Source organism: Streptomyces bauhiniae (assembly GCF_004784475.1).
Lineage (GTDB): Bacteria > Actinomycetota > Actinomycetes > Streptomycetales > Streptomycetaceae > Streptomyces > Streptomyces seoulensis.
Genome location: NZ_SRRT01000010.1, coordinates 113243 through 170059, shown reverse-complemented (window position 1 = coordinate 170059; position 56817 = coordinate 113243). Strand labels below are relative to the sequence as shown.

Genomic DNA, 56817 nt, shown 5'->3' with positions numbered 1-56817 from the left:
GCAGGCTCTCCGGCGACTGGGGCGGCGGCTGGGGCCTGGCCGAGGAGGCCCTGTGGCACGCGGCCCGCGCGGAGGACGGCCGGGGCGGGCCGACCGAGCTGTCCCGCACCCTTCCGGCGCACTTCGGCCTGCCCACGATGGCGGCCCTGATCGAGTCCCTGCACCTCGGCCGGCTCGCCCCGGCCCGCCGCCACGAGCTGACCCCGGTCCTCTTCGCCACGGCGGCCGACGGCGACCCGGTGGCCCGCTCCCTGGTCGACCGCCTGGCGGAGGAGGTGACCCGGATGGCAAAGATCGCCCTGGCCCGCTTGGACCTCCTCACCGAACCCACCCCGGTCCTCCTGGGCGGCAGCGTCCTCGCAGCGGGCCACCCCCAACTGGACGAGGGCATCCGCACCCGCCTCACCACCCAAGCCCCGCTCGCAGAACCCCAGTTGGTCACCGCTCCCCCGGTCCTGGGCGCAGCCTTGCTCGGCCTGGACCACCTGGCCGTAACACCCGAGGCACTGGAGCGGGCCCGCCTGGCCTGGGAGCCGAGCCGCACCTGAACCAGCGCCGCCAGAACGCCCAGGGGAACCAACGTGAGTGACTCCGCGTGTTTCTGGACAGACGGGGTAGAGCCCCGCTTCGTGCCCCGATCCGATCAAGATGCGGTGAAGGCTGGTGCGGAGGGGGGCGTGGGCGGCGATACTGGCGGCCAACGGATGACCATGGGGGAGGTCAGGTGACACAACCGCCGCAGAGCAGAGCCGCGTTCGCACCACCGGCCACCTCGGCCACCGCCACGATCCCCGCCCAGCGCGGGCCCTCCGGCCTGCCTCCCGTGCGGCGCACCGCGTTCGCCGAGGGGGCCGAGCGGCTGCGGGACGCCGCGACCACGGAGCCGGGGCGGCTGCGGGTCATCGGGGCCGTACTCGCCCTGCTGGTCGTCGCGTTCGGGGCCGTCACCGCCTGGCAGAGCGGGGAGCGGGCGAGTGCCGCCGACGACGTGCTGACCCGCAGCCAGCCGCTCAGCTCGGGCGCGGCCGCGATCTACCGCTCGCTGGCCGACGCCAACACCGCGGCCTCCACCGGCTTCCTGGCCGGCCCGAGGGAGAGCGCCGCGAACCGGGAGCGGTACGAGGACGACATCCGTACCGCCGCCTCCGGCCTGGTCCGCGCCGCCGCCGACACCGAGCCGGGCTCGCCCTCCGAGGCCACCGTCCGCAAGCTGAACCGGCTGCTGCCCGAGTACAAGGGCCTCATCGAGCAGGCCCGCGTCTACAACCGCCAGGGCTACCCGGTGGGCGGCGCCTATCTGCGGTACGCCAACGAGAAGATGCAGACGGAGATGCTCCCGGCCGCGCAGGACCTGTACACCAAGGAGAACCAGCGGCTGGACGCCGACTACGCGGACGCCACCCCCTACCCCTGGGCGGCGATCGCGCTGGGCCTGCTCGCGCTGGCCGCGCTGGGACTCGCCCAGTACCGGGACTTCCGCCGCACCAACCGCGTCCTGAACCACGGCCTGGTCGCCGCCTCGGCCGCGACCGTGGTGGTGCTGCTGTGGCTGGTCGTCGGCCACACCGTGGCCCGCTCCGGGCTGTTCGGCTCCTACGACCACGGCATCCGCTCGCTGAACGTGCTGCACAACGCCCAGATCGCCGCCCTGAAGGCGCGCGGCAACGAGAACCTGAGCCTGGTGGCGCGCGGAGCGGAGACCGTCGAGGTGAAGGGCACCAAGCAGGACGCGTACTACTACGCCTTCGACCGCGACCTCGCCACGCTGGACGCCCGCCTCACCGAGGCCCGGCGGCTCGCCGACGACGACAAGGGCGGCGCACCGGTCGACTCGGCCCTGGGCGACTCGGCCGAGTGGAAGAAGCGGCACAAGACGGCCCGGACCGAGGACGAGCGGGGCAACTACCAGCGCGCCCTTGACCAGGTGATCGGCGCCGACGACACCACCGGCGCCGCTTTCGACGGCGTGGACGGCAGCCTGACCCGCGCGCTGGACCACGAGCAGACGGAGTTCGACCGGGCCGCAGCCGACGGCCGGGACGCCATGACCGGGCTGCCCGAGGGCGCGGCCGTGCTCGGCGTCCTGGGCGCGGCGGGCGCGGTGTTCGGCATCGGGCGCAGGCTTTCGGAGTACCGGTGACAGGGGGCCAGGCGATGGAGGCGGCGCGGAGGCGCACCCGGTTGCGCGGCTGGGGCGGGGTCGGCGCGATGGCGGTGCTGTGCGCGCTGGCACTGGCGTTCGTGCTGCTGCTCCCCCGTACCCAGGCGCACCCGGCGGCCGGTACGGGACCGGCGGGCCGGAGCCTGGTCACCGGCAGCCCCGCCCGCGCGGACGACTGCGAGGAGCCGTCGGCGCAGAACCGCACCCCTGCCCCGTCCGGCGCGGACGGCCCGACCATCGACGCCATCAAGGCCCGCAAGGGCGACAAGCGCAAGCTGATCGTGGGCATCGACCAGAACAGCTACCGCTGGGGGTACCGCAACCCCAACACCGAGGGCGCGGAGCTGGAGGGCTTCGACATCGACCTGGTGCACCGCATCGCCGAGGACATCCTCGGCAGCCCGGACGACGTCCAGTTCAAGGCGATCCCGACCAGCCAGCGCATCCCCGCGATCCAGGACGGCACGGTCGACATGGTGGTCCGCACGATGACCATCACCTGCGACCGGCTGCGCGACGTGGCGTTCTCCGCCCCCTACTTCAAGACCGGCCAGCAGCTCCTCGTCCCCGACGCCTCCGCCATCAAGGGCTACGACTCCACGCTGGCCGGCAAGAAGGTCTGCACGGCGGCCGGTTCGACCGCGTACGGCAGGCTGAAGGCGGACCGGGAGCGCAAGGCGCTGCCCGCCACCACGGACTTCTCCGCGACCGTCCCCAACCAGTTGGACTGCCTGGTCAGGCTCCAGCTCGGCGAGGCGGACGCGGTGGTCACCGACGGCGCGCTGGCCGCCAGCCAGGCCGCGCAGGACCCCACGGTGAAGGTGCTGGGCAAGCCGTTCACCACCGAGTACTACGGCGTGGCGATGAAGAAGGACGCCACCGACCTCGTACGCCGCGTCAACCGCGTGCTGGTGGACTACCGGGCCCACGGCTGGCAGGCGTCGTACGACAAGTGGCTGTCGGCCACACTGGGCGAGGACGCGCGGTCCTCCAGACCGCCCGCCCCGAAGTACCTGCGCGAGAGCTGAAGCACGCACGGGCCGGATGGACCACACAGCAGCGAGAGGTGATCGATGGGCGTCACGGACCCCGCCGGGCCGGTGATGGACCGGGACGAGGTGGACCGTGCGCTGGCGCGGCTCGGCCAGGAGCACGAGGCCATCGAGACCTCGCTGTTCGCGCTCCAGGACCACGCCGGCCGCCGTCTGCTGGAGGGCGCCGAGCTGACCGGGGTGACCAAGGAGCGGTGGGCCGCCACGGAGGCGTCGATCACCCTGCTGTGGACCTGCTTCGACGCGTACACCGACGCGCTGCGCCAGGCCCGCGAGATCCGCTCCCGGCGCCGCTGGTCCAGCCGGGAGGACCTGGTGGAGCTGACCGCCTTGCTGCGCGGGGAGTCGGTCACCGTGGCGGGCGGCGCCTCGGGCTCGGCCGTGCTCAGCGAGAGCTTCACGCTGGCCGCGCTGGTGGACCGGATGAACGAGCTGTACGCGTCCTCGCTGGACATGGTGGTGGCCGCCGACGCGGTGTGGTCGGCGCTGCCCGCCCGCATCGACCTGCTCGCCGCCGAACTCCAGCGCACCCGCAGGCTGGCCCACTCCGTCGGCGTCCGCCCCGGCGAACACCCCTCCGGGGACGACCTGGAGGGCATCACCGCCACGCTGACCGCGCTGCGCGAGGACGTCGTCCGCGACCCGCTGGCGCACTGGGTGCCGGCCGGGGGCGGTTCGGCGCCCGGCGGGGGCCGCCCGGACACCACGGTGTACGACCGGGAGGCGCGGGCCCTTGAGGACGTGCGGCGGGAGATCGAGGCGGTGCTCACCGTCCGGCAGGACGCCGAGGAGCGGCTGATCCGGCTGCGGGACGTGCTCTCGCGCGCCGACCGCACCCTGGCCGAGGCGCGTACCGCGCGCGGTGAGGTGCTGGCGAAGATCGCCGCGACCGAGGTCCCGGTGGTGAGCGGCCCGCCGACCGTGCTCCAGGAGCAGTTGGCGGCGGCGGCCGAGTACCGCCGCCAGGCCCGCTGGCACCGCCTCTCCCCGCTGCTGGAGTCGCTGGAGCAGCGGGCGGAGGACGAACTGCTGCGCGCCCGCGAGTCGTTGACGGCGGTCACCGCACCGCTCGCGGTCCGCGCCGAGCTGCGCGGCCGCCTCGACGCCTACCGCGCGAAGGTCACCCGGCACGGCCTGGCCGAGGACCGGCTGCTGATCGAGCGGTACGACGCGGCCCGCCGGATGCTGTGGAGCGCGCCCTGCGATCTGCGCGTGGCCGAACAGGCGGTGCTGCGCTACCAGCAGGCGGCGGCCGAACTGCTGGCCCCGCCGAGGGTCCCGGAGCAGTACGCGCCGGAGGACGGCAAGGGGGATCAGGAGTGAGCGAGGAACGGCGCGCCTGCCAGCGCCCCGACTGCGCGGGCACGTACGAGGACATGGGCGGCGGCGAGCTGTACTGCGACACCTGCGGGCTGGCCCCCGTGGTCCCGCCCAAGCCCAACCCCGCTCCCGAGCCGGTGGGTTCGGTCGGTTCGGCGCCGACCGGGATCAACGGCGGTGCCACCCGCAGTTCCTCGCAGTCCGCCCGCTCCCGGCGCTCGGTGTCGGGGCGGCTCTCCCGCTCGCTGTCGGGGAAGCAGGGCGGCCGCTCGGTGTCGGTGCGCGGCTCGGGCTCGGCCTCCGGGTCCTCGGCGCGCGGGCGGCTGGGCGCCGGTCTGGTCGTGGTGCCGCAGGTGCCGAGGCCCGACCCGCGCGCGATGGTGCTGGACAACCCTCAGGTGCCCGAGCGCAAGCGGTACTGCTCCCGCTCGGACTGCGGGGCGCCGGTGGGCCGGGCGCGCGGGGAACGGCCGGGGCGCACCGAGGGGTTCTGCACCAAGTGCGGACACCCGTACTCCTTCGTGCCCAAGCTGCGCGCCGGGGACATCGTGCACGGGCAGTACGAGGTGGCGGGGTGCCTGGCGCACGGCGGGCTGGGCTGGATCTACCTCGCGGTGGACCGCGCGGTGTCCGACCGGTGGGTGGTGCTCAAGGGCCTGCTGGACACCGGGGACCAGGACGCGATGGCGGCGGCGATCTCCGAGCGCCGGTTCCTGGCGGAGATCGAGCACGCGGGCATCGTCCGGATCTACAACTTCGTCGAGCATCTCGACCAGCGCACCGGCTCGCTGGACGGCTACATCGTCATGGAGTACGTCGGCGGCAAGTCCCTGAAGGAGATCGCCAACGCCCGCCGCACCCCGGACGGCAGGCGGGACCCGCTGCCGGTGGAGCAGGCGTGCGCGTACGGCATCGAGGCGCTGGAGGCGCTCGGCCATCTGCACAGCCGCAACCTGCTGTACTGCGACTTCAAGGTCGACAACGCCATCCAGACCGAGGACCAGCTCAAGCTGATCGACATGGGCGCGGTGCGCCGCATGGACGACGACGAGTCCGCGATCTACGGCACGGTCGGCTACCAGGCCCCCGAGGTCGCCGACGTCGGCCCCTCGGCGGCCAGCGACCTGTACACGGTGGGCCGCACCCTGGCCGTCCTCACCTTCGACTTCCAGGGCTACACCACCGTCTACGCCGACTCGCTGCCCGACCCGGACACCATCGAGGTCTTCCGCCGCTACGAGTCCTTCTACCGCTTCCTGGTCCGCGCCACCGATCCCGACCCGGCCCGCCGGTTCGCCTCCGCGCAGGAGATGGCCGACCAGCTCACCGGTGTGCTGCGCGAGGTCGTCTCGCTGAGCACCGGGCAGGCCCGGCCCGCGCTGTCGACCCTGTTCGGGCCCGAAGTGCGGGTCCCGGACACCGAGTTGTTCCCGGCGCTGGACGGCGAGGTGTCCCGGCTCGGCGCCCGCGCGCTGCCCGGTCCGGACCGAACGCCCGCTCTGCCGCCCGCGCTGGTCAGGCCGGTCGACACCCCGGCCGCCGCGCTGGCGCTGCCCGTACCGCTGGTCGACCCGAACGACCCGAACGCCGGTTTCCTGGCCGGCCTCGCCGCCTCCGCGCCGGGCGAGCTGATCGCCGCGCTGGAGTCGGCCCCCGGCCAGGGCGTGGAGACCCGCCTCAGAAGGGTGCGGGCCCGGCTGGAGCACGGCGACCGGGAGAGCGCGCTCGCGACGCTGGCCCGGCTGGACGGGGAGCGGCCCGACGACTGGCGGGTGGTCTGGTACCGGGGCGTGGCCGCCCTGGTCACCGGCGACTTCGAGAGCGCCGCCCTCGCCTTCGACGCGATCTACGACGCCTTTCCCGGCGAGGCCGCGCCCAAGCTGGCGCTCGGCCTGTGCGCGGAGGTGCTGGGCCAGTTGGACAATGCCGCCGAGTACTACCGGCTGGTGTGGGCGACCGACCCGAGCTTCGTCAGCGCCGCGTTCGGCCTGGCGCGGGTGCGGCTGGCGAGCGGGGACCGGGCGGGCGCCGTACGGACGCTGGAGTCGGTCCCGGAGTCGTCCATCCACTACACGGCCGCGCGGGTCGCGGCGGTGCGGGCGCGGCTGCGGCAACGCACGGCGGCCGCGGGTGACGTACCGTTCCTGGACGACCTGACCGCCGCGGCGGGCCAGGTCGAGGCGCTGGACGCGTACGGGCTGGACCCGGCGCGACGCGAGCGGTTGTCGGCCGAAGTCCTCGGCTGCGCCCTGGACTGGATACTCTCCAGGGGTCAGGACACCGCTCGGCCGGTCACCGGCGGGCGGGTGCTGCTCGGCAGCGGTCTGGACGAGCGGGGCCTCCGCTTCGGACTGGAGCGCGCCTACCGCACGCTGGCCCGGCTGGCGCCCGGCGGCGAGGAGAGGATCAACCTGGTGGAACGGGCCAACCGTTACCGCCCCCGGACGTGGGTGTAGTCATGTCACAGATGCCCCAGCAGGCCGCACTGCCCAAGTGCCCGAGCTGCGCGGAACCGCTCGAAGCGGGCGACCTCTTCTGCGGCGCGTGCGGATACGACCTGTCCGCCGTGCCCGCGCCGCCCGCGGACCAGCCGACGCTGACCATGACCGGCGCGCCGGACGGCGATGTCGACTGGCCCGAGCCGGAGCCGGCCACCACCGGCAGCACCGAGCCGCGCGCCCACCGGGCCGCCGACGTGCCCGGCACCGACTCCGGCGGCACCCCGCTGCACGCGCCCGAACCGGCCGCGTCCGGGGTCCGCTTCGACCGGCCCGCCGAGCCGAGCGAGCCCGAGGAGTACCCGCTGCAGGCCCCCGACCCGCGGGTGGAGGCCCCCGCGCAGGTGTGCGTGGCCTGCCGCGCGGGCCGGGTGGACGGCGACGGCTACTGCGAGAACTGCGGGCACGCCCAGCCCCGCGAACGCGACCACATGGAGCGGGAGTCGGGCCCGGTGGCCGCGATCAGCGACCGGGGTCTGCGCCACCACCGCAACGAGGACGACTTCACCGTCGCGCACACCGCGCTGCCCGACGGCTCCCCCGCCGCGCTCGCCGTGGTCTGCGACGGCGTCTCCTCCGCGACCCGCCCCGACGAGGCGTCCACCGCCGCCTCGCGAGCCGCCGGGGACGTGCTGCTGGCGGCCCTGCCGCGCGGCACGCATCCGCAGGCGGCGATGCACGAGGCGATCGTGGCAGCCGCGAAGGCCGTGGACGCGCTCGCCGAGACCCCCGACGGCGCCCGCGAGCACGCCCCGCACCAGAACGCCCCGGCCTGCACGATCGTCGCCTCGGTGGTCGCCTCCGGTCTGCTGGTGGTCGGCTGGGTCGGTGACAGCCGCGCCTACTGGGTGCCGGACGACCGCTCCGCGCCCCCGGCCCGGCTGACCGAGGACGACTCCTGGGCGGCCCAGATGGTGGCGGCCGGCCTGATGAACGAGGCGGAGGCGTACGCCGACGAGCGCGCCCACGCCATCACCGGCTGGCTCGGCGCCGACGCCTACGAACTGGAGCCGCACACCGCCTCGTTCAAGCCCGACCGGTCCGGCGTGGTGCTGGTCTGCACCGACGGCCTGTGGAACTACGCCGAGGCGCCCGAGGAGATGGCCGAGGTGCTGCCCCCGGACGCGGCCGGCCGCCCGCTGCACGCGGCGCGGGTGCTGGTGGGGCACGCGCTGGACGCCGGGGGCCACGACAACGTAACAGTGGCCGTCGTGCCGTTCCCGACGCCGCCGCAGGGGGCAGGATCGGCCTGAGGGACGACGGGCGGAGCCGGAGGGGACCGGTCCGCCCGAACGCACCGCCTCGCGGGGAGCGGGGCGTGTCCGAGGGGGATGTGAACCAGCATGGCCAATTTCGCCAAGCCGGGCGGACCGCGGTTCTCGGTGGACGTCTACCAGAACGAGTATCTGCCGGAGGGCGGCCGCGAGGTCAACGCCATCGTGACCGTGACCGCCAAGGGCGGCGGGGCACCGGCCGGACCGGGAGCGTCGGCCGCCGTGGTGCTGATGGTGGACTGCTCGGGGTCGATGGACTACCCGCCCACCAAGATGCGCAACGCCCGCGACGCCACGGCCGCCGCCGTCGACACCCTGCGCGACGGGACGCACTTCGGGATCGTCGACGGTACGCATGTCGCCCGCGAGGTCTACCCGGGCGGCGGCCGGCTCGCGGTGGCCGACCCGACCACCCGTGCCCAGGCCAAGCAGGCGCTGCGCAGGCTCGGCGCGGGCGGCGGCACGGCGATCGGCACCTGGCTGCGGCTGGCGGACCGGCTGCTGGCCGGGGCGCACGTGTCGATCCGGCACGGCATCCTGCTGACCGACGGACGCAACGAGCACGAGTCGGCGGCGGAGCTGAAGGACACCCTGGACGCGTGCGCCGGGCGGTTCACCTGTGACGCGCGGGGCGTGGGCACCGACTGGGAAGTGAAAGAAGTCACAGGCATCGCCTCGGCGTTGCTCGGCACCGCCGACATCGTCGCCGATCCGGCCCGGCTCACCGAGGACTTCACCCGCATCATGGAGTCGACGATGGGCAAGGAGGTCGCCGACGTGGCCCTGCGGGTGTGGACGCCGGTGGGCAGCCGCATCAAGTTCGTCAAGCAAGTGGCGCCCACGGTCGAGGAGTTGACCGACCGGCGCACCGAGGCGGGCCCGCGCGCCGGGGACTATCCCACCGGTTCCTGGGGCGACGAGTCCCGCGACTACCACCTCTGCGTGGAGGTCCCGGCCGCCGGACTGGGCCAGGAGATGCTCGCCGCGCGCGTCTCCCTGGTGGCGGCCCAACCGGACAGAGAGGTACAGAACCTCGGCGCCCAGGGACTCGTACGGGCCGTCTGGACCGACGACATGGCGGCCTCGACCTCGCTGAACGCCCAAGTCGCCCACTACACCGGCCAGGCCGAACTGGCGCAGGCCATTAGGGAAGGGCTCGATCTCCGCAAAGCGGGCGATATGGATGGAGCAACGGCCAAACTGGGACGTGCCGTTCAGTTGGCGGGGGTGTCGGGGAACGCGGATACTGCGAAACTGCTTGCGAAGGTGGTGGACGTGGTCGACGCCCCGACCGGTACTGTGCGGTTGAAGGCGAAGGTCGCGGAGGCCGACGAGATGACCCTCGAGACCCGGTCCACGAAGACTGTTCGCGTCAAGAAGTGACCCTGTTGGCGGCTTTCGCCGACAGGGACCCTGTAGACACCGATACCTCAGCAGAAGGGGTACCACCGACATGCCGACCTGCCCGAACGGACACCAGTCGGGTTCCGACGACTGGTGCGAGGTCTGCGGTCACCGCATGGCCGGTGCCGTGCCTCCGCCCCCGCCCCCGTCCGGCGGCGGCTACGGGTTCCCGCCGCCGCGCAACGAGGGGCGCCCGTCCCCCGGCGCGCAGGCCGAGCTGTGCCCGCAGTGCCGTACGCCCCGCGAGGGCGGCGCGCCCTTCTGCGAGGAGTGCCGGTGGAACTTCCTGACCAACACCGCCACCTCGTACACCCCGGCGGCCCCGCCCCGGCAGCAGCAGCCCCGCTACCAGCCGCCGGGCCGGCCCTTCGGCGGTGGCGGTGAGGGGTACGAGTACCAGGGGTCGCGGCCCTCGCAGGTGAACCGGCCGGCCGAGCCGATACCCTCCTTCGACTCCGAGCCCTCGGGGCCGACGCCGTTCGGCAACGAGCGCCGTCCGGCGTCCCCGCCGCCGCCCACCTCGGGCGGACAGTCCCCGTTCGGCGAGCGCCGTCAGGGGCCTCCGCCGGGGTTCGGTGGGGGGCCTGGCCAGCAGGGTCCTGGTCCGCAGGGTGGGCCCGGCCAGCAGGGCGGTCCTGGTCAGCAGGGGCCCGGTCCGCAGGGTCGTCCTGGTCAGCAGGGTCCGGGTGGGCCCGGTGGCTACGGCGGTCAGGGTGGTCCCGGCCGTCCCGGTGGCCCCGGCACACAGGGCGGCCCCGGCGGCCCCGGTGGTCCTTCCGGGCAGGGCGGCCCCTCCGGTCCCCCGCCGTTCGGGCGAGAGCCCTCCGCCTTCGGCACCGCTCCCTCCCGGCAGGCTCCGCCGCCGTCCGCGCCGTCCGGCTTCCCGCAGGAGACCGGCCGTACCCCGGCCGGCGGTCCGTCCTTCGCCGACGACGACTGGGTGATCCCCCCGCCGCCGTCGAACAACGGCCCCGCAGGCGGCCAGGGCGGCTACGGCTTCCCGCAGCCCGGCGCCGGCCAGAACCAGGGCTACCCCCAGGCACCGCAGGCACCGCAGGGCCCCGCGACCTGGACCGCGACCATCGGCCCGGACCGCGACTACTTCATGGCGATGATGCAGCGCTCCGGCCCCGAGGCCGCGGGGCTCAACCTCCCCGCGTACTCCCCCGAGCAGCAGCGCACGCTCACCGGCAACCAGGTCACCATCGGCCGCCGCCGGCACTCCACCGGCGACACCCCGGACATCGACCTGTCGGTGCCGCCGGAGGACCCCGGTGTCTCGCACCAGCACGCGGTGCTGGTGCAGCAGCCGGACGGCGGCTGGGCGGTCGTCGACCAGAACTCGACGAACGGCACCACGGTCAACGGCTCCGACGAGCCGATCCAGCCGTTCGTGCCGGTCCCGCTCCAGGACGGCGACCGGGTGCACGTGGGCGCCTGGACGACGATCACCGTCCACCGCGGCTGAGCAGGGCGTTCACGGCAGCGGCCAGGCGTGGGGGCCCTCCGGGTCGTCCAGCCAGGCCCAGGCGCGCGGGCCGCTGACCGTGACGCCGTACCGTTCGCGGTCCGGCATGCCCGCGTCCTCCCACAGCGCGTACGCCCGCGTGGGCTCCAGCGCGCCCCGGACCAGGCCCAGCAGGAAGCGGAACGACTCCGTCTCCCGCGCCCGCCCCGGCAGTCCCCGCGTGGACACCGGCTCGGCGGGCGCGCGGCTCTCCCCGCGCAGCGGGACGAAGTAGGCGCCGGTGGACAGGAAGCGGCCCTCGGCGCGGCCGGTGTCGTCGACGTCCAGTGCGAGCAGCCCGTTGTTCAGCGGGGCGATGATCCGGGCGCCGGGCGCGCACTGGGCGATCCAGGCGCGCGGCACCGTGGGCAGCATGCAGGTGGCCATGATCCGGTCGTAGGGGGCGTGCGCGGGCACCCCGCGCGCCCCGTCGCCGGTGACCACCACCGGGTGGTATCCGGCCCGGGCCAGGTTCTGCCGGGCCGGCTCGGTGATCTCCGGTTCCATGTCGACCGTGGTGACCAGGGAGTCGTCGCCGAGCCGGTGGGCGAGCAGGGCCGCGTTGTAGCCGGTGCCGGTGCCGACCTCCAGTACCCGGTCGCCGTCCCGGACCTCCAGCGCGACCAGCATCCGGGCCATCAGCGAGGGCTGGCTGCTGGAGGAGACCAGCTCGCCGTCGTGCAGCCGGGTGGCCAGCGGGGCGTCCGCGTAGGCGCCGCGCGCCCAGCGCTCCCGCCCGGCCGGGTCGGGGTCGTCGGCCGCGTGCCGCTCGTATCCGCCGAGGACGCCGACGTAGTAGTACGGCACGAACAGGTGCCGGGGCACCTCGGCGAAGGTCTGCCGCCAGACCGGGTCCGTGCGCCAGGCGCCGTCGCGGTCGATCTGCCGGATCAGCGCGGCCCGCGCCTCGGCGGCCACCGCGGTCAGCTCGGAATCGTAGGCGCCCATACGTCCACAGTAGGCACGGTCCGGGGGCGGGAGGGGCCGCCGGTGGCCGGTCCTAGGGCTTGAGTCCTGGGCCCCCCGGTCTGAGACCATGGACGGGTGAACGAGATCCGACGTGGCACGCTTCAGGAGCAGACCTTCTACGAGCAGGTCGGCGGGGAGGAGACCTTCCGTCGGCTGGTCCGCCGTTTCTACGCGGGCGTCGCCGAGGACCCGCTGCTGAAGCCCATGTACCCGGAGGAGGACCTCGGGCCGGCCGAGGAGCGGCTCACCCTGTTCCTGATCCAGTACTGGGGCGGACCCACCACCTACAGCCAGGAGCGCGGCCACCCCCGGCTGCGGATGCGGCACGCCCCGTTCGCCGTGGACCGCGCCGCGCACGACGCCTGGCTCAAGCACATGCGGGACGCGGTGGACGAGCTGGAGCTGTCCGAGGAGCACGAGCGGACGCTGTGGAACTACCTGACGTACGCGGCGGCGTCGATGGTGAACACGGCGGAGTGAAGCGGCTCTTGTGAACGGGGTTTTCAGCGCACCGTGACGCCGAGCGCGCCCAGTCCCGCGCGCCGTACGGCGATCGACCCGTAGGGGGTACGCAGCCGGAGCCACGCTCCGGAGGAGAACAGGCCCGTCTCCTCGGCGCTGTCCGGCTCGGGGGGCCGCAGGAAACCCAGCGAGTGCGCGGCATGCACGGCCCGCACCGGCAGCCGGGTCGGGCCGACCTCACGGGACCAGATCTCCCGCCCGATCCGGTCCAGCTCGGCACGGGTACGCGCCTCGGGCGCCAACTCCTCGGTGCGGGACCGGAATTCGGCCACCGACTGAGCGACGGTCCGGTGCAGCACCGCAGGTCCGGGCAGCCCCGGCTCGGCCCGCCAGCCACCGCGCGGCGGCAGCACCCCGGCCCACGGAGGCCCGGTGACGGCGGCGGGCACGAGGGCGGTGGCCGCGCGCTCGTCCACCGACTCCAGCAGCTCACCCGCCGAGACGGTCATGTCGAGGAAGGCGTCCAGCCCATCCTCGTACGGCTTGGCGAGGCGCACCGCGCGGACGGCCAGCACCTCGAAGGAGGGCGGGCGTCCGAACACGGCGAGCGCGGTCCCGGCCGCCTGGAGGCGTACCGCGGCCGCGCGGTCGTAGCGGAGCAGCCGGGTGAGGAAGGCGGCCAGGTCGGCCGCCTCCGTCTCGTCGGCGAGGTGGAGCACCGTCATGCGGCGACGGCCTTCTCCTCGGCGGACTCGTCCCGGTACTCCTGGAGGAACTCGCGCTCCTCCGCGGTGATCCGGCGCGGCCGCTGGGCCTCGAAGTCGAAGGGCACGACGACGGTGGAGGCCCGTACGTACACGGTGTCCGCGTCCTTCACCTCGTAGGTGATGGTGAAGGACGCGGCCCGGATCTCGGTGATCCACAGCTCGACGTCCACCGGGTGGTGCCGGTGGACGAGCTGCCGCTTGTAGTCGATCTCGTGGCGCGCCACGACCGACCCCTGCTGGAAGTCCTTGTCCGGGCGGAACAGGAAGTCGATACGGGCTTCCTCCAGGTAGCGGAGGAACACCACGTTGTTGACGTGGCCGTACGCGTCCATGTCCGCCCAGCGCAGGGGGCAGCGGTAGATGTGGCGCAAGGTGCGATCAGCCCCGGGTCAGCTTCTTGTAGGTGGCGCGGTGCGGACGCGCGGCGTCGGCGCCGAGCCGCTCGATCTTGTTCTTCTCGTAGGACTCGAAGTTGCCCTCGAACCAGAACCACTTGGAGTCACCCTCGTAGGCGAGGATGTGGGTGGCGACCCGGTCCAGGAACCAGCGGTCGTGGGAGACGACCACGGCGCAGCCGGGGAAGTCCAGCAGCGCGTTCTCCAGGCTGGAGAGGGTCTCGACGTCGAGGTCGTTGGTGGGCTCGTCGAGGAGCAGCAGGTTGCCGCCCTGCTTGAGGGTGAGCGCCAGGTTGAGGCGGTTGCGCTCACCGCCGGACAGCACGCCCGCGGGCTTCTGCTGGTCCGGGCCCTTGAAGCCGAAGGCCGACACGTAGGCGCGGCTCGGCATCTCGACCTGGCCGACGTTGATGTAGTCGAGCCCGTCGGACACGACCTCCCACAGCGTCTTCTTGGGGTCGATGTTCTCGCGGCTCTGGTCGACGTAGGAGATCTTGACCGTGTCGCCGACCTTGATCGCGCCGGAGTCGGGGGTCTCCAGGCCCTGGATCATCTTGAACAGCGTGGTCTTGCCGGCGCCGTTCGGGCCGATGACGCCCACGATGCCGTTGCGCGGCAGGGTGAAGCTGAGGTCGTCGACGAGGATCTTCTCGCCGAACGCCTTGTTGAGGTCGTTGACCTCGACCACGATGTTGCCCAGCCGCGGGCCCGGCGGGATCTGGATCTCCTCGAAGTCCAGCTTCCGCATCTTGTCGGCCTCGGCCGCCATCTCCTCGTAACGGGCGAGGCGGGCCTTGGACTTGGCCTGGCGGCCCTTGGCGTTGGACCGCACCCACTCCAGCTCTTCCTTGAGCCGCTTGGCGCGCTTGGCGTCCTTCTGGCCCTCGACCTTCAGACGCGTCTGCTTGGTCTCCAGGTAGGTGGAGTAGTTGCCCTCGTAGGGGTACGCGCGGCCGCGGTCGAGCTCGAGAATCCACTCGGCGACGTTGTCCAGGAAGTACCGGTCGTGGGTGATGGCCACGACGGTGCCCGGGTACTTGGCGAGGTGCTGCTCCAGCCAGTTCACCGACTCGGCGTCGAGGTGGTTGGTGGGCTCGTCGAGGAGCAGCAGGTCGGGCTGCTCCAGGAGCAGCTTGCAGAGCGCGACGCGGCGCTTCTCGCCACCGGAGAGGGTGGTGACGGGCCAGTCGCCGGGCGGGCAGCCGAGCGCGTCCATGGCCTGCTCGAGCTGGGCGTCGAGGTCCCAGGCGTTGGCGTGGTCCAGCTCCTCCTGAAGCTTGCCCATCTCGTCGAGCAGCGCGTCGGAGTAGTCGGTCGCCATCAGCTCGGCGATCTCGTTGAACCGGTCGAGCTTGCCCTTGATCTCGGCGACGCCCTCCTGGACGTTCTCCAGGACGTTCTTCTCCTCGTTCAGCGGGGGCTCCTGGAGCAGGATGCCGACGCTGTAGCCGGGGGAGATGAAGGCGTCACCGTTGGAGGGCTGCTGCAGCCCCGCCATGATCTGCAGCACGGTCGACTTACCGGCACCGTTCGGACCGACGACGCCGATCTTCGCCCCCGGCAGGAAGTTCAGGGTGACGTCGTCGAGGATCACCTTGTCGCCGTGCGCTTTGCGCGCCTTGCGCATGGTGTAAATGAACTCAGCCAAGAGAAACCGTCCGGCAGCTTGAAATCTGGCAGTGGGCAGATACACCCCATCTTGCCGTACGGCCACCCCTACGCGGAAACCCGTTCCGGTTGGAGGCTGTGAGCTGGGGGTTCACCGCCGGCCGGTCACCAGACGTCGAGGGACCAGACGTCGCCCCCCTGATGTCCGTCCGGATCTGGGTCACCTGCCCCGTACGGGTCGGGGTCGGCGACGACGTGAATGCGGGCGGCCGACGCGGATACGCGGTAGCAGTCCATGTCACTCGACGTGTTGTGCTTGTCGAGTTCGACCGTGTGGCCCAGGGCCAGGATGGCGGTCCGCAGTTCCTCGAAGGGGGCCCTGGGTGCGAATTCCCCGTACTCCCGCGAGAGCGGCGACGGCACCGTACTCGGGGACCGGTCGTACAGCAGTCGTTGGATCTTCACGCCGAAGCCGAAGCACGACATCCGCCCTTGCCGCCCTGGCCGGTCCGGCGAGAAGTTGATTTCCACGAGCCCGTAGTCCCGCCGCAGCAGGCCACCACCGGGAACATCGAGGCATGTCGCCCCCAGGGCGGCTTCCCAGGCATCCGGGCCGGCGCCGAGGCCAACTCCGAGCACCTCACCGCACACGGCGACGTGAACGTAGAAGTCCAGAGCGGACACCCGCCAACTCCCTCAGCTCTCCGGACCCGGTACCACTTGCTCCGCACAGGACAGGCGGACCAGCGAGGGGGACCTTACTCCCCCGCCTTGTTCTCCCGCCCCCGGAGGATCACCAGCACAGCCCCGCCGATGACGACCAGACCGATCGCCGCGCCCGTGATCACCGGGGTCAGCGCGGAGCCGCCCGTCGCCGCCAGGTCGGTGCCGCCAGGGGCCTCGCCCGGGAGCGTGACCGGGGTCGGTTCGCTCAAGGTTTGGGGCGAGGCGGCCGTCGCCGGGCCCTGGGTGGCGCAGTCGAGGAGGCCGGTGAAGCGTTGGGTGAAGCCGTTCGGGCCGGTGACGGTGAAGTCGTAGGACTGGTCCTCCTTCAGGGGGACCGTGATCGTTTCGACCTTGCCGGGGGCGACCGTGTGGGACGTGCCCATGAGGTCGAAGGTGAACGGCTCGTCGCCCTTGTCGGTGACCGTGACGTCCACCCCGCCCTTGGCGCAGTTCTTGCGGGCCGAGACCGCCGGTACGGCACCCTCGGCGGCCCAGGACGCGTCGACCGTCGCGGAGACCGTGGACTCGCTGGACCCGGCGAGGATCTGCGTCTGGCTGCGCGACTCGGAGGCGAAGGCGCGGCCCACCGGGACGGTGGTGGACGCCTGCACGGCCACCTGCACCGCGGCGTCCGGCGCGCCTTCGGGTATGTCGAAGTACAACTGGCTGCCGTCGTGCGCCGAGGTGATCACCTTGCCGGTGCGGTCGATGATCCGCATCCCCTCGGCCGCCGCGTCCGCCGGAGGCGAGACGATCACGCCGGCAGCGTCGGTGTGCACGGTCACCGGGCCCAGCAGGTCACCGGGGCGGCCGGAGACCGCGGGCGGGTCCAGCGTGAGCGAGGCCCGGGGTTCCGCCGCGGGGCGGGCGCTCTTCTCCAGGTAGTCCGCGAGCTTCTCCGCTTGCGGGTCCACCGCGTCGACCTTCGCCGCGTCCGAGTAGCGCCAGATGGCCACCTGGGTCCCGGCCGCCGCGTCCTGCTCGGTCAGCCCGGTCGCCCCGGCCTTGCGGGCGAGCGCGTCCAGGTCGTTCACCTGCGGGTAGGAGTTCTGGAGTATCCAGCGGATGCGCCCGGCGTTCGCGTTGGCGGCCAGCGAGGTGCCGCTCCAGGGGGTCTCCTGGTACTTGGCGTCGCGCTGCGTGGGGTTGTGCAGGTCGACGCAGTACGTCTGGAGGGTGCCGCCGCCGTCCACGGACATGTCGAACAGGCCGGCCGGTACCCGCAGGTCGGTGCCGCCGTCCTCGTGGATCACGGCCTCGCCGTACGTCTTGAGGCCGTTGATCGTGGCCGTCGCCCCGTTCTGCGTCTGCGGTCTGCCGTCGGCCAGGGCCGTACCGGCACCGGACAGCACACCCGCCGCCGCCAGCCCGCAGGCCAGGGTCAGCGCACCGGCCTTCACGGGCGCGGTGGACCGGGTGAACCCAGAGAACGCAGAAAGCACAGAATTCCCCTTCGAGCAGGACCCGTTGGACTTGGGGGGCGGTCCCACCAGCAGAAATCACCAACCCCTAGGGGGTGTTCGCCTGGGCATCCTATGGATCAACGAAGCCCGCACCCGGCGGTCGGATGGTCGTACGACTGATCCGAGCTGTAATCGTTATCGCGGCAGCGCGTCCCGAGCTGGGCTTATCGACAAATCCACCGTTTTAGATGGGGTGTTCGCGGCGCATTCGCCGATAAGCCACGTCTCGGTCATCCGGTGGATGACGTCATGTCACCAACACGGCCTCTGCATCCTGTTGAGCCTCCGGCTCCGAAGGCGGCGGTGTCTCCCACTGCGGCTCCGGACGCGTATCCGCCCGAGGTGGTGTCTCCGGTTTCGCCGAGCGCCGGAACGCCGCCGTCCCCCGCGTCAGATCGTGGCCGATCGTCACCGCGTCGATGTCGGCCGATGCCCACGCCTGCTGCTGCCCCTCCCGCATCTCGGTCCGCACCTTCAGCCGCCCCTGCACCATGAGCGGCTGCCCCACCTCCACCGACGCGGCCACGTTGACCGCGAGCTGGCGGTTGGCCCACACCGTGAAGAAGTTGGTGTGCCCGTCGGTCCAGACGTTCTTCTCCCGGTCCCAGTACCGCGCGGTCACCGCGAGCCGGAACCGGGCCGACGGGCCGTTCGGCAGTTCCCGGTACACCGGCCGCGTCGCCACATTGCCCACCACGCACACCACGGTCTCGTTCATCGTGATCCCCTCCCTCGCCCGGCGCACCCCGCCGGACAGCCGGTGCCGCGACGGGCCTGTCCCGTACGGCTTCCTGATGCCGTGCGGCGCGCACCGGTCTCACTCGTAGCGCGCCGCACGACCGCCGATCACGAAACCCGCCCGTCCCCCCGCCCCGCGATCCGGGTCGGGCAAGCGGTGCGATCGCCGTGGCACCAGACTGCGCCCACCCGGCCCCATCCCGCCGAGCGCTGTGGACAGCCCGCCATTTGTGGACAACTCCGTCACCCGATCAGGTGGCCACACTCTCCACAGGCCCCCACAGCCCACCCCACCCCAGTCCGCCCCAGGCAGCCCTACCGCCCGACCCCCACCCCCGCGATCCGCCCGTACTGCTCCCGAACCTCCCGGTACCGCAACAACTCCGCCGCCACCGGGTCCAGCACCCGAGCCCGCCCACAGCTCGCCGCCGCCTCCCGCAGCCGCCGCTCCGCCTCCTGCCCGTACCGCCGCGCAGGCCCCCGAGCCGCCAGCCGGCACCCCCACTCCACCAGCGGCCCGCCCACGATCCCGCACAGCATCAGCAGCACCGGCACGCCCAGATTCGGCGAGAGCACGCCCGCGATCTGCCCGACCAGCCACGCCCCGCCCACGATCTGCAGCAGCGTCATCGCCGCCTGGACCAGTACCGCCACCGGCCACCAGCCCGGCCGGGGCGGGCGTCCCGGCGGCAGCCCGGCCTGGTCCGCCAGCTCGTCCAGCGACTCCGACAGCCCCTGCGACCCCCGTACGGCCGCCTCGCGCACCGCCTGCGCCCAGGGCGTGGGCAGCTCGGCGGCGGCCTGCTCGGACACCGTACGAACGGCCTGCTCCACCCGCTGGCGCGCGGTCGCCTCCGCGTCCGCGTGCCGGCGCACCGGGAGGCTGCCGGTCTGCGGGCCGCCGCGGTCCTGGTACCAGCGCCACAGCCGCAGCCACGGCGTGCCGCACGCGCGGTTGGCGCTGCGCAGCCAGGCGCGTTCGGCGGCCTCCCCGGCGGCGGTGGCGCCGACCGCGTCCGCGAGCCGCCCGGAGAACTCCTCCCTCGCCTCCTCGCTGAGCCCGACGCCCTGCCCGGCCGCGTACACCGGCCGCAGATCGGCGGCGGCCGCGTCCACGTCGGCCGAGACCCGGCGGGCGGCCGCTCCCCGCTCGGCCACGATCTTGCCGAGCGTCTCGCGCAGGTCGCCCACGCCGTCCCCGGTGAGCGCGGAGAGGGCGAGGACGGTGGCGCCGGGTTCGTCGTACTCGCCGAGCGCGATGCCGTCCTCGTCCAGCAGGCGGCGCAGGTCGTCGAGGATCTGCTCGGTCGCCTCGGCGGGCAGCCGGTCGGTCTGGTTGAGGACGACGATCATCACCTCGGCGTGGCCCGCCATCGGCCGCAGATAGCGCTCGTGCAGCGCGGCGTCGGCGTACTTCTCCGGGTCGACCACCCAGATTACGGCGTCGACCAGCTTGAGGACCCGGTCGACGTGCTCGCGGTGCTGTACGGCGGCGGAGTCGTGGTCGGGCAGGTCGATCAGCACCAGCCCGCGCAACTGCGCCTCGGCCTCCGCGCTCTGCAGGGGGCGGCGGCGCAGCCGGCCGGGGATGCCGAGGCGGTCGATCAAGGTCGCGGCGCCGTCGCTCCAACTGCACGCGATGGGCGCGGCGGTCGTCGGACGGCGCACGCCGGTCTCCGAGATCGGCACCCCGGCGAGCGTGTTGAACAACTGCGACTTGCCGCTGCCGGTCGCGCCCGCGATGGCGACGACGGTGTGCTGCCCGGACAGCTTGCGCCGCGCGGTGGCCTCGTCCAGCACGCGCGCGGCCTCGGCGAGGGTCTGGTTGTCGAGACGCGCGCGGGACAGGCCGACGAGTTCGCGCAGCGCGTCGAGGCGGGAGCGCAGGGGGCCGTCGTAGGCCATCGGGGCCGGGGGGCCGCTCGTCGTCCCGCGCGCGGGGGCTTCCTGGGGCGCGTTGCCCTCGGTGACGCGGCGGGCGATGAGGCCGTCGTCCCAGGAAACCTCGTCATCGGGGCGCTGATCGCCCTCCACGCGCGCGTGGGGCTCCTCGTCGGCGGGGGCCGTGGCGTCGACGTGATCCATCTGGTCCTTCTGGGCGGCGGCGGTCACCGGGTCACCTCTCCTTCTGCAGTACGGACAGCGCGGCGATGAGCTCGGCCTGCGACTCGGCGTGGACGTCCAGGGCGTCGATGGGGGCGAGGCGGCGCTCGCGTTCGCCATGCAGGACCCGGTCGACGTGCTCGGTGAGCAGGCGCCCGGCGCGGTCGCGCAGCCGCAGCGCGCCGTGCGCCCCGATCCGCTCGGCCAGCCCCTCGCCCGCCGTACGCGCCCGTCGGCCCCCCAGTACGACAGCCGCGGCGAGCGCGGCGACCGTCTCGGCGTCGGGGGCGTTGCCGCGCTCCAGCTCGCGGACCTCGTCCTCGGCGTACTCCTCCAGCTCGCGCCGCCAGCGCCGTACGGCGAGGCCGATGCGGTGCTCGGCGCTCTCCGGGGAGTCGCGCTCGGCGAGTTCCGGGGCGCGGGCGGCGGGCTCGCGGCGCCAGGACTCGTCCACGCGCTCGTCGGCGGCGGTAACGGCACACAGCAGGAGCGCGCCGAGGCTCTCGGTGAGGGCGTCCAGGAGTTCGCCGGCGGTGCAGTCCAGCGGGAAGGCACGCCAGCGTTTGAGGGCGTCCCCGGCGAGAACGGTGCCGGACTGGAGCCTGCCGCGCACGCGCGCGTGCTCGCTGTCGTAGGCGCCGTCCACGGCGGAGGTGAGGCGGAGGGCGGCCGCGTACTGGGCGGCGGCGGCGCTCGCCAGCTCCGGCATGCGGGCGGCCAGCGAGTCGAGCAGGCCGTACGCCGTACGGGTGAGGGCGCTGCGGCGGGCGCCGGGGTCCTGGGCGTGGTGGTGCAGCCAGGTGCGCAGCGAGGCGACGGCGGAGGCGGGCAGCAGGCCGCCGCCCCAGGCCGACTCGGGCAGCTCGGGCACGGTGAACCGGGGCACCTCGCCGAGGCCGGCCTTGGTGAGCAGGGCGCCGTACTGGCGGGAGACCTCGGCGACGACCTGGTGCGGGACGCGGTCCAGGACGGTGATCAGGGTGGCGCGGTACTCCTTGGCGGTGCGCAGCAGGTGCCAGGGGACGGCGTCGGCGTACCGGGCGGCCGTCGTGACCATGATCCAGATGTCGGCGGCGCAGATGAGCTGGGCGGCGAGGACGCGGTTGTCGGCGATCAGCGAGTCGACGTCCGGCGCGTCGAGCAGGGCGAGTCCGCGCGGGAGGGTTTCGGCGGTCTCGACGCGGAGCACGCGCGCGTGGTCGTCGACGGGCGTGTCGCTGCCCTTGGCGTCCTTGGCGAGTTTTTCCTGGTGCGGCACCCAGCGGCGGGTGAGGTCGGGCAGTACGCGCATGCCGCTGAACCAGTGCTGGTCCTCCGGATGGCAGACGAGTACGGGGGTACGGGTGGTCGGCCGGAGCACGCCCGCCTCCGTGACCCGGCGTCCCACCAGGGAGTTCACCAGGGTCGACTTCCCGGTACCGGTCGAGCCGCCGACCACGGCCAGCAGGGGCGCTTCGGGCGAGCGCAGCCGGGGTACGAGGTAGTCGTCCAGTTGGGCGAGCAGTTCGTCCCGGTTGGCGCGCACGCGCGGGGCTCCCGCCAAGGGGAGCGGATAGCGTGCGGCGGCGACACGGTCGCGCAGGGCAGCGAGTGCGTCGAGTAGCTGAGGGCGTACGTCCAAGGTCACCACATGCGAAGAATGCCCAATTTTAGGGGAATTCTGAAGCATATGGACATGCCTGCGCGCCGAAGGGACAGACCGGACGGAAGGGACGACTGGGACGCGGGCCCCCTCCCGGCATAACGAGTGCACAACACCCGGCGCGTCTGGGCGCAAAAGCGATGCATGATTCGTACCCGCCTGCGATTATCTTGACCGCTTCACCGAACCTCCACATCGAGCCACGGAGGCGCGGCGACGGGGTCAAGGAACGGGGAGCTTTATCCTTGACCCGCACCAGGCCCCCGTAGCTCAGTGGATAGAGCAGGCGCCTTCTAAGCGCTTGGCCGCAGGTTCGAGTCCTGCCGGGGGCGCGCTGTCCGGCCCTCCCTCGGGAGGGCTTTTTGCTGGTCGGTGCCCGGTTTCAGCCAGCGTCCGTTTAGGGTGCGGCGCATGATCACCGACGATGTCCCCGCGTGTCCCGAGTGCGGGCAGCCCATGCAGGCCGGGGGCCTCGTGCTGGCCAAGCGGGTGGATGACGGGCAGCGGGTTTGTCGGGCCCTTTGGCGGTGTGGTGGTCGGCATACCTGGTGGGGGTGGGTCGATCGGCCGGAGGCGGGGCTGGAGGTCTGTCCTGTTCCGGGGCTCTTTCGGTGAGCGCACCCCCGGCCCGTTTACGCCGGGAGCCAGTTCGGCCACTGTGGCGGGATGTTGCTTGCCGGGCAGCGGCCCGAGTCGCCGGGGTAGTCGGCGAGGGTTCCTCGGGTGGCGAAGAACCACCACGCGAGGCCGATCGTCACGGTGGCCACCGAGAGGGTCGGGAGCCAGAGGCCGCCTGACAGGCGTCGGCCGAGGGACCAGGATGCGAGGCCCGCTGCCGCCCCGGCAACCACGATCACAGGGAGCAGGAAGTTGAGCTCGAAGCGGCCTCCGGCGTCGTAGCCCGCGTCGCAGTACGCCCGCGCCCAGACGGTCAGCGACCATGTTGCGCCACCCATGAGGGCGCCGAACAGCGCGGAGGCCGCCCAGGGCAGGCAGGAGTCGTTTTCGTTCATGACAGGGCAGGACAGCGGGCGTGGCGCATGCGGTTCCATCGCGAAACTCTGTGGCTCATACAGGCGCGCGTACCGTCAGCAAGGTCAAGGTCATCCACGAGTTCCGTTGAGCCGGCGCATGTCACAAAGCGGCGCGCTGGCCCGTCTCCCCACCGGAAGGAACCTCGACCGGTAGGGAAGTGGGACAGATGGACCTCGCTCTCTGGATCAGCGCCTGGATACTGGCCGTCGTGGCTCTCGTCGGAGGTGTCAGCAAGACCCTCGTGCCGAAGGAGAGGCTGGCCGCCGCGCATGGGGGAGGTTGGACCGAGGGGGTCGGCGCGCGGAGTGTGAAGGCGCTCGGGGTGCTTGAGCTGCTCGCCGCTGTCGGGCTCGTGCTGCCCGCCCTTCTCGACCGCGTGCCCGTCCTCGTTCCGGTGACCGCCGCCTGCTGGGTGCTGTTGATGATCGGGGCGATGGCCACCCATGGCCGGCGCCGCGAGTTCGGGTTCGTGGTGCTGAACCTGGCCTACCTCGCGCTCGCCGCCTTCATCGCCTGGGGGCGGTTCGGGCCGGAGTCCTTCAGCGACTGATCGGCCACCTCGCAGCACGGACACATCCCCCCGAATCCCCCCACCCCAGATTCACCCCCCGTAAAAGGGTGATCCCCCACCTTTCCCCCGTGACCCCCTCCCCCGCGGGCCGTTGTACGGGAAGTGCGGCGGTGATCTCTGCCGTTCCACTCCCCCGAGCGACATGAAGCGACATAAGGAGAACGTGATGTCTCGCATTGCGAAGGCAGCCGTCGTGGCTCTCGGCACCGGTGCCGTGATGGTCGGTGGCGCCGGTCTGGCGCTGGCCGACGCGACTGCCGGGGGCGCGGCCGTCGGCTCGCCCGGCGTGGCCTCCGGCAACGTGGTCCAGGTTCCGGTCCACATCCCGGTCAACCTCTGCGGCAACACCGTCAACGTGGTCGGCCTGCTGAACCCGGCCTTCGGCAACACCTGCGCCAACGTCAGCACGCCGGAGCCCGTGCAGGAAGCCCCCGAGGGCGACTACGGCTACGGCAACTGAGCCCCGCCCCCTCCGCGTAGAGCCCCGGCACCCTGAGCGCCGGGGCTCTACGCATGCCCCCAAAAAAAGCCCCCCAAAAAGCCCCCTCACGCGTACCGGTAGATCCCGCTCACATCCTCCAGCGAGTCCGGCGTGACATTCCACGGCGGCATCTTGTCCAGCCGCGCCACCACCCGCCCGCGCTGCTTGTCACCGGGGCCCGGCTGGGTCGCCGGCAGGTAGCGGTGGGTCTTGTGCGCCTGCTGCCAGCGGTACCACTGGTAGTCCAGGAAGGCGTGGTGCAGCCAGAACACCGGGTCGTTGACCGACGCGCCGCCGAGCATCACGCCCCCGACCCACCGGTGCACCCGGTTGTGGTTGTGCCAGGAGGCGCTGCCGCCGCCCGTACCCCATCCCTCCAGCTTGTTGCGGAAGCCCCGCGTGACGGTCGAGTCCCACGGGGAGACGTCGTACGCCGGGTCGTCCAGCGCCCACTGCAGCTCGCTCTTGGTGGGGAGTTGCAGAGGGGAGGCGGCGCGGCCGAGGTCGCGGGTGAGGTACTTGCCGTCGGTGATGCCCTCCTTGATGGTCCAGTGCCCGGCCGCGTACGCGAACGGTCCGGTGGTGACCTGACGGTCGCTCTTGCGGCCGTTGCCGCCGAGGAGGTCCGTGGTCCAGGGCACCGACGCCGTGCCGCGGTCGCGGGTCCAGTCCCAGTACGGCACGGTCACCGAGGAGTCCACCCGGCGCAGCGCCCGCTCCAGCTCCAGCAGGAAGCGCCGGTGCCAAGGCAGGAAGGAGGGGGCCATGTGGGCGGCGCGCAGGCCCTTCTCGCCGTCCGCCGTGTAGTAGTCGATGTGCGTCCGCACGAACGCGTCGTACTCGCCGCGCCGTTTGACCTCCAGCAGGGCGTTGACGAAGCGCCGCTTCTCGTTCGCGGTGAGCGCGGCGGCGTTCTTACGCACGTACGCCATGCGCGCCCCCCGTCCCGTGCTCCGCGTGCTCGCCGCCGACCGGGCCGGGGGCCATCTCGCGCAGCTTCTGGCCGGGACCGATCTCGTCCACGGCGGCACGGGCCGCCTCCAGCGGGGTGGCGTACGAGGTGTAGTGGTCGACCATGCTCATCCAGGTGCCGTCGGCGCGGCGCATCAGATGCAGCGGGCGTCCGTCGACCGTGATCTGCCACTCGCCCTCGTCCGCCCGGCGCGCGGCGGCCGGGACCAGGAAGCCCTGGATGCGGTGGCCGCGGTAGGTCTCGGCGAAGGCGTTGTCCTCCGCGCCCCCGGCCGGGGGCAGCGGACGGGACGCGGCGACCACCGGGGCCAGCCCCAGGGCGGCCACCGAGGCCAGCAGGCCGCGGGTCACCTCCCGCCGGGACGGTTTACCTCCTCTGACCTGCCGTTCCGCCCCCACGGCCACACCACCGGCACCGACGACCATCGCTCACTCCCTCGTCCGCAGTTCGGCTTGTCACAGCGGTAACCGCGCGGGGGCGCCCAGGGTCACCGCACAGCGGCCATCCGGGGGGCGACAGGGCGTCAGCGCAGGCTGCGCGCCGGGAGCATGACGTGGGCCGCGGTCATCAGCGTCTCGTCGGCACCGGCGAAGGCGGCCAGCGCGGCGGGGTCGACGGTCACGCCGGGGCGCCCCTCGGGCCAGGCGCGGGTGGTGAAGACGAGGTAGGCGTGTCCGCGCCGGGCGACGGCGTCCAGCCACTCCGGCGGGGCGTCGGCCTGGGCGACGAGCTGGGGCATCCGGACGACGGCCTGGCCGGCCTCGACCAGCAGGGTGACGGGGAGGCTCGGCCGGGTGGCGCCGTCGATGACGGTGCCGATGGTCAGGCCGTTCATCTCCAGGAGCTGGGTGACGGCGGCCGAGGTGGCGCGCGGTCCGCCCTCGGCGTCCCCGAGGGAGTACGCCAGCAGATACGGCATGTCGCCGCCGTCGGGGGCCTCGCCGCTCCAGGCCAGGACGACGAGGGTGCCGAGGCCGGCGGCGCGGAAGGCTTCGCTTGTGGTTGAGGTCACCGCGCGACCCTATCCACGGCCGGCGGGCCGACCGGGGGGCCGCTCACTCGTCCGGGGGACGGCCGGGAGGTGCTCCACACGATCGGGGGAAGCGGCCTCGAAACCGGGGGGCGCGCCTCGAACACGACGGGGGACGCGGCCCCGCACAAGAAAGGAGACGCGCCCCCGCACACGTAAGAAAGGGCCGGTCCGCGCGGCGCGGTCCGGCCCTCCCTCACGGTGGCTCAGCTCTGCAGCGGCAGCCCGCCGAGCATCGGGTTGTGCGTGTTCAGCGCGGTGGTGGCGCCCTTGACGGTGCTGAGGACGGAGTCCTTGTTCTCGGTGTTCAGCGCGTCCGACTGGTGCTGCAGCGGCATCACGTCACGCACCTTCAGGCCGCCCTTGGCGATCTGGTCCACGGCGCCGTTCAGGCTGCTGGGCGTCAGGTCGCCGGAGTAGGCGAACGCGGGCGCGGCGACGCCGGTGAGGGCGATGGAACCGGCCAGGACGGCTGCGGCCTTCAGGGACTTCATCATGTTCCTCTCCTCGGCAACTCGCGTCGCCCCAGGGATGTCCGACGCCATGCCCAACGAGTCACGGCCGGGGCGGAAACCCTGTGTGCACAAGACATATGAAATCCCGGTCACCCAGGGGGTGCTCACCTACGACAGCGGCCCGGCCGTCCGTGCGGACGACCGGGCCGGGGTGTGCGGCGGACGACCTCAGTCGTTGACGCAGGTGTTGCCGAAGGCCGGGTTCAGCAGGCCGATGACGTCGATGGTGTTGCCGCAGATGTTGACCGGCACGTGGACCGGGATCTGGACGACGTTGCCCGAGAGGACGCCCGGCGAGTTCGCGGCGACGGCCTGCGCGCCGGAGTCGGCAGCGGCGATACCGGCACCGCCGGCGACGGCCGCCACGGCGGCGGAGGTCAGGACCAGACCCTTCGCGATACGCGACATGGAGAGGTACTCCTTGAAAATCGAGACAAACATCCGGGCGGGCTGCCCGACGCAGTGTCAACGCGAGCCGCGACGAGGGGTTGTGCCGCCAAAGGGGTGATCTCCGCGAGAACCGCGGCCGCCCGCGCGGCCCGCTCGCGTCGTTGCGCCGCTCCGGCCGCCGCGCTCACTAGAGTCGCGGCCCTCTCCTCCGTACCAGGTCCGGACGCCGTGCGTGGCGGGCACCGGCTCACGCTTCAGGGAGGCAGCGTGCCGCGCCGTCGTACGCCGGGCGCACGGAAGTGGCCGGGCGCGGGTCCACCGGACGACGTACCGGAGCGCACGACCGGCGCGGCAGGGCGCGTACGGGTCCGGCGCCAGGCCGGCTACGCCAGGCCGTCCGGACGCGGGCCCGAGGGTGGCCGATCTCGGGCGCGTCACGCGGGCGCGGCGGTGACCCGCCGGGCCACCTGCTCGTTCCCCACCGGGACGCGGCGAGGGCCGGTGTGCTCTTCACCGCGAAGGACGCCCGGTAGCGAGGCGCGGTCCCGACCAGACCGGAACGCCCCTGTGAGCGAGGTATCCCGCCCATGCACCAGCCAGTTTCCGACGCCCGAGAACGGGTGCTGCATGTTGCGCAGCCCGTCGACGGCGGAGTCGCGCGGGTCGTGCTCGACCTGGCGCGGGCCCAGCTCGCGGCCGGCGTGCGCGTCGTGATCGCCTGCCCAGGCGGCCGACTGGCCACGGAGGCACAGGAGATAGGCGCCGAGGTGCGGCTCTGGCGGGCCACCCGGTCACCGGGTCCCGCGCTCCCCGGCGAGGTACGGCGGCTCGCCCGCCTCGTCGGGGAGGTACGGCCCGCACTGGTGCACGCGCACAGCGCCAAGGCCGGTCTGGCCGCCCGCCTCGCCCTGCGGGGCCGCGTCCCGACCGTCTTCCAGCCGCACGCCTGGTCCTTCGAGGCCGTCGGCGGTCTCACCGCCGCGCTCGCCCTGCGCTGGGAGCGGTTCGCCGCGCGCTGGGCCGAGCGGGTGGTGTGCGTCAGCGAGGCGGAGCGCGAGACCGGCGTACGCGCCGGAGTGCGCGCCTCGTACGCCGTGGTGCCCAACGGCATCGACCTGGAGCGGTACTCCCCCGCGCCCGCTCCGGCGGCCCGCGCGGAGCTGCCGGGGCTCGGGGCCGGACCGCTGGTGGTGTGCGTGGGACGGCTGTGCCCGCAGAAGGGCCAGGACGTGCTGCTGGCCGCGTGGGAGCGGGTGCTGACCGTGCTGCCGGAGGCCCGGCTGGTGCTGGTCGGCGACGGACCCGACCGGGAGACGCTGAGCGAACTGGCGGGCCCCCGCGTGCAGTTCGCGGGTGAGGTCAGCAACGTACTGCCCTGGTACCGGGCCGCCGATCTGGTGGTGCTGCCCTCGCGCTGGGAGGGCATGGCGCTGGCCCCGCTGGAGGCGCTGGCCTGCGCCCGGCCCGTGGTGCTCAGTGACGTGGACGGCGCCCGCGAGAGCCTGCCGCCCGCGCTCGCCGGACGCTGCCTGGTGCCGCCGGAGGACCCGGACGCGCTGGCCGCCGCCGTGACCGGGCTGCTGTGCGACGCGCCGCTGCGCGCGGACCTCGGCGCCCAGGGCCGTCGGCACGTCCTGACCACGCACGACGTACGGCTGACCGCCGAGCGGATCGCGGACCTCTACCGCGACCTGCTCGGCACCCTGCCGTCCGTGTCCACCGAGCGCAGGGAGCCGATCCACCCGTGACCGCGGAAAGCATCGTCCCCTCGCCCAGCGCCTCCGGCATGGACTCCGGGTACGCCGTACGGCCCGCGCAGGGCTTCCGGTTCCCGGCCCGGCGCCCGCACTCCCCCATCGTCTCCCCGCTGCCCCTGCTCACCGCCGACCTCGCCGCCGCCGTGGCGGGCGCGGTCGTGCTGGACGCGGCCGTGCGCGGGCCGCTCGTCGTGGCCGCGCTGGTCGCCGGCGCCCTGCTGCTGCGGCCGCGCCCGGCGCGCGCGGTGACCGGTGTGCTCGACGAACTCCCCTCCCTCTGCGGCCGGATCGCGGTGGTCTGGCTGGCGCTCGGCGCGCTGACCGCCGCCCTGGAACCCGGCCGCGCCCTCACCCTTCCCGCGCTGGCCGTCGGCTGGTCCGCGCACGCGGTGGTCGCCTGCGTCGGCCGGGCGGCCGTGCACCGGCGGCGCCGGGTGCTGCGGCTGCGGCAGCCGGGCACCGCGCTGGTGATCGGCCCGGCCGCGACCGCCCAGCGGGTCGCCGCCGCGCTGCTGCGCCAGCCGGACTGCGGGGTACGCCCCGTCGGCGTGGTCACCGACCATCCGGACGGCAGCGCCGGGCTCCCCGTGCTGACCTGCGGCGAGCAGGTCGAGCGGGCGCTCATCCAGAACGGCGTCGGCACCGTCCTCACCGTCGACCCCGCCGTACGCACCGAGAAGGGCCCGCTGCTGCGGGCGCTCGCCGAGTCGGGCTGCGCGGTGTGGGAGGTCGACGCGGACTGCCCGGCGTACGAGATGCGGGAGCAGCTCGCCGGGTTCTCCGTGCGGCGGCTCGACCTCGGCGCCCGGCGGCGCGGCAGTGTCGGCAAGCGGCTGCTGGACCTGGTGGTGTCGGGCACCCTGCTGGTGCTCGCCGCGCCGCTGCTGCTGGCCTGCGCGCTGGTGCTGCGGCTCAGCCAGGGTCCGGGCGTGGTGTTCCGGCAGGAGCGCATCGGCAAGGATGGGCGCCCCTTCACCCTGCTGAAGTTCCGCACGTACCGCCCGGTGGACGAGCGGGAGTCGGCGACCCGGTGGAGCGTGGCGGACGAGCGGCGGATGAACCCGTTCTGCCGGTTCCTGCGCCGGACCTCGCTGGACGAGCTGCTCCAGCTCTGGAACGTCTTCCGGGGCGACATGAGCCTGGTCGGCCCGCGCCCCGAACGCCCGTACTTCGTCACGCAGTTCAGCCAGTGCTACCCCGGTTACGCGGCCCGGCACCGGATGCGGGCCGGCATCACCGGGCTCGCTCAGGTCAGCGGGCTGCGCGGGGACACCTCGATCGAGGACCGGGCGCGCTACGACAACGCCTACATCGACAACTGGTCGCTGTGGCAGGACGTCTGCATCCTGCTGCGCACCGCGGCCGCCGTCGTGCGGTCCACCGGGAGCTGACGGATGAGCCTCGCGCTGCCGCTCGGCCGCCCCCGGCACTGGTCCCCGGTACTGCCGGTGCTCGCCGTGCTCGTCCTGCTCGCGCTGCCCCTCGCCTCCAGTGAGGGGGGCGGCGCGGGCCCGGCCGACGCGGCGTCCGCGCTGGTCGTCGGCGCCTGCCTGGTGCGGCTGCTGCGGGAGCGGGCCCGCCCGCTGTCCGCCCGGTCCGCGCTGGTGCTGGGACTGCCGGTGGCCGGGGCGGCGCTCGCCGCGATGGGCGCCGCCTCCCCGGGCGCCGGTCTCGCCGGACTCGGCCGCTACCTCCAGGTCTTCGTCCTGGTCCCGGCCGCCGTGCTCCTCCTGATCCGCGACCGTCGCGACTTCCGCCTACTGGCCTGGGCGCTGGTGGGGCTCGCACTCTGGCAGGGCGCGGTCGGCGTGAAGCAGTACGTCACCGGGACCGGTGCCTCGTACCAGGGCCGGATGATCCGCGCGGTCGGCACCTTCGGGCCGTACGACGTGATGGGGATGGCCACCGTGGTGGCGTTCGGGCTGCTGTGCGCGGTGGGGCTGGCGCTGGGCAGGGCGCCGGTGCGGGAGCGGGCGGTCGCGGCCGGGTGCGCGCTGGCGCTGCTGGTGCCGCTGGCGCTCTCCTTCAGCCGGGGCGCGTGGATCGCCACCGCCGTCACCCTCACCGCGCAACTGCTGCTGGCCGGGGTCCGCCGGGCGCTGAAGGTGGGCGCCGTGGTGGTCGCGGCCGGGGTGGTGCTGGTGGGCGGTCTCGGGGTGGGCACGGCGATGCTCCAGGAGCGGATCGACAGCATCACCAAGGTCGCCGACGCCCCCGACCAGTCGGTCACGGACCGGTACACCATGTGGGCGGCGGCCACCGGCATGTGGCGCGAACACCCGCTGACCGGCGTGGGGTTGAAGGGCTTCCCGGAGTACCGGGACGGCCATGCCTCGCTCGCGCTGTCCTCGGGCAGCGACACCGAGGGCGCGGGCGTCGGCTTCCGGCGGCAGCCGCTGCTCTCCCCGCACAACATGTACCTGCTGGTCCTCGCCGAACAGGGACTGATCGGGCTGCTGTGCCTGGCGGGCGGCTGGCTGGCGATGCTGCTGCTCGGCCTGCGCGGCCTGCGGACCGCCCACCGTACGGGCCGGGGCCTGGACTGCGCGCTGATCGGCTGCGGCCTGCTGCTGTGGCAGCTCGTGGACTTCGTGTACGCCGACATCGGCGGCCCCTCCACCGTGCTGACGGCGGTGTGCCTGGGGCTGGTGGCGTGGTGGGCCCTGGTGGGCGCGGAGCCGGAGGGCGCGCGATGACGCTTACGCCCGCTCCGGGACCGGAGACGACGACCCGGCAGACCCCGCCGGCCGAGCCCGAACACGCCCCGGTGACAAGGCGGTTCCTCGCCCGCGCCGCCCTGCTCACCGCCTCCCTGTCCGCCGCCGGTGCCCTGCTCGGGCTGGTCCGGGACCAGTCGCTGGCCCGGCTGTTCGGGGCCGGGCGGGACACGGACGCCTTCCTGGTCGCCTGGACGGTGCCCGAGTTCGCGGCCACCCTGCTGATCGAGGACGGGCTGGCGTTCGCGCTGATCCCGGCGTTCAGCATGGCGCTGGCCCGCCGCGCCCAGGGTGCGCCGGGAGATCCCGTACGGGCCCTGGTCCGGGGGACGCTGCCCAAGCTGACGCTGGCCTTCACCGTGGTGGGGGCGGTGCTCGCGCTCGGCGCTCCGCAGCTCGTGCAGGTGCTCGCGCCCGGCCTGCCCGACCCGGCGCTGGCCGTGGACTGCACCCGGCTCACCGCGACCTGTGTGCTCACCTTCGGGCTCGCCGGGTACTTCAGCGCGGCCCTGCGCGCCCACCGCCGCTTCCTGGCCCCGGCCGCGATCTACGTCGCGTACAACACGGGCATCGTCACGGCGATGTTCGCGCTGGGCGGGGTGTGGGGGGTGCGGTCGGCGGCGTTCGGGGTCGCGGCGGGCGGGGTGCTGATGGTCCTCACCCAACTCCCCTTCCTGGTCGGCCGGTTACGCAGCCGCCGGACGACGGAGGTGACGCCGGAACTTCCCTCGGCCAAGCCGCACTCGGTGAACCTGCCGCTGATGGCGACCGTGCTGCTGTTCGCGCTGTGCCGGCAGTCCCAGGTGCTGATCGAACGGTTCCTCGCCTCCAGCCTGCCCTCCGGGGCCATCTCGCACCTGAACTACGCCCAGAAGATCGCGCAGATCCCCATGACGATGTCGATGATGCTGTGCACGATCACCTTCCCGGTGGTCGCGCGGGCCCTCGCCGAGGGCGACACCGAGCGCGCCCGCGTCCGGGTGGAGCGGGACCTCGCGGTCGCGTCCGGACTGGTGCTGCTCGGCACGGCGGCGGTCGTGGCCTGCGCCCCGCAGATCGTCCAACTCCTCTTCCAGCGCGGCGCGTTCACCGCCCAGGACACGGCGGCCACGGCGGGCGTGATGCGCGTGTACGCCGTCGGCCTGCTCGGCCAGACCCTCACCGGTGTCCTGGTCCGTTCCTACTTCTCGGCGGGCCGCCCCACCTGGTACCCGCTCGGCGCCATGTCCGCCGGTGTCTTCGCCACCTGCGCCATCGGCGCGGCCACCGTCGGCACCTGGGGCGTGACCGGCATCGCCGCCGCCAACGCCACCGGCATCACCCTCACCGCCGCCCTGCTGCTCGCCGGGATGCGCGGCCCCGGGCACGGCAGGCGGCGCGGGGTTCCCATCCGCACCCGGCACATGCTGCGCGAGCTGAGCCGCCCGGCCGGGGCCGCGCTCGGGGCCGCCCTCGCCGGGGCCTGGGCCGCGACCCTGCCCGTGGGGGCGCTCGCGGGGCTCGCCGCCGGGGGCCTCACCGTCGTCACCGTCTTCGTCCTGCTCGGCTGGGCCCTGGGCGCCCAGGGCTTCGCACCCGCCCTCCGTTCCGTACGCACCCACACCCGAAGGCTCGCTCATGCCGTCTTCCGTTGAGTCCGCGCCCGTCCTCCGCACCGGCTCCCCCCGGCCGGGCGGAGGCGGTCCCGTCCCGTGGATCGCCATGTACCACTCCGTCGGCGACTGCTCCGACGACCCGTACCGCGTCACCGTCACCCCGGCCCGGCTGGAGCGCCAACTGCGCTGGCTGCGCGGGCGGGGGCTGCGGGGCGTGTCGGTGGGCGAGCTGCTGGAGGCCCGCGCGCGGGGGGCCGGGCGCGGTCTGGTCGGGCTCACCTTCGACGACGGGTACGCCGACTTCGTCACCGACGCGCTGGCGCTGCTGGCCCGCTGGGAGTGCACGGCCACCCTGTTCGTGCTGCCCGGCCGGCTCGGCGGCGAGAACACCTGGGACCCGCTCGGCCCCCGCAAACCCCTGCTGACCGCCGACGCCGTCCGCGAGGCCCACCGCGCCGGGGTGGAGATCGGCTCCCACGGCCTGACCCACGTCGACCTCACCCACGCCGACGACACCGCCCTGCACGCCGAAGTCAGCGACAGCCGGGCCCGGTTGACCGAGCTGACCGGCGCCCCGGTCCAGGGCTTCTGCTACCCGTACGGCACGCTCGACGGGCGCGTGGTCGAGGCCGTACGCGCGGCCGGTTACGGCTACGCCTGCGCCATCGACCCCGGCGAACTGAGCGGCCCGCACGCGCTGCCCCGCGTACATGTCGGGCAGAACGACAACGCCCTGCGGCTGTTTCTGAAGTACCGGCTGCACCGGCTGCGCCGCCGGCCCGTGGCGGGGCTGTGATGCGGGCGCTGCACATCATCACCGGCCTCGGGGTCGGCGGCGCCGAGCAGCAACTACGGCTGTTGCTGCGCCACTTGCCCGTCGAGTGCGACGTGGTCACGCTGACCAACCCCGGCCCGGTGGCCGCCGGGCTGCGGGCCGACGGGGTACGGGTGGCCGACCTCGCCATGGCCGGCAACCGCGACCTGGCCGCCTTGCCCCGGCTGACCCGGCTGATCCGGCGCGGCCGCTACGACCTGGTCCACACCCACCTCTACCGGGCCTGTCTCTACGGCCGCCTCGCGGCACGGCTCGCCGGAGTCCGCGCGGTGGTCGCCACCGAACACTCCCTGGGCGACTCCCAGATGGAGGGCCGCCCGCTCAACTCCGGTGTGCGCGCGCTGTATCTGGCCGGGGAACGCCTGGGCCGCTCGACGGTCGCCGTCTCCCCCACGGTGGCCACTCGCCTGGCCCGCTGGGGCGTACCGGAGCCGCGCATCGCGGTCGTCCCCAACGGCATCGACCTGGAGCCCTTCCGCTTCGACCCAGCGCGGCGGACGCGCGTGCGGGCGCAACTGGGCATCCCGGAGGGCGCGTTCGTGATCGGCGGCATCGGACGACTGGCTCCCGGCAAGCGGTTCGACATCCTGATCGAGGCGCTCTCCCAACTACCGCCTCATTGCCACCTGTTGCTGGTGGGAGGCGGCGCAGAAGAAAGCGCTCTCCGGCGCGCAGCCGCCACCGCCGGAGTTGCGGAGCGGGTGCTGTTCACCGGCGAGGTCCCCGGGCTCCCCGACGGCTCATCAGGCCCCCACCTGCCCGCGCTGACCTCCGCCATGGACGTACTCGCCGCCCCCTCCCCGGAGGAGGCGTTCGGCCTGGCCGTCGTGGAGGCGCTCGCGGCCGGACTCCCGGTGCGCTACGCCTCCTGCCCCGCCGTCGAGGACCTCCCGCCCGAGGCCGCCCCCGACGCCGTGCGCGTACGCGGCGGCGCCGAGGCGTACGCCGCCGCGCTCGCCGGGGTCCGCGCCGCCGGGCCCGGCCCGCGTGCCGTCCCGGAGGCGGCCCGCCACTACTGCATCACCCGCAGCGCCGCCCGGCTGATGGACGTCTACACCTCGGCGCTCACCCGTACGGTCCCCTCGCCCCGACACCCTTAACGGAGGCAGCCCCTCATGACCGAGAATCCCACCCGGCGCCGTCGCACCGGCCGCCTGCCGGGCTCCCGTTCCCTGCCGCCCTGGTCGCTGGTGGCCGCCGGGGTCGTCGCGGGCGGGCTGATCGGCGGCGGGTACGGCCTGCTCAAGGCCCCCGCGTACACCGCGACCAGCTATGTCATCGCCGTCCCCGCCGAGCACTCGGACACCTCCACCGCGCTCGGCTTCGCCCAGGCGTACGGCAGGGTCGCCACCCAGCCCGCCGTACTCGCCGAGGCGCAGCAGCGGGCCGGGGTGCCGGTGAGCACCCTGGCCAAGAGCGTGCGCACGGCCACCTCGCCGGACGCCCCGATGGTCGCCGTCTCCGCCACCTCCGCCCGGCCCGCCCAGGCCGCCGCCATGGCCAACGCGGTCGCCGCCGCGCTCTCCAAGCAGGCTGACGCGAGCAAGAAGGCCACCCACGTCGAGCTGCTCCAGTTCTCCCGCGCGGTGCGGCCGACCGAGCCGTCGTCGGCGTCGGCCGGGGTGACCACGCTGGTCGGCGCGGGCGCGGGCGGGCTGCTCGGCGGGCTCGCGCTGCTGGTCCGGCCGGGGCGCCGGGAGGAGCCCGAGGCCGCGCTCGCGGCCCCGCTGCCCGGCCCGGCCTTCGCCGCCGACGTCCACAGCCGGCTGTGACGGCGACGTACGCGGCGCGCCCCGCCTCCTTCGCGCGTCCCCCGCTCACCACCCAACTCCTCACCGACGACCTGGCGTTCGCCGCCCTCGCCCCGGCCTGGGGCCGGCTGCACCGGCGCTGCGCCACCGCGACCCCGTTCCAGAGCCACGCCTGGCTGCACTCCTGGTGGCAGTCGTACGGCAGGCCCGGCCGGCTCCGCGTCCTGCTGGTCCGCTCGGGCCGCGACCTGCTCGCCGCCGCCCCCCTGACCCTCGTCCGGCACCCCTTCCCCGCCCTGGTCCCGCTGGGCGGCACGGTCTCCGACTACGGTGACGTGCTGCTCGACGACGCCGACGACGGCCGCGCCCTCACCGCCCTGACCGACGCCCTGTGGACGGCCGCCCGCACCGCCCTGATCGACCTGCGCGAGGTACGCGCCGGGGGCGCGGCGGAGCGCGTCTACGACCGCTGGCCCGGACCGCGCCGACGGGTGCCGGACTCCCTGTGCCTGGAGCTGCCCCCGGTGCCGATGGACGAGCTGCTCACCCGGCTGCCGTCCAACAAGGCCCAGCGGGTGCGGGCCAAGCTGCGCAAGCTGGCCGCGCTCGGGGTGGCCCGGCGCACGGCCGGTCCCGGTGAGGCGGAGGCGGCGGTGGCGCGGCTGCTGGAGCTGCACCGGCTGCAGTGGCAGGGCCGGAAGGTGACGCCCGAGCATCTGCGGCCCCGCTTCCAGGAGCACCTAGTGCGCGCGGTGGAGCCGATGGTGCGCTCGGGTGACGCGGTCGTCACCGAGTTCCGCATCGGCGAGGAGGTCGTCGCCGTCGACCTCACCCTGCTCTCCCCGAGCCTCGCGGGCGGCTACCTCTACGGCGCCCATCCCTCGCTGCGCGAACGCAAGGCCGACGTCGCCGTCATACTGCTGGACGCCTGCGCCGCGCACACCGCGGCGGGGTCCCACGGCACGCTGAGCCTGATGCGCGGCGACGAGCCGTACAAGCACCACTGGCGTCCCGACCCGGCGCCCAGCGGGCGGCTGCTGCTGGCCCGGCGCCGTACCGCGCCGCTGCTGTCAGCCGCGCTGTCCGACGCGGCGGCCCGCCGCCACGGCAAGGCGGCACTCGCCCGCCTCGGCGAGCGCCGGCCCGGTTAGCGGACGCCCGGCAGGCGGTCGAAGCGGAGGCAGACCCGGCCCCCGAGCCAGAACTCCACCCAGTTCCCCATCGTCATCTCCGAGCAGTCGGCGGGAGTTTTCGTGCCGGACGAGGGGGTGGGGGTCGGGGTGGGCTCGGGGGACGTCGGGGTCGGCGTGGGGGTGGGGGTCGGCGTCGGCGTGACCGTAGGGGTCGGCGTCGGGGTCGGTGGAGGCGTCGTCAGCCCCGTGCGCCCGTACAGCGTCGTCCGGTACACCTTCGCCGCGTTCGGGTTGGCCGGGCACTGCCAGACGCCGTGCGGGCAGTAGTCGGTGAGGGTGTTGTAGAGCGGCCGGTGTTCGTCCATCCAGGCGAGCATCCGCCGCATGTACTCGGGGTTGTCGCCGTTGCGGAACAGGCCCCACTCCGGGTACGAGATGGGCTTGCCGTGCGCCTTGGCGAAGTCGACGTGCGCCTGGAGGCCGTAGGGCTCGGAGATCTGCTCGTCGAACGGCATCCCGGTGGGCTGGTCGTAGGAGTCCATGCCGATGATGTCGACGGTGTCGTCACCGGGGTAGCACTCGGTCCACGGCACGGCGTCCCGGCCCCGGCTGGGCGTGAAGTCGAAGCGGAATTTCTGCCCCGGAACCGCGCGCATGGTGGCGACGATGCGGTTCCAGTACGCCTTCCACGCCTCGGGGTCGGGCCCGCAGCGGTGGGTGTAGGTGATGCCGTTCATCTCCCAGCCGAGCACCAGCACCGTGTCCGGCACGCCGAGTTTGACCAGCTTCTCGGCGAGCGTGCGGAAGTGCCGGTCGAACTGTCCGGCGGCGGCCTGCTTCAGCAGCAGGCGTACCTCGGCGTCGGAGAGGTGCTCCTCGTTGCGCTCCTGCATCGGCACGTTGAGGACGAGGGTGCGGTCGGCCTTGTCGCGCCGCCAGTTCGCCCACGGTTCCAGGAAGCCGGGCGGGCCCTCGATGTCCCGCCACAGTCCGCCGGGCAGATAGGTGTGCCCGACCTTCAGCTCGGCGCCGCCCAGCCAGTTGCTGAGGGCGGGAATCCGGGCGATCCCGAGGGGGCCGGAGTCGAGGAACGCCCCGAAGTCGGGGCCCCGGTTGACGGGCGGAGGCGCCGGGGTCGCGGTGGGCGCGGGGGTCGGTCCGGGTGCCGTCCGGTGCGGTCCGGCCGCGACCCCGGGTCCTGCCAGGGCGACCGATACGGTGATCGCCGCGGCGAAGAGGGACAGCCGTCCCCGCCGGGTCCTGCGCCACTGTGGAGCCATCCCGGCCCCTCCCTCCACCCGGCCCTGCCCTCGCGCCTCGAACAGCGCCTGTACTGACACCCAGTCACACGCGCCGGGTGCTCGCCAGCGCGGTTACGGCTTGCGGGTGGCCGCGGCCCCCGCCCGGGTGAACGGCGAAGGCCCCGCCGGGGTTATCCGCGCGGGGCCGCCCGGCTGGCCGCTCCCGGCCCGTCGGCGTGGCGAGCCGCCGGAGGGGACGCGGCCCGAAAGGATGCGTACGGCGCCGTGGCGGTACGGCGCCGTCACCTCTGGGTGCCGGGCGCTCGGGTCCGGCACCCGGTGGTCAGCGGTGCCGGGACATGGTCCGGCCGCGCCGGAACAGCAGGACTCCGGCCGCGATCAGCACGGCACCGGCGCCCGAAGTGGCCCACAGCATCCGCGAGTTGTTACCGGTGTGCGGAAGGGTGGGCGGAGTGGTGTGCCCACCGGGAGGCGGAGTGGTGTGACCTCCCGGAGGGGGCGTGGTGTGCCCGCCGGGGGGCGGTGTCGTGTGACCTCCGGGCGGGGGCGTGGTGTGCCCGCCCGGAGGAGGCGTGCTCTCCTCACCGCCGTACGGAGGCGGAGTGGTCTCCTCGCCGCCGTAGGGAGGAGGCGTGGTCTCGTTGCCCCCGTATGGCGGAGGGGTGGTCTCCTCGCCGCCATAAGGGGGAGGAGACGTTTCTTCACCGCCGTACGGGGGCGGAGTCGTCTCCTCGCCGCCGTAGGGCGGGGGCGTCGTCTCGTCGTCGCCGTACGAGGGCGGACGGGTGGTCTCCTCGTCGTCCCCGTACGACGGCGGGGGTGTCGTCTCGTCGTCGTCACCGTACGCAGGGGGCGGCGTCGTCTCGTCGTCGTCGCCGTAGGAGGCGGGCGCGGTGGTGGCCGGGGCGCTCGGCTCGTCGTGGCCGTAGGACGGGGGCGGGGTGGTCTCGTCGTCCCCGTACGAGGCCGGCGGCTTGGTCTGCTCGGCGCCGTACGCGGGCGGGGTCTTGACCGGGGTGCTCGGCTCGTCGTCGTCACCGTAGGACGACGGCGCGGTGGTGCGGGGCGCCTTGGGGAGGGCGTCCTTGACACAGGCGTTGCCGACGGCCGGGTTGAGCGCGGCCGACACATCTACGGAGTGCCCGCAGATGTTGACCGGGACGTGCACCGGCACCTTGAGGGTGTTGCCGGACAGCGCGCCGGGAGAGCCCTGTGCGGCTCCGTGCGCTCCCGAATCGGCGAGCGCCTGACTGACGTACAAGGACAGCACACCCGTCGCGGCGGCGGCCACGACCATGCCCTTGCTCAGGGTCTGTCGCAATCTCGTGGTCTTCCTGCTCGAAGAAGTGGGAAGGCCGGCCCCGGAACGCGGATTCACATGGGATCAACGGTCCGGGGCCGGCCTGAACGCAGCCGTGGGGCTGGTGCCTCGCGTTATGCGCGTCAGTCGTTGACGCAGGCGTTGCCGAACGCCGGGTTCAGCAGCGCGATGACGTTGACGGAGTTGCCGCACACGTTCACGGGGATGTGGATCGGGACCTGGACGACGTTGCCGGACAGCACGCCCGGCGAACCGACCGCGGCACCCTCGGCACCGGCGTCGGCGAAGGCGGGAGCCGCCCCACCCAGAGCCAGGATGGCGCCGGCGATGACAGCAGCGCTCTTCTTCATGGTCTTTCCCTTCTCTGCGGTCATGCCCTGTGACGGCCGAAACCGAGCGAGCACAACTTGAACGGCTCGCACCATGACCGGCAGGCTGTAGAACGAGGAATAGACGGCGGAAGAAACTGTGGAACGCGCGTCGCCGGTCAATTCACTCGAACGCCCCCAGGGAATTGACAGCATGGAGCAGCGAAAACCGCCCGGGGCACGGAAATCCGTGCCGCCGGGCGGTTTTTACGAGCGCTCGCGCCTGCGTCAGTTGTTGGCGACGCCGTTGCCCGCGAGGACCGAGACGTCGTCGACGAGGTGCGACAGCGGCTCGTCGTTCTTCGCCTGGGTGGAGTTCTCGGCGCACTGCTGGTTCTGCGGGGAGGACAGGACGGGGATGTCCTGGACACCGACGTTGACCAGGGCCAGCACCGACTGGACGTTCGCCTTGACCGGCAGGCCGACGCAGAGCTTGTTCACGGAGCTCTGCACCAGCGTGGCCTGCGGGCTGAGGTCGCCGTTGGTCACGTTGTTGCCGAACGCCTCGGTGGCGCCGTTGCCGCTGAACGACGTGGTACCCGTGTCGTTGCCGATGGCAAGCGCCTGAGGGGCCGCCGCCGCCGACACGCCCACGAAGGACGCGGCGACCGCCGCCGCGGCCATTGCCTTCTTCAGCATTTCGCTTTCCTTTCCTGGCTGTTCGCCAGACGCTTTCCTGGCTGGTCGCCAGACGTTCGTTCCTGCGGAGACATCAACCCACCGGGCGCCGATTGGTTGCGGTAAGTCACCCGATCGGATCGCTTCCGGTGCACGGAGGAGACGGAATTCCCGCCGAGGCGGGCGCCCCGTTTTCCGCGCGCCCCGTCGGCCGTTGGAGTGAACGGGAGCAACCCCCTCCCCGGCCCGGCAGTTGAGCCGGGCACTCCGATGGACGGGGTTTCTCCAGAAGGGAATCGCAAGTGATCAAGAAGGTTCTGGCCGCCGCCGCGGTCGCCGCGTCCGTTGCCGGCGTCTCCGCCGCCGCCGCGTCGCCGGCCCTGGCCATCGGCAACGACACCGGTACGACGTCGTTCAGCGGCAACGGCGCCTCCCAGGCGTTCGGCAACTCCGCGACCTACGGCAACATGAGCCCGCAGATGGCGCTCATCCAGGGCTCGCTCAACAAGCCCTGCATCGGCCTGCCCGCGAAGGTCAACGCCCAGTCCCTGGTGGGTCTGCTCAACGTCGGCGCGCAGGACATCCCGATCCTGTCCTCGCCGCAGAACCAGCAGTGCGTCGAGAACTCGACCCAGGCCAAGGGCGACGAGCCCCTGTCGCACATCCTGGACGACATCTCCGCGCTGTCCGGCAACGGCGCCGCCAACAACTGACGCCTCCGCAACGCATCCGGGCCGCCGACTCGATCGGCGGCCCGTCGGTGTTTCCAGAGGCAGTTGAGCCGAGGGGGGCGTTTGTGAACTCATCGGACTGCGCTGCCCCGATAGGGTCAAAGACCGCAACCCCGGCGCCCGCTTCCCCGTTGACGATCACGCAGCTCCTCCCCGGAGTCCGCCTTTCGAAGGGAACCAACATGAAGAAGCTGTGGGCAACCGCGGCCGTCGCCGCCTCCGTCGCCGGTCTCGCGGGCGCGGCCGCCCCGCAGGCCCTGGCCATCGGTGACGACCACGGCACCACGTCGTTCAGCGGAAACGGCGCCTCGCAGTCGTTCGGCAACTCGGCCACCTACGGCAACATGAGCCCGCAACTGGCTCTGGTCCAGGGTTCGCTGAACAAGCCCTGCATCGGCCTGCCGGCGAAGCTCAACGCCCAGTCCCTGGTGGCCCTGGTCAACGTCGGCATCCAGGACATCCCCGTCCTGTCCTCGCCGCAGAACCAGCAGTGCGTCGAGAACTCGACCCAGGCCAAGGGCGACGAGCCGCTGTCGCACATCCTGGACGACATCTCCGCGCTGTCCGGCAACGGTGCCGGCAACGGCTGATCGAGCCCCCCGCAGCGGCGGCCCACCGGTTCCGACCGGTGGGCCGCCGCCGTGTTTCCCGAGGTCAGGACACGATGTCCTTGCGGGTGAAGCCCCGGAAGGCCAGGGCGAACAGGACCAGGGCGTAGGTGACCGAGACCGAGGCGCCCTGGGCCATGCCGGCCCACTCCGCGTGCGGCTGGAGGAGGTCGGCCCAGGCGAACTGCCAGTGCGCGGGCAGGAAGTCGCGCCAGTGGCCGAGCGCGGTCACCGCGTCCAGGACGTTGCCGACGATGGTCAGCCCGACCGCGCCGCCCACCGCGCCGAGCGGGGCGTCGGTCCGGGTGGAGAGCCAGAACGCGAGCCCCGCGGTGACCAGTTGCGAGACGAAGAGGTACAGCACCACCACGGCGAGGCGCCCGACCGCCGTCCCCGCCTCCACCGCCCCGCCGGTCGGCACCAGCAGCGGACCCCAGCCGTACGCGGCCGTGCCCACCGCCAGGGCCACCGTGGGCAGCAGGATCATCGCGGCCAGGCTCATCCCGAGCCCCACCACCAGCTTCGACCACAGCAGCCGCGCCCTCGGCACCGGCGCCGCCAGCAGATAGCGCAGCGAGGACCAGCCGGCCTCGGAGGCGACCGTGTCCCCGCAGAACAGGGCGACCGGGATCACCAGCAGGAAGCCGGCCGACACGAAGAGGCTGACGGCGGCGAAGTTGGCGCCGGACGCGGTGGCCGTGTCCATCAGGGAGATCCGGCGCCCCCGCCCGGCCGGGTCCCCGCCGATCGCGAACGCGGCCAGCAGGATCAGCGGCAGCGCGGCCAGGATCGCGCCCATGACCAGCGTGCGGCGCCGCCCGAGCTGGCGGACGAGTTCCACCCGTACGGGCAGGGTGCGCGCGGCGCGGTAGCCGGGTGCCGTCTCCGCGGTCTCGGTGAGCGTGCTCACGCGGAGCCTCCGATCAGGGTGAGGAAGGCGTCCTCCAGACGCCGGTGCGGGCCGACGGAGAGCACGGGCACCTCGAGGCGGACCAGGTCCACGACGAGTGCGCCCGCGGTGTTGCCGGGTTCGAGGCGGATCAGCAGCCCGTCCTCGGCCGGTACGGCGGAGGCGACGCCGTCCAGCGCGGCCACCTTCTCCACGACCGGGTCGGCGAGGGGGGTGCCGGTGCCGACGAGCAGGGTGTCGCCGGAGCCGACGATCTCACCGACCGGGCCCGCCTGGACCAGCCGGCCCCGGTCCATGACCACCAGGTGGGTGCAGGACTGCTCGACCTCGGCCAGCAGGTGGCTGGAGACGATGACGGTGCGCCCGGCGGCCGCGTACCGGATCATCACCTCGCGCATCTCGCGGATCTGCGGCGGGTCCAGGCCGTTGGTGGGCTCGTCCAGGATGAGCAGGTCGGGCAGGCCGAGCATGGCCTGGGCGATGGCCAGGCGCTGGCGCATGCCCTGGGAGTAGGTGCGGACCGCGCGGGCCAGGGCGTCGCCGAGGCCCGCGATCTCCAGGGCCTCGGCGAGGTGGGCGTCCTCGGGCGGGCGGCCGGTGGCGCGCCAGTACAGCTCCAGGTTCTCCCGGCCGGTGAGGTGGGGCAGGAAGCCGGCGCCCTCCACGAAGGCGCCGACACGGGAAAGGACCGGGGCGCCGGGGCGGATGGCGTGGCCGAAGACGCGGATCTCGCCGCCGTCGGGCCGGATCAGGCCCATCAGCATACGCAGGGTGGTGGTCTTGCCCGCGCCGTTGGGCCCGAGCAGGCCGAGCACCTGGCCCTTCTCGACACGGAAGGAGAGGTCGCGTACGGCGTACCGGTCGGCGGACTTGGCGTAGCGCTTGCTCAAGTCGGTGATGAGCAGCGGGACTTCGGTCAGTTCCGGGTCGGGGGCGGGGGCCGTGGTGCGGCGGCGGGCGGTGAGGAGGAGGGCGAGGGCCGCTGCGACGCCCGCGAGAGGGAGCCACCAGATCCAGGAGGGGAGCGGGGTGGGCGCGGTGGTGACGGCGGGGGCCGTGGGCACGCTCAACGGGCCCTTGAGGGAAACCGTGTAGGTCGCCGGGGCGGTGGGTGAGGCGTAGGCGAGGTCGGTGGTGGCGAGGACCAGGCGGAGGTGGTGGCCCTGCTGCACCTCGTGGTCGACGGGCGGGAGGGTGACGGTGATGTCCTTGCCCGCCTTGGCGCCGGTGACCCTGAGCGGGGTGACGAGCTGGCCGGGGAGCACCTGGCTGCCGCCGGGGCCGACGTCGTAGAGCTTGGCGAAGAGGACCGCGTCGGCGCTGGTGGACTGCACATGGACGCGGGCGGTGGGGCTGCCGGTGATACGGAGGGCGGTGCGCTGGGGGGCTGCGTCGAACTTGGCGTACTGGCCGGGGAAGTCGAGGGAGACGCCGGTGCCGAGGGCGGAGAGCTGGGCGAGGCCGCCGCCGCCGAGGCCGGGCAGGGCGGAGACGGCGGGCGGGCTGGCGCCGGCCGGGTTGGCTACGCGCTGCTCGCGGCCGGTGAGGGGGATCGTGCGGGGGTCGCCGCGCAGGCCGGGGTAGGCGTCGGCGGTGGCGCCCCGGCTGCGGGTGCTGCCGTCGGTGGAGTCGACGCCTCCGGTGCGGGTGATCCGGAAGGCGGGACCGGTGCCGACGGACTCGCCCTTGAGGTAGTGGTCGAACCAGTCCCGTACCCGTCCCTGGACCCGGCCGGTCTCCAGGTCTCCCCCGTCGTGGCCGCCCGCGATCCAGTCGACCTCGACGGGGGCGCCGTTGGCCCGGATCGCGCGCTCGGCGGCGTCGGACTGGGCGAGGGTGAACAGGGAGTCGGTCTGGCCCTGGAAGAGCAGGGTCGGGACCTTGATGCGGTCGGCGACGGCCGAGGGCGAGCGGCGCTGGAGCAGGGCGCGGGCGTCGGCGTCGGGGACGCCGGACTGGGCGACGCGCTGGTACATCGCGCACAGCGCGGGCTCGAACTTCCCGCAGCCGCCGCCGGAGTTGAAGAAGACGCCGGTCCACAGCTTCTTGAACACGCCGTTCGGGAACAGGGCGTCGGCGAGGTCCCAGTAGGTGACGGCGGGCGCGATGGCGTCGACGCGCGGATCATGTCCGGCCGCCAGGAGGGAGATCGCCCCGCCGTACGAGCCGCCCGCGATGCCCACGCGCGGGTCGCCGGGCTTGTCGAGGCGGACCTCGGGCCTCTTGGCGAGCCAGTCGATGAGGCGGGAGACGTCGGTGACCTCGTGCGCCGGGTCGTTGAGCCCGATCCTGCCCGTGGAGTGGCCGAACCCCCGTGCGGACCAGGTGAGTACGGCGTACCCGTGCCCGGCGAGGTCCTCGGCCTGGGCGCGCAGGTCGTCCTTGCTGCCGCCGAAGCCGTGGGCGAGCAGGACGGCGGGGCGCCGGCCGCCGCCTCCGGAGGTGAAGTACGAGGTGTCCACCCGGCTGCCGTCCGCCATGGCCAGGACCCGGTCGGTGCGGTGCGGGCGGGGCGTGTCGGACGCGGTCGCCGTCCACGTACCGGTGGCGGCCAGCAGTACGGCGGCCCCCAGCGCGGCGGCGGCCCGCCGGGGCCGCTTCGGCAGCCGGGGCACTCGAAGATCCATGACCCAACGGTACGGGCCGCCCTCCCCGCCGGACGGCCCCGCCGGGCTGAACCCCCGCCCCTCCTTCGGGAGTACGGGTGCGGCCGGGTGTACTGCGGGCGCGGTAGGGGGTCAGCTCCGGGTGTCCTCGGGGAGCGAGACCAGCCAGTGGGTGTCGCGGCGGGGCCGCAGGTACAGCGCCCAGTACAGGGTGGCGACGGCGGTGATGCCGCCGGTCCACAGCAGGTAGGCGGGGTCCTGCTGGACGAGGACGTAGCCGAGGACGGCGATGAGCAGGACGGGTACGGCCGGCCACAGCGGCATCCGCCAGGCCGGGGTGTGCCGGTGGCTGTCGCGGCGGCCGAGCAGGGCGGCGACGGCGACGAGCAGGTACATGGCGGTGACGGAGACCCCGGTGACGCCGTACAGGGTGTCCAGGTCGACGAAGCAGAGCAGCGCGCCGGGGACGCCGACGGTGAGGGTGGCGACCCAGGGCGAGCCGAACCGGCCGAGCCGGGAGAGGAGGTCGTTGACCGGGGTGGGCCACGCCTTGTCGCGGGCGGAGGCGAACAGGACGCGGGAGTTCTGGATGACCATCACGATGCCCGCGTTGACGATGGCGAGGGCGACGCAGAGGCTGACGAACGTACCGACGGCCGTGTTGGACCAGGCGGTCACCATGGCGCTGAGGTCGCCGCCGGTCAGTTCCCTCAGGTCGGTGGCGCCCATGGTGATGGCGGCGACCGGCACCAGGATGATCACGGTGGAGATGGCGAGGGTGGCGAGCACAGTACGGGCCACGTCCCGGCGCGGGTGCTCCAGTTCCTCGGAGAGGTAGACGGCGGTCGAGAAACCCTGGGTGACGAAGAGGGCGATGGCGAGGCCGGAGACGACCAAGCCGGCGGTAACGGGGTCGACGCTCCCGTGGGCTCCGGCCACCTCCATGGAGACCAGGCTCCCGGCGCCCCGGTGGGCGTGGGAGAAGCCGAGCACCGCGACGACGGCCGCCGCGATGACCTCCAGGACCAGGAAGACGCCGGTGATCCAGGCGTTGGCGCGCAGGTCGAGCAGCCCGGCGAGGGTGGCGAGCAGCATGACCCCGGCGCCGGTGAGGGCGGGGTCCACATGGACGAGGGGGGCGATGTAGTCGGCGGTGCCCATCGCGATGACGGGCGGCACGATCACCACGACCAGCAGCGACAGCACGAACACCAGCCAGCCCGCGAGGCGCCCGGCGAGGGTGGAGACCATGGCGTACTCGCCGCCCGCGCTGGGGATGAGGGTGCCCAGCTCGGCGTAGCAGAACGCCACGGCGATACAGAGCACCGAGCCGATGGCGATGGTGAGCGCGGTCGCGGTGCCGAGGGTGCCGAAGAGGTCGGGGACGACCACGAAGAGGGTGGAGGCGGGCGTCACGCAGGAGAGGGTCAGCAGGGTGCCGCCGACGACGCCGATGGAGCGCTTGAGTTTCCGCCGGCCGTCACCGGTCTCTGCGGCGCTGGCTGGCTCGGCGGGGCGGAGCGTGTCGGTCATGCGGCGTCCGATCGACTCGTGCGGTGAGGACTCGGGCGGGAGCGGTATCGCCTCCGGCGGCTCGCGGTGTGTCGTACGTCTCGCTCCCGGCGCTGCATGGAACACCGACGAAAACCATCACGTCAATGGGTGTCGACCTACGGAATCCGCAGCCTTGACGCGCCTTTGACGACCGAAACAGCACCATCTCGCAGGCGCCCGCGCCCTTGTCGGCCGTACGGGAACCGCAGGCCCTGGCCGAAAAAAGACGGGCCCGAAGCCAGCGAAAGCTGCCTCCGGGCCCGGATGTCCGCGCGGCTCAGTGGTTGCGCGGGAAGCCCAGGTCGACGCCTGCCGGGGCGTCGGAGGGGTCGGGCCAGCGGGTGGTGACGACCTTGCCCCGGGTGTAGAAGTGGGTGCCGTCGTTGCCGTAGATGTGGTGGTCGCCGAAGAGGGAGTCCTTCCAGCCGCCGAAGGAGTGGTAGCCGACGGGGACCGGGATGGGGACGTTGACGCCGACCATGCCGGCCTCGATCTCCAACTGGAAGCGGCGGGCGGCGCCGCCGTCGCGGGTGAAGATGGCGGTGCCGTTGCCGTAGGGGGAGGCGTTGATGAGGGCGACGCCGTCCTCGTAGGTGTCCACGCGCAGCACGGACAGCACCGGGCCGAAGATCTCGTCCTGGTACGCCTTCGCGCTGGTCGGCACCTTGTCGAGCAGGGAGATGCCGATCCAGTGGCCCCCCTCGTGGCCCTCGACGGTGTATCCGGTGCCGTCGAGCACGACCTCGGCGCCCTCGTCGGCGGCGCCGGTGACGTAGGCGGCCACCTTGTCGCGGTGGACCTTGGTGATCAGGGGGCCCATCTCCGAGGTGGGGTCGGTGCCGGGGCCGATCTTGATCTTCTCGGCGCGCTCGCGGATCTTCTGCACCAGCTCGTCGCCGATGGAGCCGACGGCGACGACCGCCGAGATGGCCATGCAGCGCTCGCCCGCCGAGCCGTAGGCGGCGCTCACGGCCGCGTCCGCCGCCGCGTCGAGGTCGGCGTCGGGGAGCACCAGCATGTGGTTCTTGGCGCCGCCGAGGGCCTGGACGCGCTTGCCGTGGGTGGAGGCGGTGGTGTGGATGTAGCGGGCGATCGGGGTGGAGCCGACGAAGGACACCGCCTTCACGTCCGGGTGCTCCAGCAGCCGGTCGACGGCCACCTTGTCCCCGTGCACGACGTTGAAGACACCGTCCGGCAGCCCGGCCTCGGCCAGCAGTTCCGCCAGCTTGAGGGCGGCCGACGGGTCCTTCTCCGACGGCTTCAGCACGAAGGTGTTGCCGCACGCGATGGCCAGCGGGAACATCCACATCGGCACCATCGCCGGGAAGTTGAACGGGGTGATGCCCGCGACCACGCCGAGCGGCTGCCGGATCGCGGCCACGTCGACGCTGGTGGCGACCTGGGTGGACAGCTCGCCCTTGAGCTGGACGCTGATCCCGCAGGCCAGGTCCACGATCTCCAGGCCGCGCGCGACCTCGCCGAGCGCGTCGGAGTGCACCTTGCCGTGCTCGGCGGTGATCAGCGCGGCGATCTCGTCGCGGTGGGCGTCCAGCAGGGCGCGGAACTTGAACAGGATGGACGTGCGCTGGGCCAGCGAGGACTGTCCCCAGGTGGCGAAGGCGTCCTTGGCGGCGGCGACCGCCGCGTCCACCTCCTCGACGGATGCGAAGGCGACCTTGGTGGTGACCTCGCCGGTCGCCGGGTCGGTGACCGGCCCGTACGTGCCCGACGCGCCCTCGGCGGTCTTGCCGCCGATCCAGTGGTTGACGATCTTCGTCATGTCCTCGGGCTCCTTGTCACAGATGGCGGCGGCGGGCCGGCAGATGCCGTTCGTACAGATCGCGTGCCTCGACCGCGGACGGCCTGGTCGCGGTCTCGGCCACAGGAACATCCCACCAGGCCGCGGCCGGGGGCGCGCCCGACACACTGTCGGACGTTTCGGTCTCCACGTAGACACAAGTGGGAGTGTCGGCGGCGCGCGCCTCGGCGAGGGCCTCCCGCAGCTCGGCGACCGTACGGGCGCGCAGCACCCGCATGCCGAGGCTGGCCGCGTTGGCGGCGAGGTCGACGGGGAGCGGCGGGCCGGTGAGGGTGCCGTCCACGGCGGGATACCGGTACGCGGTGCCGAACCGCTCGGCGCCGACCGACTCGGACAGGCCGCCGATGGACGCGTACCCGTGGTTCTGGATCAGCACCATCTTGATCGCCACGCCCTCCTGCACGGCGGTGACGATCTCGGTCGGCATCATCAGATATGTCCCGTCGCCGACCAGCGCCCAGACGTTCCGCTCGGGAGCGGCGAGCTTCACGCCGAGGGCGGCCGGGATCTCGTAGCCCATGCAGGAGTAGCCGTACTCCAGGTGGTACTGGTCGCGGGCGCGGGTCCGCCAGAGTTTGTGCAGGTCGCCGGGGAGGGAGCCGGCCGCGTTGACGATGATGTCGCTCGCGTCCACCAGGGCGTCCAGCGCGCCGATCACCTGGGCCTGGGTCGGCACCGCGTCCGGGTCCTCGGCGGCGAAGCAGGCGTGGACCCGGCGCTCCCAGTCCGCCTTGGCCGCCGAATAGCCCGCGCGATACGCCTCCGGCACCCGGTGCCCGTGCATCCCCAGCGCCTCGGTCAGCTCGCCCAGTCCGCTGCGGGCGTCGGCGACCAGTGGCAGCCCGGCCAGCTTGTGGCCGTCGAAGGGCGCGATGTTGAGGTTGAGGAAGCGCACGCCGGGGTCCTGGAAGAGGGTGCCGGAGGCGGTGGTGAAGTCGGTGTACCGGGTGCCGACGCCGATCACCAGGTCGGCCGCGCGGGCGAGTTCAGCGGCGGTGTCGGTGCCGGTGTGGCCGATGCCGCCCACGTCCTGGGGATGGTCGTACGGCAGGGAACCCTTGCCAGCCTGGGTGGCGGCGACCGGGATGCCGGTGGCGGCGGCGAACTCCGCGAGGGCGTCCTCGGCGCGGCTGTGGTGGACCCCGCCGCCCGCGACGACGAGGGGACGCCGGGCCTGCCTGATCTCCCGTACCGCTTCGGCGAGTTCGGCCGGGTCGGCGCCTGGCCTGCGTACGGTCCAGACCCGGTCGGCGAAGAACTCCTCGGGCCAGTCGTACGCCTCCGCCTGCACGTCCTGCGGGAGGGCGAGGGTGACGGCGCCGGTGTCGGCCGGGTCGGTGAGCACCCGCATGGCCGCGAGCGCGCTCGGGATCAGGGCCTCGGGGCGGGTGATCCGGTCGAAGTACCGGGACACCGGGCGCAGGGTGTCGTTCACCGACACATCGCCCGCGTAAGGGAGTTCGAGCTGCTGGAGGACGGGGTCGGCGGGGCGCGTGGCGAAGACGTCGCCGGGGAGCAGGAGGACGGGCAGGTGGTTGATCGTGGCGAGGGCGGCGCCGGTGACGAGGTTGGTGGCGCCGGGGCCGATGGAGGTGGTCACCGCGTGGGTGGAGAGCCGGTTCGACTGGCGGGCATACCCGACGGCCGCGTGCACCATCGCCTGCTCGTTGCGACCCTGGTGATACGGCATCAACTCCCGGTGTTCCAGCAGGGCTTGGCCGATGCCGGCGACGTTGCCGTGGCCGAAGATGCCCCAGGTGGCGCCGATGAGCCGCTGCCGTACGCCGTCGCGTTCGGTGTACTGGGCGGCGAGGAAGCGGACGAGCGCCTGCGCGACCGTGAGCCTGGTGGTCACCGGTAACCCCCTGTGTGATCCGGGTGGAAGCTGATCCGCCACTCCCGGTCGGCGCCGGGTCCGGCCATCACGTTCAGGTAGTACATGGCGTGGCCGGGCTGGGCGATCGACGGGCCGTGCCAGCCGTCGGGGACGAGCACCGCGTCACCCGTGCGGACCTCGGCGAGCAGGTCGGCGCCGCCGGTACGGGAGGGGAAGACGCGCTGGTAGCCGAGGCCGCCGTCCTCGATCTCGAAGTAGTAGATCTCCTCCAGCTCGGACTCCTCCCCCGGCCGGTGCTCGTCGTGCTTGTGCGGCGGGTAGGACGACCAGTTGCCGCCGGGGGTGATGACCTCCACGGCGATGAGCCGGTCGCAGTCGAAGGTGTCGGCGGCGGCGAAGTTGCGCACCTGGCGGGCGCAGGTGCCGCTGCCGCGCTGTTCGACGGGGACCTCCGGCGCGGGGCCGTAGCGGGCGGGGAGTCGTCGCTCGCACTTCGCTCCTGCCAGGGCGAAGCGGCCTCCCGCGCCGGAGGCGATCTGGACCCGGCTGTCGCGGGGGGCGTACGCGAAGTCGGAGACTGCCGCGAACACGTTCTCCCGGCCTCGGATCTGAAACTCGTTCTCGTCAATTTGTACGGTACATGCACCCTGGAGAGGGAGCACGATCCATTCGGCGGCGCCGGTGTCGAAGGTATGGGTGCCGCCCGCTTCCAGCTCCACGACGCGCAGGCGGGTGTGTGCCCAACCCTGAGCCCAACCCTCCTGACCTGGCCCGATGTCGAGCGCGTACGGGCCGTTCGCGGCCTCGCCGTGCGGCAGATGGAGTCGGGTGCTGGTCATGCGGGCCCTCATAGCAGTCCTGCGGCGGTGTCCACGGCGGCGGCCACGTCGCCGTCCGCCGGGTACAGCAGTGTGCGGCCGACCACCAGGCCGCGCACGGTGGGGAGTTGAAGCGCGCCGCGCCACTTCTCGTACGCGGCGGCCTGCTCCTGCGGGGAGCCGCCGGTCTCGCCGCCCAGCAGGACGGCGGGCAGCGTGGTGGTCGCCATGACGTCGGCCATGTCGTCCGGGTTCTCCGTGACGGGCACCTTCAACCAGGTGTAGGCGGAGGAGCCGCCGAGTCCGGAGGCGATGGCGAGGGAGGTGGTGACGGCCTCGGCCGACAGATCGTTGCGCAGCCGCCCGTCCGGGCCGCGTCGGCTGAGGAACGGCTCGATGAACAGCGGGAGTCGGCGTTCCGCCATGGCGTCGACGGCGCGGGCGGCGGACTCCAGGGTGGTCAGCGAGCCGGGGTCGGTGGGGTCGATGCGCAGCAGCAGCTTGCCCGCGTCGAAGCGGCGGCGGGCGATGTCCTCGGGGCGGTGTCCGGTGAAGCGGTCGTCCAGCTCGAAGCGGGCGCCCTGGAGACCGCCCCGGTTCATGGAGCCCAGGACGACCTTGCCCTCCAGGGCGCCGAGCAGCAGCAGGTCGTCGAGTACGTCGGCGCTGGCCAGCACCCCGTCCACACCGGGCCGGGACAGCGCCACGCACAGCCGGTGCAGCAGGTCGGCCCGGTTGGCCATGGCAAACGGCCGCCCACCCGCACCCAGCGCACCCCGCGCCGGATGATCGGCGGCCACGATCAGCACCCGCTCCCGCGCCCCGACCAACGGCCGCCGCACCCGCCGAGCAGCCGCCTCCGCGATGGCCTCGGGGTGCCGGGTACGGAGGTGGACCAGGGCGGCGACGTCGACGCGGGCGGTGCTCATCGGGGGGCTCCGGCGGGGGGCTTGGCGGGACAGAGTCCGCATGCGCCCCGGCCGGCGGCGGTGACACGGGCCCGAGTGGCGGCCGTTACCTCGGCGGCGAGGCGGACTCGCTGAGCGCTCCTCCTCCCGGCGGCGGCTTCGGCAGGGCGTGGGCCGCACGCGCTCCAGCCCCCGGCGACGGCACTGGCCCCCGTGACGAGCCTCGCCCCGACAGCGGGCCGGGCACGAAGGGCGGGTCTCACCCCGGCGGCGGCCTCGGCGGGACGGGGGCCGCACACGCTCCAGCCCTCGGTGGCAGCACGCGCCTCAGCGGCGATCCTCGCCCCGGCAGCAGCCCGGGCACGAGGGGCGATACTCGCCCCGGCGGCGGCGCCCCCACCGGGCACCCCCAGGATGATCGCCGCCCCCGCCCGGCCAGGGCTCATCGCACCGCTCCCGTCGCCAGTGCCGCAGCCACCTCGTCTGAGGTCGGCATCGCGGAGGAGCATTCCAGTCGTGAGGCGACGATCGCGCCGGCGGCGTTGGCGTGGCGCATGACCGTCTCCAGGTCCCAGCCCTCCAGCAGGCCGTGGCACAGCGAGCCTCCGAACGCGTCGCCCGCGCCGAGGCCGTTGAGGACGGTGACCGGGAGCGGGGGCACCTCCGCGCTTGTGCCGTCGCGGTGGACGGCGAGGACGCCCTTGGGGCCCTGTTTCACCACCGCCAGTTCCACCCCCGCGGCCAGCAGCGCGCGGGCGGCGGCGTGCGGATCGCGGGTGCCGGTGGCGATCTCCACCTCGTCCACGTTGCCGACGGCGACGGTGGCGTGCCGCAGGGCCTCGGCGTAGAAGGGACGCGCGGTGTCGGGGTCCGCCCAGAACATCGGGCGCCAGTCGAGGTCGAAGACGGTGATGCCGGACCGGGCGCGGTGGGCGAGGGCGCCGAGGGTGGCCGTACGGCTGGGCTCCTCGCTCAGGCCGGTGCCGGTGACCCAGAAGACGCGGGCGGCGCGGATCGCGTCGAGGTCGAGTTCGCCGGGGTGGATCTCCAGGTCGGGCGCCTTGGGCAGCCGGTAGAAGTAGAGCGGGAAGTCGTCCGGCGGGAAGACCTCGCAGAAGGTGACCGGGGTGGGCAGGCCGGGCACCGGGGTCACCCAGCGGTCGTCCACGCCGAAGCCGCGCAGCGCCTCGTGGAGGTACGTACCGAACGGATCGTCACCGGTACGGGTGATGACGGCGGTTCCGAGTCCGAGGCGGGCGGCGGCGACGGCGACGTTGGTGGCGGAGCCGCCGAGGAACTTGCCGAAGGACGTCACCCGGTCGAGCGGGACGCCGGTCTGGAGGGGGTAGAGGTCCACCCCGATCCGTCCCATGGTGATCAGGTCGTACGCCATCGACTCCCCTTCATCAGGTTCATCAGGACTCGTCAGGACTACCCCGGCAGGACTCTCTCCCCCGGCTTTCTAGTCCGGTCCGGTGAGCCCTGTCAACGTTTTGTCCAGACATTCGGACCAGCTATTGACACACTTTCCGGACGGCCCGCACGCTGACGGCCATGACGTCGATGCCGTCCTCCCCGCTGTCCCGTGTCCGCGTCGGTTCGGCGCCCGACTCCTGGGGCGTCTGGTTCCCGGACGACCCCGCCCAGGTCCCCTGGCGGCGCTTCCTGGACGAGGTGGCCGCGTCCGGTTACGAGTGGATCGAGCTGGGCCCCTACGGGTACCTGCCCACCGACCCCGAGGTGCTCGCCGAGGAGACCGCCCGGCGCGGCCTGAAGGTGTCGGCCGGGACCGTGTTCACCGGGCTGCACCACGGCCCGGCGGTGTGGGAGAAGACCTGGGAGCACGTCTCCGCCGTCGCCGAGCTGACCCGCGCGACCGGCGCCCGCCACCTCGTCGTCATCCCCTCCTTCTGGCGGGACGACCGCACCGGCGCGGTGCTGGAGCCGGCCGAACTGACCCCGGCCCAGTGGCGCGACCTGACCGGACAGACCGAGCGGCTGGGCCACGAGGTGCGCGAGCGGTACGGCCTGACGATCGTCGTCCACCCCCATGCCGACACCCACATCGACACCGAGGCCCACGTCACCCGCTTCCTCGACGCCACCGACCCCGCCCTGGTCTCCCTGTGCCTGGACACCGGCCACTACGCCTACTGCGGCGGCGACAGCGTCGAGCTGATCGAGACCTACGGCGAGCGGCTCGGCTACCTCCACCTCAAGCAGGTCGACCCGGAGATCCTGGCCCAGGTGCGCACGGAGGGCACGCCCTTCGGCCCGGCGGTCGCGCGGGGCGTGATGTGCGAACCCCCCGCCGGGGTACCCGCGCTCGGCCCGGTACTGGAGGCGGCGGCCCGGCTGGACACCGACCTGTTCGCCATCGTCGAGCAGGACATGTACCCCTGCGAGCCGGACCGGCCGCTGCCGATCGCCCGCCGCACCCGCGCGTTCCTGAGGTCGTGCGGCGTATAAACGCACCGCGCGCTCGCGAACACGACGGTTCCGCTCGTACGGGTCAACACGCCACGCCCGCCGCACCCCCACTTCCTCTGCTGTGGTTGTGTCACGAACGCACCCCTCCTGTCACATATGTCGCGCCTACGCGGGTTCTCCGTCACACCCGGCCCACAGCCGCTTGCTCGTGGTCACTCTGCGTCGTTGACCGGGCACAGGCTTGGTGATCACCAGCACAGCGCCGGGCTCCCCCGACGGCCGCTCCCCGGCCGCCGCCGCGGCGCGCGCAGGAGGTGCGACGCATGACCGACCGCAGGCTCTGGTCCTACAAGGAGATCGCGGCACACATCCGGGTGCAGCCGGACACCGTTCGGTCCTACCGGAAACACGGCCTGCTGCCACCGCCCGACCACGTGGAGAGCGGCAAGCCCTACTGGTACGCCGACACCGTGCGCGCCTGGGTCGCCTCCCGGCCCGGCAACCGGGGCCGCAGAGAGGGCTGACCCCCGCGCCACCCGACCCGGAACGCCCGTACGCCTCCCCTCGGGGACGGTGTGCGGGCGTTCGTCGTACTGCGACAAAGCGGGCGTATACATAGGGTGCCGGTGAATTCCCCCCGCACCCGGCACCCCCTTGGGGAATACCCCCTAGGGGTATAGTGTTCGAAGAGTGAGGGTCCCCCGAGGACACCCCAGTACGACCCCAGTACGACCCCAGTACGACGAGGAGAACGACATGAGCGCCCAGACCGACACCCCCGGCTCCGTCACCGCCGTCTACCAGGTGAGCGGCATGAGCTGCGGCCACTGCGAGGGCTCCGTCTCCGCCGAGATCTCCGAGATCCCCGGCGTCAGCTCGGTGAAGGCCGTCGCCTCCACCGGCGAGGTCACCGTCGTCTCGGCGGCCCCGCTCGACGAGGAGGCCGTGCGCGCCGCCGTCGACGAGGCCGGCTTCGAGCTGACCGGCCGGGCCTGAGCACCACCCCGCAGGTCCGCGCGTCCCGCGCGCGGACCGCGCACCCTTCCCCCGACCGGGCCGTACCGACCAGCTCATACTGGATTCCGTAAGGTCCGGTCCGATGTCTGGAGTCCGGGCATGACCAGCACCACCGCAGAGACAGGGCGTACGGCGCCCACCGCGGACGAGAACCGGGTCGAGCTGCTCATCGGCGGCATGACCTGCGCGTCCTGCGCCGCGCGGGTGGAGAAGAAGCTCAACCGCATGGACGGCGTGAGCGCCACCGTGAACTACGCGACGGAGAAGGCGAAGGTCAGCTTCGGCGACGGCGTCCGCGTCGCGGACCTGATCGCGGTCGTCGAGAAGACCGGGTACACCGCCGAGGAACCCCCGCCCCCGGAGCCCGAACCGGCCGCCGAGGCAGGGGAGTCCGCCGGGCCGGCCGAGCGCGACCCCGAGCTGTCCGCGCTCCGGCAGCGGCTGCTGGTCTCCGCCCTGCTCGCCGTGCCCGTGATCCTGATGGCGATGGTCCCGCCGCTCCAGTTCGACAACTGGCAGTGGCTCTCACTGACCCTCGCCGCGCCCGTGGTCGTCTGGGGCGGGTGGCCCTTCCACCGGGCCGCCTGGACCAACCTGCGGCACGGCGCGGCCACCATGGACACCCTGGTCTCGGTCGGCACGCTGGCCGCGTTCGGCTGGTCGCTGTGGGCCCTGTTCTTCGGCCACGCGGGCATGCCCGGCATGCGGCACGCCTTCACCTTCACCGTCTCCCGCTCCGAGGGCACCTCCGTCATCTATCTGGAGGTCGCCGCCGGGGTCGTCGCGCTGATCCTGCTCGGCCGCTATCTGGAGGCCCGCTCCAAGCGCCGGGCGGGTGCCGCGCTGCGGGCGCTGATGGAGCTGGGCGCGAAGGACGTGACGGTACTGCGGGACGGTCGCGAGACCCGGATTCCGGTCGGCTCGCTCGCCGTGGGTGACCGGTTCGTGGTGCGGCCCGGCGAGAAGATCGCCACCGACGGCACGGTGCTGGAGGGCACCTCCGCCGTCGACGCCTCCATGCTGACCGGTGAGTCCGTGCCCGTCGACGTCTCCCCCGGCGACCGGGTCACCGGCGCCACCGTCAACGCGGGCGGGCGGCTGCTGGTCGAGGCGGACCGGGTCGGCGGGGACACCCAGC

The 56817-nt window shown here is 73.2% G+C and carries 52 protein-coding genes and 1 tRNA gene (2 of these 53 only partly in view); 26 read left to right on the top strand and 27 right to left on the bottom strand.

The annotated features are described in order from the left end of the window. The 8 genes from E5083_RS29140 to E5083_RS29105 all read left to right on the top strand — a co-directional run. Positions 1-548, top strand: partial view of an N-acetylglucosamine kinase gene (locus E5083_RS29140; protein ID WP_135788666.1) — the 3' portion only. It extends 433 nt beyond the left edge of the window; the window shows 548 of its 981 coding nt (coding positions 434-981); its start codon lies beyond the left edge, outside the window; its stop codon occupies positions 546-548. 176 nt (positions 549-724) lie between these two features. After that, on the top strand, positions 725-2140 hold the full coding sequence (locus E5083_RS29135) for a hypothetical protein (RefSeq protein WP_208754187.1): 1416 nt from the start codon (positions 725-727) through the stop codon (positions 2138-2140). Between the two features lie 14 nt (positions 2141-2154). Beyond that, entirely contained in the window at positions 2155-3189 is a 1035-nt protein-coding gene (locus E5083_RS29130) for a glutamate ABC transporter substrate-binding protein (protein ID WP_135788682.1), read from the top strand. A gap of 45 nt (positions 3190-3234) precedes the next feature. Continuing rightward, the gene (locus E5083_RS29125) at positions 3235-4536 is read left to right on the top strand and encodes a coiled-coil domain-containing protein (protein ID WP_135788665.1); all 1302 of its coding nucleotides are present in this window, start codon (positions 3235-3237) and stop codon (positions 4534-4536) included. A 53-nt stretch (positions 4537-4589) separates the two neighbouring features. Continuing rightward, positions 4590-6989, top strand: a complete 2400-nt coding sequence (locus E5083_RS29120) for a serine/threonine-protein kinase (RefSeq protein ID WP_167513660.1) — start codon at positions 4590-4592, stop codon at positions 6987-6989. 2 nt (positions 6990-6991) lie between these two features. After that, complete coding sequence (locus E5083_RS29115) at positions 6992-8284, top strand: PP2C family protein-serine/threonine phosphatase (protein ID WP_135788663.1); 1293 nt, start codon at positions 6992-6994, stop codon at positions 8282-8284. A gap of 90 nt (positions 8285-8374) precedes the next feature. Then, entirely contained in the window at positions 8375-9688 is a 1314-nt protein-coding gene (locus E5083_RS29110) for a vWA domain-containing protein (protein WP_135788662.1), read from the top strand. A gap of 70 nt (positions 9689-9758) precedes the next feature. Beyond that, positions 9759-11177 carry an FHA domain-containing protein gene (locus E5083_RS29105; protein ID WP_135788661.1) on the top strand — a complete coding sequence of 473 codons (1419 nt, stop codon included), beginning with the start codon at positions 9759-9761 and terminating at the stop codon, positions 11175-11177. Between the two features lie 9 nt (positions 11178-11186). On the opposite strand, the gene E5083_RS29100 is transcribed toward E5083_RS29105, so the two are convergent. After that, positions 11187-12164, bottom strand: a complete 978-nt coding sequence (locus E5083_RS29100; RefSeq protein WP_135788660.1) for a methyltransferase domain-containing protein — start codon at positions 12162-12164, stop codon at positions 11187-11189. Between the two features lie 96 nt (positions 12165-12260). Between E5083_RS29100 and E5083_RS29095 the strand changes: the two genes are divergently transcribed. Continuing rightward, a complete protein-coding gene (locus tag E5083_RS29095; protein WP_135788659.1) occupies positions 12261-12665 on the top strand; it encodes a globin in 405 nt (134 codons plus the stop codon). A 23-nt stretch (positions 12666-12688) separates the two neighbouring features. On the opposite strand, the gene E5083_RS29090 is transcribed toward E5083_RS29095, so the two are convergent. The 8 genes from E5083_RS29090 to E5083_RS29055 form a co-directional block, all read right to left on the bottom strand. After that, on the bottom strand, positions 12689-13372 hold the full coding sequence (locus tag E5083_RS29090) for a DUF8185 domain-containing protein (RefSeq protein ID WP_135788658.1): 684 nt from the start codon (positions 13370-13372) through the stop codon (positions 12689-12691). Next, the gene (locus E5083_RS29085) at positions 13369-13785 is read right to left on the bottom strand and encodes an acyl-CoA thioesterase (RefSeq protein ID WP_030813986.1); all 417 of its coding nucleotides are present in this window, start codon (positions 13783-13785) and stop codon (positions 13369-13371) included. Before E5083_RS29085 ends, E5083_RS29090 begins: the two co-directional genes overlap by 4 nt. Positions 13786-13792: 7 nt before the next feature. Next, the gene (ettA, locus tag E5083_RS29080; RefSeq protein WP_135788657.1) at positions 13793-15457 is read right to left on the bottom strand and encodes an energy-dependent translational throttle protein EttA; all 1665 of its coding nucleotides are present in this window, start codon (positions 15455-15457) and stop codon (positions 13793-13795) included. Positions 15458-15582: 125 nt separating this feature from the next. Continuing rightward, positions 15583-16101, bottom strand: coding sequence for a hypothetical protein (locus E5083_RS29075; protein WP_135788656.1), 519 nt, complete (start codon positions 16099-16101; stop codon positions 15583-15585). Between the two features lie 74 nt (positions 16102-16175). Then, complete coding sequence (locus tag E5083_RS29070) at positions 16176-17585, bottom strand: Cys-Gln thioester bond-forming surface protein (protein WP_425276762.1); 1410 nt, start codon at positions 17583-17585, stop codon at positions 16176-16178. A gap of 268 nt (positions 17586-17853) precedes the next feature. Further along, entirely contained in the window at positions 17854-18324 is a 471-nt protein-coding gene (locus E5083_RS29065; protein WP_135788655.1) for a single-stranded DNA-binding protein, read from the bottom strand. A 335-nt stretch (positions 18325-18659) separates the two neighbouring features. Beyond that, a complete protein-coding gene (locus tag E5083_RS29060) occupies positions 18660-20429 on the bottom strand; it encodes a YfjP family GTPase (RefSeq protein WP_135788680.1) in 1770 nt (589 codons plus the stop codon). A gap of 31 nt (positions 20430-20460) precedes the next feature. Beyond that, the gene (locus tag E5083_RS29055) at positions 20461-22077 is read right to left on the bottom strand and encodes a dynamin family protein (protein ID WP_135788654.1); all 1617 of its coding nucleotides are present in this window, start codon (positions 22075-22077) and stop codon (positions 20461-20463) included. A 271-nt stretch (positions 22078-22348) separates the two neighbouring features. Here E5083_RS29055 and E5083_RS29050 point away from each other — a divergent pair. Further along, positions 22349-22421, top strand: a tRNA-Arg gene (locus E5083_RS29050). Between the two features lie 300 nt (positions 22422-22721). Here E5083_RS29050 and E5083_RS29040 read toward each other — a convergent pair. Beyond that, the gene (locus E5083_RS29040) at positions 22722-23102 is read right to left on the bottom strand and encodes a hypothetical protein (protein ID WP_135788652.1); all 381 of its coding nucleotides are present in this window, start codon (positions 23100-23102) and stop codon (positions 22722-22724) included. A 188-nt stretch (positions 23103-23290) separates the two neighbouring features. On the opposite strand from E5083_RS29040, the gene E5083_RS29035 reads away from it, so the two are divergent. Continuing rightward, positions 23291-23674 (top strand): DoxX family protein, encoded by a 384-nt coding sequence (locus E5083_RS29035; protein WP_135788651.1) that lies wholly within the window; start codon positions 23291-23293, stop codon positions 23672-23674. A gap of 187 nt (positions 23675-23861) precedes the next feature. Further along, positions 23862-24155 carry a chaplin gene (locus E5083_RS29030; protein WP_135788650.1) on the top strand — a complete coding sequence of 98 codons (294 nt, stop codon included), beginning with the start codon at positions 23862-23864 and terminating at the stop codon, positions 24153-24155. Positions 24156-24241: 86 nt separating this feature from the next. Here E5083_RS29030 and E5083_RS29025 read toward each other — a convergent pair whose 3' ends face one another. From E5083_RS29025 to E5083_RS29005, 5 genes are all read right to left on the bottom strand, one after another. Further along, positions 24242-25108: a tyrosinase family protein gene (locus E5083_RS29025; protein ID WP_135788649.1), complete on the bottom strand. Its 867-nt coding sequence runs from the start codon at positions 25106-25108 to the stop codon at positions 24242-24244. After that, positions 25092-25574 (bottom strand): tyrosinase family oxidase copper chaperone, encoded by a 483-nt coding sequence (locus E5083_RS29020; RefSeq protein WP_135788648.1) that lies wholly within the window; start codon positions 25572-25574, stop codon positions 25092-25094. Before E5083_RS29020 ends, E5083_RS29025 begins: the two co-directional genes overlap by 17 nt. A 98-nt stretch (positions 25575-25672) precedes the next feature. Further along, complete coding sequence (locus tag E5083_RS29015) at positions 25673-26161, bottom strand: DUF5949 family protein (protein ID WP_135788647.1); 489 nt, start codon at positions 26159-26161, stop codon at positions 25673-25675. A gap of 224 nt (positions 26162-26385) precedes the next feature. Further along, positions 26386-26673, bottom strand: a complete 288-nt coding sequence (locus E5083_RS29010; RefSeq protein WP_031182364.1) for a hypothetical protein — start codon at positions 26671-26673, stop codon at positions 26386-26388. A gap of 189 nt (positions 26674-26862) precedes the next feature. Continuing rightward, on the bottom strand, positions 26863-27102 hold the full coding sequence (locus E5083_RS29005) for a chaplin (protein WP_086696320.1): 240 nt from the start codon (positions 27100-27102) through the stop codon (positions 26863-26865). A gap of 569 nt (positions 27103-27671) precedes the next feature. On the opposite strand from E5083_RS29005, the gene E5083_RS29000 reads away from it, so the two are divergent. Genes E5083_RS29000 through E5083_RS28965 form a run of 8 tightly spaced genes read left to right on the top strand, consistent with a single transcriptional unit; the run spans position 27672 to position 36890 of the window. Further along, positions 27672-28832 (top strand): glycosyltransferase, encoded by a 1161-nt coding sequence (locus E5083_RS29000; RefSeq protein ID WP_135788646.1) that lies wholly within the window; start codon positions 27672-27674, stop codon positions 28830-28832. Then, a complete protein-coding gene (locus tag E5083_RS28995) occupies positions 28829-30232 on the top strand; it encodes an exopolysaccharide biosynthesis polyprenyl glycosylphosphotransferase (RefSeq protein WP_425276761.1) in 1404 nt (467 codons plus the stop codon). Before E5083_RS29000 ends, E5083_RS28995 begins: the two co-directional genes overlap by 4 nt. 3 nt (positions 30233-30235) lie before the next feature. Further along, positions 30236-31537, top strand: a complete 1302-nt coding sequence (locus tag E5083_RS28990) for an O-antigen ligase family protein (RefSeq protein ID WP_135788645.1) — start codon at positions 30236-30238, stop codon at positions 31535-31537. Then, positions 31534-33192, top strand: a complete 1659-nt coding sequence (gene murJ / locus E5083_RS28985; protein ID WP_135788644.1) for a murein biosynthesis integral membrane protein MurJ — start codon at positions 31534-31536, stop codon at positions 33190-33192. The genes E5083_RS28990 and murJ overlap by 4 nt, the downstream gene beginning before the upstream one ends. Continuing rightward, the gene (locus E5083_RS28980) at positions 33176-33949 is read left to right on the top strand and encodes a polysaccharide deacetylase family protein (RefSeq protein ID WP_208754185.1); all 774 of its coding nucleotides are present in this window, start codon (positions 33176-33178) and stop codon (positions 33947-33949) included. Before murJ ends, E5083_RS28980 begins: the two co-directional genes overlap by 17 nt. Next, a complete protein-coding gene (locus tag E5083_RS28975) occupies positions 33949-35088 on the top strand; it encodes a glycosyltransferase (protein WP_135788643.1) in 1140 nt (379 codons plus the stop codon). The genes E5083_RS28980 and E5083_RS28975 overlap by 1 nt, the downstream gene beginning before the upstream one ends. A gap of 15 nt (positions 35089-35103) precedes the next feature. Continuing rightward, positions 35104-35760, top strand: a complete 657-nt coding sequence (locus tag E5083_RS28970) for a YveK family protein (RefSeq protein ID WP_135788642.1) — start codon at positions 35104-35106, stop codon at positions 35758-35760. Beyond that, positions 35757-36890: a GNAT family N-acetyltransferase gene (locus E5083_RS28965; RefSeq protein WP_135788641.1), complete on the top strand. Its 1134-nt coding sequence runs from the start codon at positions 35757-35759 to the stop codon at positions 36888-36890. The genes E5083_RS28970 and E5083_RS28965 overlap by 4 nt, the downstream gene beginning before the upstream one ends. Here E5083_RS28965 and E5083_RS28960 read toward each other — a convergent pair. The 4 genes from E5083_RS28960 to E5083_RS28945 form a co-directional block, all read right to left on the bottom strand. After that, on the bottom strand, positions 36887-38152 hold the full coding sequence (locus E5083_RS28960; protein ID WP_135788640.1) for a glycoside hydrolase family 26 protein: 1266 nt from the start codon (positions 38150-38152) through the stop codon (positions 36887-36889). The two genes, E5083_RS28965 and E5083_RS28960, sit on opposite strands and share 4 nt — an antisense overlap. 304 nt (positions 38153-38456) lie before the next feature. Further along, entirely contained in the window at positions 38457-39455 is a 999-nt protein-coding gene (locus tag E5083_RS28955) for a chaplin family protein (RefSeq protein WP_135788639.1), read from the bottom strand. A gap of 122 nt (positions 39456-39577) precedes the next feature. Continuing rightward, on the bottom strand, positions 39578-39805 hold the full coding sequence (chpD, locus tag E5083_RS28950) for a chaplin ChpD (RefSeq protein ID WP_135788638.1): 228 nt from the start codon (positions 39803-39805) through the stop codon (positions 39578-39580). Positions 39806-40051: 246 nt separating this feature from the next. Next, positions 40052-40462 (bottom strand): rodlin, encoded by a 411-nt coding sequence (locus tag E5083_RS28945; RefSeq protein ID WP_135788637.1) that lies wholly within the window; start codon positions 40460-40462, stop codon positions 40052-40054. A gap of 281 nt (positions 40463-40743) precedes the next feature. Here E5083_RS28945 and E5083_RS28940 point away from each other — a divergent pair, with 281 nt between their 5' ends. Further along, a complete protein-coding gene (locus E5083_RS28940; RefSeq protein ID WP_135788636.1) occupies positions 40744-41154 on the top strand; it encodes a rodlin in 411 nt (136 codons plus the stop codon). Between the two features lie 200 nt (positions 41155-41354). Then, positions 41355-41762 carry a rodlin gene (locus E5083_RS28935; RefSeq protein WP_131589631.1) on the top strand — a complete coding sequence of 136 codons (408 nt, stop codon included), beginning with the start codon at positions 41355-41357 and terminating at the stop codon, positions 41760-41762. A 64-nt stretch (positions 41763-41826) separates the two neighbouring features. Here the strand turns inward: E5083_RS28935 and E5083_RS28930 are convergent, their stop codons facing one another. From E5083_RS28930 to iolC, 8 genes are all read right to left on the bottom strand, one after another. Further along, positions 41827-42690, bottom strand: coding sequence for an ABC transporter permease (locus E5083_RS28930; RefSeq protein WP_135788635.1), 864 nt, complete (start codon positions 42688-42690; stop codon positions 41827-41829). Beyond that, complete coding sequence (locus E5083_RS28925; protein ID WP_135788634.1) at positions 42687-45317, bottom strand: alpha/beta fold hydrolase; 2631 nt, start codon at positions 45315-45317, stop codon at positions 42687-42689. The genes E5083_RS28930 and E5083_RS28925 overlap by 4 nt, the downstream gene beginning before the upstream one ends. A gap of 111 nt (positions 45318-45428) precedes the next feature. Further along, positions 45429-46829 (bottom strand): APC family permease, encoded by a 1401-nt coding sequence (locus E5083_RS28920; protein WP_135788633.1) that lies wholly within the window; start codon positions 46827-46829, stop codon positions 45429-45431. 298 nt (positions 46830-47127) lie between these two features. Continuing rightward, positions 47128-48630 carry a CoA-acylating methylmalonate-semialdehyde dehydrogenase gene (gene mmsA, locus E5083_RS28915; protein WP_135788632.1) on the bottom strand — a complete coding sequence of 501 codons (1503 nt, stop codon included), beginning with the start codon at positions 48628-48630 and terminating at the stop codon, positions 47128-47130. A gap of 16 nt (positions 48631-48646) precedes the next feature. Continuing rightward, positions 48647-50524 carry a 3D-(3,5/4)-trihydroxycyclohexane-1,2-dione acylhydrolase (decyclizing) gene (iolD, locus tag E5083_RS28910; RefSeq protein ID WP_135788631.1) on the bottom strand — a complete coding sequence of 626 codons (1878 nt, stop codon included), beginning with the start codon at positions 50522-50524 and terminating at the stop codon, positions 48647-48649. Then, positions 50521-51345 carry a 5-deoxy-glucuronate isomerase gene (iolB, locus tag E5083_RS28905; RefSeq protein ID WP_135788630.1) on the bottom strand — a complete coding sequence of 275 codons (825 nt, stop codon included), beginning with the start codon at positions 51343-51345 and terminating at the stop codon, positions 50521-50523. Before iolB ends, iolD begins: the two co-directional genes overlap by 4 nt. A gap of 8 nt (positions 51346-51353) precedes the next feature. Then, positions 51354-52253, bottom strand: a complete 900-nt coding sequence (locus E5083_RS28900) for a Cgl0159 family (beta/alpha)8-fold protein (RefSeq protein ID WP_135788629.1) — start codon at positions 52251-52253, stop codon at positions 51354-51356. 421 nt (positions 52254-52674) lie between these two features. Further along, the gene (iolC, locus tag E5083_RS28895; RefSeq protein WP_135788628.1) at positions 52675-53625 is read right to left on the bottom strand and encodes a 5-dehydro-2-deoxygluconokinase; all 951 of its coding nucleotides are present in this window, start codon (positions 53623-53625) and stop codon (positions 52675-52677) included. Between the two features lie 161 nt (positions 53626-53786). Between iolC and E5083_RS28890 the strand changes: the two genes are divergently transcribed. The 4 genes from E5083_RS28890 to E5083_RS28875 all read left to right on the top strand — a co-directional run. After that, complete coding sequence (locus E5083_RS28890) at positions 53787-54701, top strand: sugar phosphate isomerase/epimerase family protein (RefSeq protein WP_135788627.1); 915 nt, start codon at positions 53787-53789, stop codon at positions 54699-54701. Positions 54702-54985: 284 nt separating this feature from the next. Then, positions 54986-55186: a helix-turn-helix transcriptional regulator gene (locus tag E5083_RS28885; RefSeq protein WP_135788626.1), complete on the top strand. Its 201-nt coding sequence runs from the start codon at positions 54986-54988 to the stop codon at positions 55184-55186. Positions 55187-55418: 232 nt separating this feature from the next. After that, positions 55419-55658 carry a heavy-metal-associated domain-containing protein gene (locus E5083_RS28880; protein WP_135788625.1) on the top strand — a complete coding sequence of 80 codons (240 nt, stop codon included), beginning with the start codon at positions 55419-55421 and terminating at the stop codon, positions 55656-55658. 120 nt (positions 55659-55778) lie between these two features. Continuing rightward, positions 55779-56817: the 5' portion of a heavy metal translocating P-type ATPase gene (locus E5083_RS28875; protein ID WP_135788624.1), read on the top strand. The gene runs 1226 nt beyond the window's last position; 1039 of the gene's 2265 nt are visible here — the first part of the coding sequence; its start codon is at positions 55779-55781; the stop codon falls past the right edge of the window.

Coding starts and splice junctions, on each gene's coding strand:
- E5083_RS29030 (WP_135788650.1), top strand. CDS start 23,862: ATGTCTCGCATTGCGAAGGCAGCCGTCGTGGCTCTCGGCACCGGTGCC.
- E5083_RS29005 (WP_086696320.1), bottom strand. CDS start 27,102: ATGTCGCGTATCGCGAAGGGTCTGGTCCTGACCTCCGCCGCCGTGGCG.
- E5083_RS29020 (WP_135788648.1), bottom strand. CDS start 25,574: ATGGTCGTCGGTGCCGGTGGTGTGGCCGTGGGGGCGGAACGGCAGGTC.
- E5083_RS28990 (WP_135788645.1), top strand. CDS start 30,236: ATGAGCCTCGCGCTGCCGCTCGGCCGCCCCCGGCACTGGTCCCCGGTA.
- E5083_RS29110 (WP_135788662.1), top strand. CDS start 8,375: ATGGCCAATTTCGCCAAGCCGGGCGGACCGCGGTTCTCGGTGGACGTC.
- E5083_RS28900 (WP_135788629.1), bottom strand. CDS start 52,253: ATGAGCACCGCCCGCGTCGACGTCGCCGCCCTGGTCCACCTCCGTACC.
- E5083_RS28960 (WP_135788640.1), bottom strand. CDS start 38,152: ATGGCTCCACAGTGGCGCAGGACCCGGCGGGGACGGCTGTCCCTCTTC.
- E5083_RS29120 (WP_167513660.1), top strand. CDS start 4,590: ATGGGCGGCGGCGAGCTGTACTGCGACACCTGCGGGCTGGCCCCCGTG.
- E5083_RS29130 (WP_135788682.1), top strand. CDS start 2,155: ATGGAGGCGGCGCGGAGGCGCACCCGGTTGCGCGGCTGGGGCGGGGTC.
- E5083_RS28885 (WP_135788626.1), top strand. CDS start 54,986: ATGACCGACCGCAGGCTCTGGTCCTACAAGGAGATCGCGGCACACATC.
- E5083_RS28945 (WP_135788637.1), bottom strand. CDS start 40,462: ATGCTGAAGAAGGCAATGGCCGCGGCGGCGGTCGCCGCGTCCTTCGTG.
- E5083_RS28935 (WP_131589631.1), top strand. CDS start 41,355: ATGAAGAAGCTGTGGGCAACCGCGGCCGTCGCCGCCTCCGTCGCCGGT.
- murJ (WP_135788644.1), top strand. CDS start 31,534: ATGACGCTTACGCCCGCTCCGGGACCGGAGACGACGACCCGGCAGACC.
- iolB (WP_135788630.1), bottom strand. CDS start 51,345: ATGACCAGCACCCGACTCCATCTGCCGCACGGCGAGGCCGCGAACGGC.
- E5083_RS28890 (WP_135788627.1), top strand. CDS start 53,787: ATGACGTCGATGCCGTCCTCCCCGCTGTCCCGTGTCCGCGTCGGTTCG.
- chpD (WP_135788638.1), bottom strand. CDS start 39,805: ATGAAGAAGAGCGCTGCTGTCATCGCCGGCGCCATCCTGGCTCTGGGT.
- E5083_RS29100 (WP_135788660.1), bottom strand. CDS start 12,164: ATGGGCGCCTACGATTCCGAGCTGACCGCGGTGGCCGCCGAGGCGCGG.
- E5083_RS29065 (WP_135788655.1), bottom strand. CDS start 18,324: ATGAACGAGACCGTGGTGTGCGTGGTGGGCAATGTGGCGACGCGGCCG.
- E5083_RS29090 (WP_135788658.1), bottom strand. CDS start 13,372: ATGACGGTGCTCCACCTCGCCGACGAGACGGAGGCGGCCGACCTGGCC.
- E5083_RS29010 (WP_031182364.1), bottom strand. CDS start 26,673: ATGAAGTCCCTGAAGGCCGCAGCCGTCCTGGCCGGTTCCATCGCCCTC.
- E5083_RS29115 (WP_135788663.1), top strand. CDS start 6,992: ATGTCACAGATGCCCCAGCAGGCCGCACTGCCCAAGTGCCCGAGCTGC.
- E5083_RS28925 (WP_135788634.1), bottom strand. CDS start 45,317: ATGGATCTTCGAGTGCCCCGGCTGCCGAAGCGGCCCCGGCGGGCCGCC.
- E5083_RS29025 (WP_135788649.1), bottom strand. CDS start 25,108: ATGGCGTACGTGCGTAAGAACGCCGCCGCGCTCACCGCGAACGAGAAG.
- E5083_RS28920 (WP_135788633.1), bottom strand. CDS start 46,829: ATGACCGACACGCTCCGCCCCGCCGAGCCAGCCAGCGCCGCAGAGACC.
- iolC (WP_135788628.1), bottom strand. CDS start 53,625: ATGGCGTACGACCTGATCACCATGGGACGGATCGGGGTGGACCTCTAC.
- E5083_RS29035 (WP_135788651.1), top strand. CDS start 23,291: ATGGACCTCGCTCTCTGGATCAGCGCCTGGATACTGGCCGTCGTGGCT.
- E5083_RS28980 (WP_208754185.1), top strand. CDS start 33,176: ATGCCGTCTTCCGTTGAGTCCGCGCCCGTCCTCCGCACCGGCTCCCCC.
- E5083_RS29060 (WP_135788680.1), bottom strand. CDS start 20,429: ATGGATCACGTCGACGCCACGGCCCCCGCCGACGAGGAGCCCCACGCG.
- E5083_RS29105 (WP_135788661.1), top strand. CDS start 9,759: ATGCCGACCTGCCCGAACGGACACCAGTCGGGTTCCGACGACTGGTGC.
- E5083_RS28975 (WP_135788643.1), top strand. CDS start 33,949: ATGCGGGCGCTGCACATCATCACCGGCCTCGGGGTCGGCGGCGCCGAG.
- E5083_RS29040 (WP_135788652.1), bottom strand. CDS start 23,102: ATGAACGAAAACGACTCCTGCCTGCCCTGGGCGGCCTCCGCGCTGTTC.
- E5083_RS29000 (WP_135788646.1), top strand. CDS start 27,672: ATGCACCAGCCAGTTTCCGACGCCCGAGAACGGGTGCTGCATGTTGCG.
- E5083_RS28880 (WP_135788625.1), top strand. CDS start 55,419: ATGAGCGCCCAGACCGACACCCCCGGCTCCGTCACCGCCGTCTACCAG.
- E5083_RS29125 (WP_135788665.1), top strand. CDS start 3,235: ATGGGCGTCACGGACCCCGCCGGGCCGGTGATGGACCGGGACGAGGTG.
- mmsA (WP_135788632.1), bottom strand. CDS start 48,630: ATGACGAAGATCGTCAACCACTGGATCGGCGGCAAGACCGCCGAGGGC.
- E5083_RS28970 (WP_135788642.1), top strand. CDS start 35,104: ATGACCGAGAATCCCACCCGGCGCCGTCGCACCGGCCGCCTGCCGGGC.